The organism is Micromonospora sp. RTBAU3-60, assembly GCF_054963695.1.
This window is the reverse complement of the sequence record NZ_JBUEGB010000040.1, coordinates 1-57,664: the sequence shown is the minus strand read 5'-3', so window position 1 is coordinate 57,664 and position 57,664 is coordinate 1. Positions and strand designations below refer to the sequence as shown.

Genomic DNA, 57,664 nt, shown 5'->3' with positions numbered 1-57,664 from the left:
GCGGTCCCGGTATCCGCGCTTCAAGTCCAAGCGCAAGTCGCGAGCGTCGGCGGAGTACACGCGTTCCGCGTTCCGCTGGCGTGACGGCCGGCTCACCCTGGCCAAGATGACCGCGCCGCTGGACATCGTGTGGTCGCGGCCTCTGCCCGAGGGGGCGGAACCGTCGACGGTCACGGTGTCTCGGGACGCCGCCGGACGCTGGTTCGTGTCCCTGCTGGTCGAGGACCCCACGGTGACGCCCATGACTCCGGTCGATGCCGAGGTTGGTGTGGACGCGGGGATCACCAGTCTGCTCACCCTGTCCCGCCCGATCAGCGGGGTGAGTGACGAGCAGGGCAAGGTGACCAACCCGCGGTACGGGCAGGCCGACCGGCGCAAGCTCGCCAAGGCGCAGCGCGACTTGGCCCGCAAACAGGAGGGCTCCGCGAATCGGGCGAAGGCCCGAATGAAGGTGGCCCGGATCCATGCCCGGATCGCCGACCGGCGGCGGGATCATTTGCACAAGCTGACCACTCGGCTCGTCCGTGAGACCCAAACGGTCGCGATCGAAGACCTCAGCGTGCGCAACATGCTCCGCAACCGCCGCCTGGCCCGCGTCATCTCTGATGCGGCCTGGGGTCAGTTCCGCAGGATGCTGGAGTACAAGGCCGACTGGTATGGGCGTGAGGTGATCCCCGTTGACCGGTGGTTGCCCACGTCCAAAACCTGCTCGGGGTGTGGTTGGATCAACACCGCGCTCGCCCTCAATGTCCGTGTCTGGACGTGCCCGGGTTGCGGGGTTGAGCACGATCGGGACATCAACGCTGCCAAGAACATCCTCGCCGCCGGGCTGGCGGAGAGGTAAAACGCCTGCGGAGCTGACGTAAGACCTCAAGGGAAAATCCTCCCGGAAAGGCAGCCGGCGATGAAACAGGAAACCTCACGGGCGACCGTGAGACTCCCGGCCCTTCAGGGCCGGGAGGATGTCAACGCTGGGTATCTTCGACACACCCGCTTCACCGAGCTGGTCGGCATGCCGCCCAGCGCCTACCGGCGCGCAACGGGAGCTGCGGCGGGGGTGCCCCCGCGTGTGGCAAAGCAGGTGACGAGACCGATCAGGATTCACGAAGCGTCGGTCGCCGAGCCGCAACTAGCGTGATCTCCTTGACATCCATCGAATCCGTCACCCTCGACGTGGGCCCGGGTCGGGTCACGTCAAGCTGACGCTGTACCGGCGCCGTGCCCTCGCCAAGGACGTCGGCGTCGCTCCCGACGGCACCGGATCGCACCGGCTCATGGTCGGTGGCGATGCCGGGCCGTTCACCGACCCGGACGGGTTCGCCTGGGAGGCCGTATCACCGGCACCCACACGCCGTGACGTGTCGCTGCCGGCTGCGAGAATCCGGTACCCGCAAGGCCAAGCGCTGGAGACCGTGGCGTACGCGAAGCCCACGGCCCGCTGAACCAACCGATGACCGACGGAGCCCGCCCCAGACCGGACGGGCTCTCCACGAAGTGACTGGAGGAAGTATGACGGGCGCGCCGCCGCGTGGACTTGACGAGAGACTGCGCGACACTCGCGCGAGACTGGAGAGCGACGTTGATCTCTGGATCGCGACGTCGGGCTCCCCGGGTGGCGTCCACCTCATCCCGCTCTCGTACCTCTGGGACGGGACCGCGTTCCTCATCTCGACGCCGCGCGCCTCGGTGACCGGCCGCAACCTGCTGGCGGACGGCCGGGTGCGCCTCAGCCTCGGGCCGACCCGCGACGTCGTCATCGTCGACGGCACCGCCGAGCCGGTGGACATCGCTGACCTCGCCCCCGGGACGGGCGACGCGTTCGCCACCAAAACCGGCTTCGACCCGCGCGAGCTCGACGAGCCCTACCAGTACTTCCTGATCCGGCCGCGGCGCATCCAGGCCTGGCGTGAGGCGAACGAGCTGCGGGGACGCCACCTCATGCGCGACGGTCGCTGGCTTGGTTGACCGCCGCCCGGGAGCCGCCAGCCCCGCCAGGCGGCCCGCCGGTGGCGGCGCACGTGTGCGCCGCCACCGGCACCGCCATCTGCCGCCCAGCTCGTAATGTCTGATACCCCGAAGCGCAACTGATGGTTGCGTGATGCCGACCTTCCGGGTAACGTCATGCGCAACCAAACGTTGCAGGAGGGTGTCATGGAGTTCGGAACCATCGAGCGCGAGATCTACGTCGAGGCGTCGCCCGAGATCGTCTTCGAGGTGGTGAGCAGTCCCGACCACCTCAAGCAGTGGTGGCCGGACGACGCCCGGTACGACCCGACGCCAGGGTCGGCGGGGGAGATCGTCTTCGGCGACCCCGAGGCCGGCGGGGGAGTGGTGCCGTTCACCGTCGTCGACGCGCGACCGCCGCGGATGTTCTCGTTCCGGTGGACCCACCCGGCCGGTGAGACCGCGGCGGAGGGCAACTCGCTGCTGGTCACCTTCAACCTGACCCCGTCGCGCGGCGGGACGCTGCTCAAGATGACCGAGACCGGCTTCCGCGAGATGGGCTGGGAGATCGCTGTCCTGGAGCAGCAGTACCAGGAGCACGTCAAGGGCTGGGACTTCTTTCTGCCGCGACTGGCGCCGTACGTCGCGACGCTGCGGGTGCGGCCATGAGCGCCGCGGTGGCCGAGAAAATCGACGACGACCTCTGGTCCGCGATCGGGGACCCGACTCGGCGTCGAATGCTCGACCTGCTGCTCATCGACGGGGACGGCACCGCGACCACGCTGAGCCAACAGATGCCCGTCACCCGTCAGGCGGTCGCCAAGCACCTCGGTGTCCTCGACCGGGTCGGGCTGGTCCGGGCGACGCCGGCGGGCCGGGAGAAGCGGTACCGCGTGGACGACGCCCAGCTCGCCCGCGCGGTAGCTCAGCTGTCGTCAGTCGGTTCGGCGTGGGATGCCCGGCTGCAGCGGATCAAGCGGATCGCTGAGGCGATCCAGCGCACCCAACAGGACTGACAACGAGACTGACGAGATCAGGGAGAGCCGAGATGGTGGACATTCTGCACCGGGTCGGGGTCAAGACCCCGACGCCGGAGACGGTGTACGACGCGCTGACGACCGTCGAGGGTCTCGCCGGCTGGTGGACCGACGACACGAAGGGCAGTGGCGAGGTCGGCGGCGTCCTCGAGTTCCGGTTCCCGGTCGGTGGCTTCGACATGGAGGTCGTCGAGCTGCGGCCGTCCGAGCGGGTGGCGTGGCGGGTGGTCGACGGGCCCGAGGAGTGGATCGGGACCACGATCGACTGGGACCTCCGCCAGGACGGCGACTACACGATCGTGCTGTTCAAGCACCGGGGCTGGAAGGAGCCGGTGGAGTTCATGCACCACTGCAGCACCAAGTGGGGCACGTTCCTGATGAGTCTGAAGTCGCTGGTGGAGACTGGCGAGGGCGCACCGGCGCCGCGGGATGTGCGGATCAGCGACTGGCACTGAGCCGGATCGGATGATGCAGCTCGCCGTGGCCGATCCGCCCACGGCGAGCGTCCGATCGTTCTTCGCCACCGCCAGCGGCAGCCCGGACAGGTAGTGGCGTACCCGAGTCCTCAGCTTCGCCCGAGGTCGTGTACGAGACGACATCCGTAAGTGCCCTTGCGGTGTCAGTCAGACGGTGCCGCCGAGAGAACTGTGACCGGCTGCTGGGTGGTGCCGAGGATGAAATTGGACCGCAACCGGACCACCGGTGCGGCCGGCGCGAGTCTCAGCCGGCGTCGGATCACCTGGTCGAAAACCCGTTCCAGCTCCGCGCGTCCGACCGATGCGCCGATGCACCGGTGGATACCCGCCCCGAAGGTCAGGTGCCGGTTGGGGCTGCGGTCGAGGTCGAAGCGGTGCGGGTCCGGGAACCGGGACTCGTCGCGATTGGCCGACACGTTCCACAAGGTGACCGAGTCGCCCGGCTGGATGATCGTGCCGCGCATCTCGATCTTCCGCGTCGCCACCCGCTGGACGTAGGCGTTCGTGCTGCTCCAGCGCAACACCTCGTCGATGAGGGTCTCAGGTGTCCTGTCGTGCTTGAGGACCCGGTCGTACTGCTCGCTGTGCTGCATCAGCGCCTCCATCCCCGTGCATGCGCTGTAGGAGGACGTCTCGTTGCCCCCGACGGCGACATTCATGCAGTTGTAGAGCACGTCCTCAACCGGCGCCGGCCGCCCGTTGACCCGCGCCCGCGATAGGACGCTGACCACGTCGTCACCCGACCGGCCGCGCCGCTCATCGATCAGATCCTCGAAGAAGCCGAAGATCTCGCCCTGCACGGACGCCAGATAGGTCCGGTCGCTCTCCCTCCCCTGGGTCCAGAAGGGGTCCCGGAACCCGATCATGCGCCGGGTGAGCAGGACCAGCCGCCGGGCGTCGGCGTGACCGATCCCGAACATCACCATGACCGCCCCGGTGGGCAGTTCGATGGCGATGTCCTGGGCGAAGTCGCCGCCGCCGTCGGCGGTCAGCCGGTCGAAGGCCGCACGTAGCAGGCCGTCGATCTGCATCGCGCACCGCTGGACCATGCTCGGGGAGAACAAGACGTGCATCTGCTGTCGCAGCAGCCGGTGTCGCGGTGGATCACTCGCCACGAGCATCCGGTTCGCGGCCGTGTCGGAGTCGCTGCGGAAGGAGCCGCCGAGCATGGCGCCCCTCGCCGAGCTGAAGACGCTGTGGTTGACGTATGCCTCGGACACCTCGTCGTAGCGGGTCAGCGCCCAGAAGCCGCCGCCGTCCATCGGATTCCAGTGGAGTCGGTCCTGGCGGCGCAGGACCTCGAACAGGGCATGGTGTTCGCCCCGGACGAACGTGTCGACGTCTGCCAGGTCGATCGCGGGCGCGTCGTCGCTCATCGATCCACCACCCTTTCGGTCGGGCGGACAGAGGCGTGGGACGGCTGGTGCTGGTGATTCATGCAGGCACCTCCCGGCCGTTCCGCGCCTGCGCGATGAACGCGGCCAGATCACGCAGGCCGCTGTTGTCGAGGATGGCCGCCAACTCGATCTGCACGCCGAGGTCGCGGCGGATCCGCCGCTGCAACCGGAACGCCAGCAGGGAGTGTCCGCCGAGATCGAAGAAGTCATCGGCCGCGCCGACCTGCTCGACGCAGAGCAACTCCTGCCACACCCGAGCGACGTACCGTTCCTCCTCGGTGCTGACCGGCACGTGGGCGGCCCGCTGACGCCGGTGGTCCTGAATGAGGTCGTCGATCGCCCCCATGTCGCGCTTGCCGTGGTCGTTTGCCGGGATCTCCGGCACGGTTATGAAGGCGGCGGGCACCAGGTAGTCGGGCAGTTCCGCCACCGCCCAGTCACGCAGCGCCGACACCGTGAAGTCGCCGTCCGGGACGACGACCGCGACAAGGTGGCGGTCCTCGTTGTCCCCGACGGCCGTCACCACCGCCTGACGGACCATGGCAGAGCCGGTCAGGAAGCTCTCGACCTCACCCGGCTCGACCCGATAGCCGCGAACCTTGACCTGGTCGTCAACCCGGCCGACGAACTCCAGCAGGCCGTCCTCCCGCCAGCGCGCGAGATCCCCGGTGGCGTACATGCGCGACCCGGCGGGGCCGAAGGGATCCGGTCGGAACCGGGCCGCGGTGAGCACGGGATCGCCGAGGTAGCCGCGGGCCACTCCGACACCGGCGATGTGGAGCTCGCCGACCTCACCGGCCGGGGCCGGCCGCAGCGTCCGATCCAGGACGTGTGCCTCAACCCCCGTCAGCGGCCGACCGATCGGCACGCTGCGACCGCTGCGGCCGACCTCGGTGATCTCGTACGCCGTGCAGGCGGTGGTCGCCTCGGTCGGGCCGTAGAGGTTGACGAAGCGGCCGTCGAAGGAACTGGCCAGCAGCTCGCGGCAGGCGTCGGGCAGAACGACGTCCCCGCCGGTGTGCAGGATCCGCAGCGACGAGAATGCCTCGCTGTCCTCGCGCATCACCTGGTTCAGCGCCATCGTGGGCACCAACATGGCGGTGATCTGACGCCGTCGTACCTCTCGCTGAATGTCCATGCCGATGAGCTCGGACATCCTCGGCAGGACCACCACCTCCGCACCGGCGGCGAGAGCGCACCACGTCTCGAAGTGGAACGCGTCGAAGGACAGGCTCGAGACGTGGCCGACGCGGTCCCGGTGGGACAGCTCCGGCATCGCCGGGTTGCCCGCGAACCCGACGAGATTGCCGTGCGTCAGCACCACGGGCTTGGGAGTGCCGGACGACCCAGAGGTGAACAGGACGCAGGCGGCGGAGTCCGCCGTGACGGTCGGCTCCCAGGCACCCTGTTCGGGCGCCGCCTGAGCACTGCGCCAGCCCATCACCTCGGCCTCGACGTCGATCAGCGAGCCGGACCGCTCCGGATCGACCAGCACCAGGCTCGTCCCGCTCAACCTGATCATGAGATCGCGGCGACCCTCCGACAACCGGGTGTCGATCGCCACGTAGGCGCCGCCCGCCTTGAGGATGCCGAGCATCGCCACGAAGACGTCGACCCCGCGAGGCAGCCAGATCGCGACCCGGTGCTCCGGCCGCACGCCCCGGCGCCGCAGCTCGCCGGCCAGGATGGTCGACCGGTCGTCCAGGTCGCGGTAGGTCAACCGCTGGTCGCCATCGGAGATCGCCGCCCGGTCGGGAAAACGGGCGACCACGTCGGCGAAGAGCGTGAGCAGGTCGTTGCCGCCCGCGGTGGCCGCGCCGGTCAGCGGAGCGGTCGGGTCGGGCCACCGCTCGGCCACCGCGCGGGCGCAGGTCTCCCAGTCACCCGCCACGCCGACCCCCTGCCACCCCTCAGGGGTCGGGGAATCCGCCGACCATACGCTGTACTGCCCCAGGTTGTTGCGGACGACGACCAGAGCGTCGCTGCCGAAATCGGCCATCCATGCCTCCTCATTGAGCGGTCTCCACGACAGGTGGATGACCGGCGCCCGGATTCAGTCGGTCGGTGACCACACCACGCCGCCCGATGCTCATGACCGGCCGGCGACGCCGCATCGTCGATGCACGCGATGTTCGCCGTGCGTTGGCGCGGGACGCGGCCGCGCCGCGAGGGAACCGCCCGGGCGACGGACGGGGCCGACGGTGGCGACCCGGTCCTGGCCGGGGGCCTGGAGCCGCCGACGTCGCCGCCAACCGCACACCGGACCGACGGCTCGCCGGGGACCCCGCGACACGCGGACGATTTGGCGGTCCGGTCGTCCGGAGGCAGGATGTGCGACGTGACCTCGCCTTGGCCGGAGAAGCTGATCGTCCGTCCGTTGACTGTGGCCGACGCCGAGCGGATCGCCCAGTGGCGGTACGACGGTCCGTGGAAGGTCTACGACTCCCGGCCGGAGGACGGCCTGATGAGTGACAACCCGGACTATCTCGCCGTGGCGGGGGCCGACGGGGGACCGCTGGTCGGGTTCTGCTGCGCCGGCGTGGAGGCCATGGTGCCCGGGCTGCCCGTCGTCGACGGTGTCCTCGACGTGGGTGTGGGGATGGACCCCGCGCTCGTCGGGCAGGGGCACGGCCTGCATTTCGCCACTGCGGTTCTCGACCACTACCGCACCATCAGGCGAGCGGACCGGCTGCGCGCAGTGGTGCAGGCGTGGAACGAGCGCAGCCTTCGGTTGACCAGGTCGCTTGGTTTCGCCGAGGCCGGTGAACACGTCTGTGAGCAGGACGGGCAGCAGGTGACGTACAAGGTCCTCCTCACCGCCTGAGCTCGCCCGCCAGCCGACACAGGGCGGCACGGTCGACCTTTCCGTTGGCTGTGAGGGGCAGGTCGGAGACCACCTCGCACATCGACGGCACCTTCGACGGCTCGATGACGGCCCGCATCGCGCTGAGGACCTCGTGGCTCTCGGCGTTGCTGACGACGAAGAGGACAGTGGGTCGACCATCCGCGGGCGGCAGGACGGCAGCGGCGCTGACCATGGAGGTGCGCATGGCGGCCGCTTCGACTTCGGTGGCGCTGACCCGGAAGCCGCGCTCCTTGTAGATGTCGTCGCGCCGCCCGTCGAAGTGCAGGTAGCCCTCCGCATCCAGGTAGCCGTAGTCGCCGGTGCGTAGCTCGGGAAACAAGCCCTCGCGGCGCGGAAAGCGTTCGGCGGTCAGTTCCGGCCGCCGCCAGTAACCAGCCATGACGTGCGGGCCGCGCACCACGATCTCGCCGATTTCGCCGGGCGGCAGCGGGCGCCCGTCCGCCCCGACGATGATCACCTCGGTGCCGGGCAGGGCCCGTCCGCAGGAACCGGGCCGCTCCAGGTCGCCGCCGGCCGGCATGATCGTCGCCCGCTTGCACTCGGTCAGGCCGTACATCAGGTGCACGCGCAGCTCCGGCAGGGCGGCTCGCAACGCCTTGACCGTCTCGGTGGACAATGCCGCACCGGTGTTGGTGAGGAGGCGAAGCGGGAGCGTCCGCTGGGCCCGGCGAGTCAGCCAGGCCAGCGACTGCGCGAGCGCGGGCACGGCGGGAAGCACCGTCACTCGGTGCCGGGCAAGTTGCGACAGCAGGGCGGGGCCGGCCGCGCCGGCGCCGGCGAGAACCAGGTGCGCGCCGCTGACACAGGCCAGGAAGACCTGGTACAGGCCGTAATCGAACGACAGCGGCAGGACGCAGAAGATGACATCGTCATGGCGGTAGCCGAGGACCGACTGGATCGCCGCAACGGCGAAGACCATCTGCTGGTGGGTGCTGACGACCGCCTTCGGTAGCGCTGTCGTGCCGGACGTGTAGATCATGCAGGCCGGGTCGACGGCCAACGGCGTTGGACCGTCCGGTGGGCCGGATGTCGCGTCATCGGCGAGCAGTTCCTGCCAGCTCTGGGCCGCCCCGGCGCCGGCCAGGACCTCCGGGTCGTCGGTGACGACCAGGAGGGCCTCGCTGTCGGTCAGAACATGCTCGAGCGGGACGCCGCGCACCTGTTCGTGCAGCACGCAGAAGACGGCACCGGTCCGAGCCACGGCGAACAGCAGGGCCGGCAACAGGTGCAGGTGGCTGCCGACCGCCACCACGACCCGGTCGCCGCGGCGGACGCCGAGACGGCGCAGTCGAGCGGCGATGGCCTGGCTGCGCTGGTGCAGCTCGGCGTAGGTGGCGGTCTGCCCGGCGGCGCTCACGGCGGGCCGCTCCGGCCAGGCCGTGGCGGCCTCGGTCAGCAGGTCGTGCAGCAGAACGGGCATCTCAGGCCGACTTTCGGCGGCGAGCGACCGCATAAGGGATGACCACGGTGGCGGTGGCCCGGGCCACGACCTCCGGCTCGGCGAGGAACTCGGCGGCCGCAGCCGCGGCGGCGTACCGGGCGGCGATGACCCGGCGTGCTTCGCACTCGACCTCGCGCCGCAGCGCCGTCATCCTGGTGACCCTCGCCTCCACCTCAAGGTAATCGCCAGGGTGCACCGGTGCCAGGAACTGCACCCGCTCGTAACCGGACAGCAGTCCCTCCACGCCGTCCGTGCGAATGGCCACCTCGGTCACGAGGTCGCCGAAGAGGCGCAGGATGAAGGCACCGTCGACGAGGTCGCCACCGTAGTGGGCGTGTTCCTGGCCGACCCGTAACCGCAGGTGGGTGGTCAGAAGACTCATCGGCCTACCCCTTCCAGATCCAGGCCGGCGGCCATCGCCCCCGCGATCTGCTCGGCGGCGGACTGGTGATCGGCGTCCCCACTCCCGGCGCCGGAACCGGCGATGGCGACGGCGGCGACCGTGGCGTGCTTGTGCGCGATGGACACCGCCACGGCACCCACGTCGAGCCGCCGCGCGACCTCCGCCGCAGCCCCGTGCAGGGTCACCTGCGGCGCACCGGCGTCGGTACGCCCAATCTCGATCTGCGCAGCCCGCACCCCGCCGCCGAAGCCGGAGCCGAGGAGCTTGGCGACGGCTTCCTTGGCCGCGAACCGGCCGGCCAGGAACTCCTCGCGTCGGCTGCCGGTCAGTGTTTCCCCGTACGACAGCTCCGCCGGCGTGAACGTGGTGGCCAGGAACCACGGGCGAGTCGACAGTGCGACGAGATCATCGACGCGGAGCAGGTCGATCCCGATGCGGGTGGTCATCGCGGTGCCGACGTGGGGAAAGGAACCAGGCGCTGAGGCTCCAGCAGCGAGGCGGGAGTGTCCCGCACCCGGACGAGATGGGCGATGCCGTCGTGGACCATTACCTCGGCCGGGAAGCCGTGGCTGAGGAACAGACCCGGTGATGCCGTTGGACCGTAGGCACCGGACCGGCCCACCCCAAGGAGGTCGCCGGGGCGCAGCTCCGGCAGCGTGACCCGCTTGGCGAGGAGGTCGTTGGGCGTGCACAGCGGGCCGGTGACGTTGTACGTGAGCGGTTCGGTCCCGGTGCCGGCGACGAGCGCCACGGGGAAGTTCCGCCGGACGAAACTACCGATCCCGACCGCGGCCAGGTGGTGGTTCGTGCCTCCGTCGGCCACCGCGAACAGTTCTCCCATGGACTCCTTGACGTCCAGGACGCGTACCAGATAGGTGCCGGCGGTGGCGGTGAGGAAACGTCCCAGCTCCATGATGAGCCGGCAGTCCGGCCGGCGCCGCACGAAGCCGTCGATCGCCGCGTTGACCCCGGCGATCGCACTGTCGAGGTCGAGGTCCTTCTCCTGTTCGAAGTACGCCACGCCCAGACCACCGCCGACGTCCACCATCGACAGCGGCAGGCCGACCTCGTCCGCCAGGCTCTCCGCCAGCCCGAGGATTCCTTCGGTGTTGTGCACGACGTCCTGCCACGCCAGGTAGCGCGTCCCCAGGTAGACGTGCACCCCCTCCGGCCGGATGTTGGCCAGCCCGGCGAGCACTGACCGCTCGCGGCGGAGCACGTTGACGTCGATGCCGAACTGGCGCGGCCGGCCGCCCATCGCCAGCCCGGCCCCCTTGTTCGCCAGATCCGCGTTGAGCCGCAGCAGGACCGCCTGCGGACGGGTCGCTCGTCGATCCAGTTCGACCAGCTCGCGCAACGATTCACAGACCACGGCCCGCACGCCGTGCTCCAGGCAGGCGGCCAGCTCGGCACCGGTCTTACCGGGACCGAGGAAGATGATCCGGTCCGCCGGCACGCCCGCCGCCAGCGCCGTGATCAGCTCGGCGTGCGAGGAGACCTCGGCTCCGGCGCCGAGGGAGTGCAGAAACGCACACACGCTGACGTTCGGGTTCGCCTTGAGCGAGTAGTAGATGTCCGTCGCAGGATGCAGCCGCTCGCGGACGGCGCGGTAGTTGTGCGCCAGCACGTCGCTGTCGTAGACGTACAGCGGGGTGCCGAAGCGCTCGGCCAGCTCCGCCGCGCCGATGCCCTGGAACCGTAGCTCGGTCACGTGAGGCGACCGGTGTCGAAGACCGCGAGGTGGCTGCGGTCGGGATAGCGGGGGTCGGCCTCGGCCAGGACGAGGCGGTCGTACGTGCCCGCCCACGCCGACCAGTGTCGGCCGAGCTCGAACCAGGGCCCGAGGCTGTAGGTCGGGATGCTGTCGCTGCGGTGCACGTCGGCGCCCGCGGCGGAAATGTCGAGGTGCGCGCCGCTGACCACCAGGGTGGCGCCCCTGACCTGCTCCGCCACCGCATCGGCGATCCGGGAGCGCGGGACAGGGGCCACTGAGACGAGTGCCGGCACGGCGGACGCCTCGAGGACCAGCAGGACGCCGGCATCGGCGGGCCGCAGCCGCTTGACCAGGTCGTCGTCGACCGGCAGCGTGGCCTGCTCAAGGATCAACACGACCGTCCGGTCCGCCTGGCCCAGCCGGTCGTAAGCGGAGGCGATCTGCAACGCCGTGAACGCGGCGGCGACACCCTGCTCGCTGACGGCCATGTTGCGCCCGACCCCGCCTAGTTGGGACATGACCCGGGACGAGACGCTGTGGAACGGCTGCAGGTCAGGCAGCGCGTACGCGACCAGCACCAGGTCGGGTTCCGTCACGCTCTCGGCGGCCTCGCCGGCGATGAGCTGGTCGAAGAGGTCCGAGTGGCTGACGTGCGTGCCCTGGCTGAGCCGGTCCTCCTCCACCTTCTGACCGAAGGGTCGCAGGAGATCGGCAAGATACCGCCGCTCCTCGGGCCGGTACTCGTAGGGCTGCCCCGGCTCCGCCAGCACCGCGGTCGCCGCCCGGATGCCGAGCGTCATCGCTGCGCCGCCGGCAGGTGCCGCTGCGCCATGGCGACGAACGTGCCGACCGTCCTGAAGTCGTCCATGTCCAGGGTGTCGGGGTCCACCGAGATGCCGATGCGGTCCTCCACCCCCATGAGCAGCTCCAGGCTGGTGGTGGAGTCCAGATGGAGGTCCTCCGCGAGGCGGGTGTCGCCGGTCAGGTCCGTGACCGGCCGGCGCAGGATGTCGCCGAGCGCATCTCGCATCGCGGCGACGATGGCGTCAAACTCCATGGCCTCTCTTCCTGTTCCATAGGCGATGCCGGGTGGTCGGACCGGCGGCAACCCGCTCGGCGGGATCATCCTGCTGAGCTACGCGTGATCACCGAGGCGGTGAAGGTCGAGCCGACGCCCGTCGCCGCGAGCAGATAGTGCCGGCCAGGGACCAGCCGATCGGAGTTCGTCAGCTCCGCGTAGTTGATGAGCGGATCGGCGGCGAAGCAGTGGCTGTAGCGCGGCACATTCCCCAGGAAGATGCGGCTGCGCTCGATGCCGAAGTGCTTGGCGACCTGGCGCCAGAATGTCAGGTTCACGTTGTGCGGGACGATCAGGTCGATGTCGTCGAGAGTCAGGTCGGCGCCGGACAGCGCCCGGTCGATGACGGAGGCGAGGGCCGCGACCCGCTCATCGACAGTCTGGCGGTGCTCGACCTCCAATCGCAGGCCGTCCCAGTAGCGCCCGTAGGACCGCATGGCGTAGGAGCGGACGACATCGCCGGCGCCGTCGACGGTCACCAGGCATGCGGCCGCGCCGTCGGCGAGCAACTGGCCCATCGGGTAACACAGTTGGACCATGGGAGTGAAGGACTGCTCGCCCACGACGATCAGCGCCGAACCCCGCTGATCGGGCTCGGCCCGCAGCAGCGCTCCGGCCAAGTCGATCGCGCTGGCGGCCTGGGCGCAGTACTGCTGGGTGACGGCGAACGCCTGAGCGTGCTGCAGGCCGAGGCGCTCGGCCAGGATCTGCGCCGCGTCCAGGTAGGACGGCGTCACCTCCTGGATGGCGTGAACATAGATGAGGTAGCGGATGTCAGCGGACGCGCCGGCCTGGTCCACCACGGCGGACGCCGCCGGCACGAGCAGATCGAAGAGGTCCATCTCGGGGTCGAAGCGCAGGCGATCGAGGCCGTGGAACCGGCGCAACAGCGCCACCTGGGTCGGTGTGAGGTCCAGGTAGTCGGCCAGGTCCTCGACGGTGACCTCACGCTCGGGGAAGTGGGACGCCACCGCCTCGACGGTGATCGGGATGTCGGTCGTCGGCATACTCATGCTTCCGGCTTGGGCTGAGCGGCGCCGCCGCCGGGCGGCACCACGGGCTGGGGGAAGAAGTTCGGCAGCACGATCCTCTCGGCGTACCGGCGGTGGAAGGTCTCCGTCGTCGAGGGCGCCGACGGGGGGATCAGCCGGCGCCACCGTCCGTACACGTCGCGGCCCTGCCGGCGCTCCCGGTCCTCGTGGCGGGTCAGCGAGGCCGCCGCGAAGTGATGATCCACGATGGTCACGCCGGCCTGGTCGAAGGAGTGCAGCACCGCGGTCATCAGCTCCAGCAGCGCGCGTTCTTTCCACAGCAGCCGATCAGAGCTGGTGTCCAGACCGATCGCGGCGGCCACCCGATGCAGGAGGTTGTAGCGACTGCGGTCACCGAAGGCGCGGACCGCGATCTCGGGAACGGTGTACCAACCGGAGAAGGGCGCGGCTGTGTAGGACAGCCCGCCGATCTCCATCCGCTGGTTGGAGATCGCCGGATGGGCGTACCACCGCAGGCCCAGCTCACCCAGCCTGGGCAGGTCCGGGTGCACGATCGGGACCTGCAGCACGGCGTCGGCGGGCAGCTCGTAGCAGCGGATCGGGCCGCCGGGTGCCTGCAGCATCAGGGGCAGCACGTCGAACGGGCCGCCGGAGCCGGTCCAGCCGAGACTCTTGGCGAGGTCGGTCGAGTCGAGGCAGTCGGGGTCGCCGACGACGTCGCCGCCGGCCGTCTGGTGGCCTGCGTAGCGGACCAGCTGGGAGTTCCAGATGCGGAAGCCGTCCGCACCCGGAAGCTGCGCCGGGAACACGGTCATCACCAGCTGGATGTTGCCGCCGTTGGTGCTGCGACGGAGGTGGTTCAGGCAGGCCTCGTACATGTCGTCGGTGGTCCGGACATCGCGGGCGTCGATGACCTCCAGCCGTCGCCAGTGGGCCCGGCCGACGCAGTCGAGCGCGTTGCGCCAGGCGACTCTGGCGCCGTACCGCAGCTCGTCGGGCGTGTGCTCGTAGTGGTGGCGGGAAGCGAGGTGCTCCCGAACGGCCCCGATCCGGCCCGGATCGGGCAGCATGTCGCTCTCGCTGGTGTAGGCGCGCAGGAACTCCTCGGCTTGGGCGAGAACCTGCGAATCACGAGTGCCCGGCGCGGCTGCGCCCGTTCCTGGCGCGGACAGCCGGACGGATCCGCTTGTCATCTGTTCCCCGTTCTGCGCTCGTTACCTCCGGGCGCAACAGTGCATGAGTCTGGTGTCCACCGGCATGTCGCGGCAACCCCGGACTGCGGGTTCCGTCGATGCCGTCACCGAAACGTGACAATCATATACATCTATAGCTGCGGATGCTGCCCGCGGTTTGTCCACGTGGGATCGCGCCCCGCTTCGGCTCCTCCTCGCGCGTTGCGGACCGACGAACCTGCGGCTACAGTTCGGCGCAATTATTCGTCGACACGCAACAATCCACGGGGGCGCGATGAACGACGAGGTGCTCAATCTGCGTGCTTACTCCGGGGGGCGTCTCCTCGATCCCCGAAGCCGCGAGCCGATCAGTGAAAGTCGACTATGCGAGGTGTTCCCGGAGACACTGGCGGAGATCGAGCTGTCCACGCAGCGGACCTTCGAAGTGCCGGCGGCGCTGTGCGAGGCGTACCGCACGTACCGGCCGACGCCGATCTTCCGCGCCGATCGGTTCGCCGCCGCTCTGGGCGTGAGCACCGAGATCCTGATCAAGGATGAGGGCGCCACGCCGTCGAGCAATCACAAGATGAACAGCGCGCTCTGGATCGCCTACCACTGCGCACGGGAGGGAGTGGGCACGGTCACCACGGAGACCACCGGAAACTGGGGGGTCGCGCTCGCCCGGGCGGCCGCCACCTTCGGCGTACGCACGATCTGCTTCATCGACGCCGAGAGCGTACGCGCCCGACCGGACCGCACGGCCATGATGACGGAGGCGGGAGCCGAGGTCGTCGTGGTGGATGACGCCGAGGGGGACCCGCTGACCCTGTCGGCGAACCGGGCCATCGAGTACACCCTCGACATTCCGGATGCCCGCTACATCTTCGGCAGTGTCTACAACTACTTCATCGCCCCGCAGACCATCTCGGGCCTTGAGGCCAGGGCGGAACTGGGCGACGCGGCCCCAGACGTCGTGGTGGGCAGCTGCGGCGGGGGCGCCAACCTGCTCGGCATTGCCGGGGCCTACCTGGTGCAGCGGCTCGAGGACGGCACCGGGCCGAAGATCCTGTGCGCCGAGTCGGAGCTGTGCCCGATCGTCAGCAAGGGGGTGCCGGGCGCCTACTCGATCGACGACCACGGCTACTACCCGCTGCTGGAGACCTACGGCCTGCCCAGGCTGCTCGGGTCGGACTACATCGGCGGGCTCGGCTCGACGATCGTGGCGGCGCCCGTCGCGGACTTCCACGCCCGGGGACTGGTCGAGACGATGTGCTTCGCGCGGGAGGAGGCCTCAGCGGCGGCGACCCTGTTCGAACAGACCGAGGGGCGGCGGGTCGCGCTGGAGACCGGCTACCAGTTGGCCGCCGTGATCCGCGAAGCGCAGCGGCGCCGCACCGGGCGCATCCTCGTCAACATCAGCACCGTGCACCGTACGAGCTTTGCCTGACGGACCCTGCTGGCGCGACGGCGGCGCCGGTGATCGACGAGGTGCGGTCGGTGCCCCAGGTCCCGATCGAGGACCGCGCGCTGGCAACACAGAGGCGTCTCCAGGTTTCGGTGCGCGCCGCGCATCCGCGATCACCGCGACCCGACCGCACCGCCACGGGCCAGCCCGCCGCCAGTGGTCGGATCAGCTGGTGCCCGACGGCGGAGCTCGGCGCCGCAGGCGCTCCACACCGAACCGCCGCGCGTGCCTCGCGGAGGAAGGGCAGCCGCAGTGATATTCCAGAGCCCCGAGCAGATCGTCACCGACGACATCTTCCTGGAGCTGCCCAGCTTCGCCGCGGGCGTACGCGTGCTGCTCAAGCTCGAAGGATTCAACCCCGCCGGCTCGATCAAGCTCAAGACGGCGGTCGAGCTGATCGAGAGCCTGGAGCGGCAGGGTCGCATCGCTCCCGGCATGCGCGTCATCGAATCGTCGTCGGGAAACCTCGGCGTGGCGCTGAGCGTGGTGTGCGCCGCCAAGGGCTACGACCTGACCATCGTGACCGACCCGAACACGACCGCCGGCGCGCTGCGGCGCATCCAGGCCCTGGGCGCGCGCGTCGTGGTCATCACGAAACGCGACGCCAACGCCGGGTTCCTGGCCAGCCGGATCGAGTACATCCGGCAGGCGCTCGCCCGCGACCCGTGGCTGGTCTGGCCCAACCAGTACGCCAATCCCGCCAATCCGGCAGCCCACCACCGCCGGACCGCCGCCGCGATCCATCGGGAGTTCCCGCAGCTGGACGTTCTCATGATCGGGGCCGGCACGACCGGGACGTTGATGGGCTGCCTGTCGTACTTCCGGCAGAACAGCCCGCGTACCCGGATCGTGGCGGTCGACGCGGAAGGGTCGGTGCTGTTCGGCGGTCCCAGTCGCCAGCGCCACCTTCCCGGCCTGGGCGCCAGCCGGGTACCCGAACTGTTCGTCGACGGCGGATTCGACAAGGTGGTCGTCGCCGAGGCGGACAGCGTGCGCATGTGCCGCGCGCTGGCGCAGCGTCGGGGCCTGCTTGTCGGGGGATCGACCGGGACGGTGCTGGCCGCCGTGAAGCAGATCGAGGCGTCCCTGACGCCCGGCAGCACACTGGTCGCCATCTCGCCGGACATGGGCGAGAACTACGTGGACTCCATCTACGCGGACGGTTGGGTGAACGAGCGCTGGCCGTCGCTGTCGACCGAGGAGGAACGAATCAGTGTTTGAACTCGCCATCGTCACCGGCGGTGTGGTGAACGACATCATTCGCAGCAACCGGCAGGCGGTGGTCGACGCGGTGACGCGCGCCTACGAGTTGCACGAGGACGGCGCGACGATCAACCCCGACAGCTATTTCCTGCGCTTTCCGGACAAGCCGGACAGTCGGATCATCGCGTTGCCAGCCTACGTGGGTGGTGCCATCGACACGGTGGGCATCAAGTGGATCAGCAGCTTCCCCGGCAACCACGACCGGAACCTGCCGCGTGCCTCGGCGGTACTCATCCTCAACGACTACGCCACCGGCCGACCGATCGCCTGCCTCGAGGGCGCGGCGATCAGCGCGGCCCGCACGGCCGCCTCGGCCGCCATCGCCGCGGCGGCCGTGCAGGACGGTCGCGTGCCGCGGACCATGGCCTTCGTCGGCACGGGCGTCATCGCCCGCGCGATCGCCGCCTACCTGGACCACGTCGGGGCGGCGGCGGCCGAGGTGCTCGCCCACGACACCGAACGGCCCCGAGCCGAGCGGTTCGCGGCGGAATCCGGTGGACGCGCCGTCGACCTGGCGACCGCCATGCAGGCCGATCTCGTCGTGCTTGCCACGACCGCCGCCCGTCCCTACGTCCCGGCCGACGTGCCGCTTCGTCCCGGCCAGGTGGTGCTCAACGTGTCCCTGCGAGACCTGGAGCCGCACACGCTGCTACGGACCAACAACATCGTCGACGACATCGACCACTGCCTGAAGGCGCAGACCTCGCCACATCTGGCCGAGCAGCTGACCGGTGGCCGGGACTTCATCGACGGGACGATCGGCGCCCTGCTGTGGGGCAAGGTCAGCCTTAATCCGGAGCGCGCGACGGTGGTGTCCCCGTTCGGCCTCGGGGTGCTCGACCTCGCGGTCGGGGCGATGGTGCTCGGCGAGGCGAGAAGGGCCGGGCTCGCGGTCACCGTCGCCGACTTCATCCCGTGAGTTCCCAACCCTCGCCGAACAGCCGGACGGACACCCCGGTGCGTTGCTCACCGACGACACCCGGCCCCCCTAGGACCAGCTCACCGGGGACACCTTCGGCGGCGGGCCGACCGGAGGCATCCAGAACCGACACGTCCACCACGTCCACGGCTCCCGGCCCCAGCACCACCCCGCCGGCGGCGGCCACGGCCAGACGCGGGCGACCGCCGTAGACGACCACACCGGGCGCCACCGACGTCACTTCGGCGGTGACGGTGCAGACCTGTCCGGCCAGAGCGGCGAAGGCCCGACCGTGCAGGAAGGCCGCCGGCAGCAGCGCCGGCTCGGCGTCGCGGCGAGCCGCCACGTGGGCGGCGACGGCCGCAGCGGGGAAGTGGAGTGCGGTCTCGTCGTCCTGGTAGAAGAGCAGATCACCGAGTTCGTCGCCGAGCGGCTCGGTGGCGGGCGCCAGCAGCGGGCGGTCCAGAACGCCGGCCAGCTCCTCCCCGACACCCGGCGGCACCACCACCGAGGTCAGGGAGATCGCGTCGGCGAGCCAGGCCAGCCGCATCGGATCGTCCTCCGGGTCCAGCAGCACCGGCGTAGCGCCTTGCCGCCACGCCGCGGCCAGGCCGGCGCGCAGCGTCCGCGGGTCCGCGGCCAGCACGCCGACCACCTCGCGGGGCGGGGACGCCGGTGCGGCGGGCGGACGCACCGGCCGCGCCGGGGGATCGGGCCAGAGCCGCCCTACCGGACGATCGCCGGGAAGCTCGACGATCGCGGCGGCGGCCTGCGCGAACGTGGACAGCAGGCGTTCGAGCTGGCGGCGGGGCAGCGGGCCGATCGCGTGGTTGGCCTTCAGCCGCCAGCCGTCCTGATCCCGCTCGACCAGCAGGTCCAGATCGAACGGGGCGTGCGTCGCGGTGGTCGGCAGCGGGTTGACCTCGACTCCCTTCAGCTCGAGCCGGGTGGTCAACGCCTCCACGCCGAACATCAGCGTGAACAGCGGCTGACCCTGGCCGGACTGCCGGGCGACGGCGCTGAGCGGCACGTCCCGGCGTTCGAACGCCGCCAGCAGCGCGGCGCGCACCCGGAGCAACAGTTCGTCGACGGTGAGCCCGCCGGGCTCGCCGGTGAGGTCGACCACGACGGGCACGGTGTTGACCAGCAGGCCCACCGTGTCCATCTGCTCCTCGTCCTCACGCAGGCTGACCGGCGTCGCGACGACCAAGCGGTCCTGACCGGACAACCGCTGCACCGAGGCCGCGAACGCGGCGAACAGGACGGCGAACTCGGTCGTCCGACGCGACCGGGCGAACGCCGCCAGCCGCGCCGGGGAAGGTGCACGCATCCGCTGGTGACAAAGGTCGCCGAGGTACGGGCTGGCCACGGCGTCCGGCTGGCCGAACCTGGGCTGGGGCAGGTCGCGCAGCTCGTCGGCGACCTCGGCGGCGCGCCTGGTCAGCTCCGGCGTGACCCTGCTGCTCCGGCAGAACTCCGCGTAGCCTGGGTCGCCCGTCAGATCCGCCGCCGCACCGGCCAGCCGCGCCCGGTACGCCACGCCGAGGTCACGGTAGACGATGGCCATGGACAAGGCGTCACAGACGATGTGGTGGACGCCGATCCACAGTCGGTGCCGGTCAGGCGCCAACGCCAGCAACCGGGCGCGCAGCAACGGGCCCTCGTCCAGCCGCTGACCGTCCCAGGCCAGCTCGTCAGCGTGATCGACCAGCTCAAGCCCGTGGGCCGTCGATCCGATGAGCTGCCGAGGACCGTCGGGTGAGGCGTGGAAGGTCGCCCGTAGGGCCGGGTGACGGCCGACGACGTCCCGCACGGCCTGATCGAGGGCGGACGCGTCGAGGGGGCCGGTCAGCTCCCACCATGCCTCGACGGCGTAGGCCCGGCCCATCGGGTAGGCGCGCTCCATGAACCAGATGCCCTCCTGGGCAGGCGCGCAGGGGAGTCGGTCGATCCTCAACATGGCCCCGTGGTCCGTCGACGGTCCGTCCCTGTCGGGCGTGCGGGCCAAGCGTAGCCAAGGTCGGCCGTTCGTGCGGGGCCGTGCCGAGCCTCGCCCCGGGGCCGGCTCCCGGCCACCCGGGGCTGCCGGCGAGGACGGCCACGAGACGCCGAGCAGGCGATGATCGAAGGTTCCCTCTATTCGAGCTCCCGAATGCCTTGACAACGTCAGACGTACGAATGGAAACTGCCTGCTGGTACGCCAACGAGATCGCGGGGGAGCAGTGGAAGTCTCTAATGGCGGCGTTTTCGTCGTGGTCGTCAACGCTGAGGAGCAATTCTCTCTCTGGCCCGACCATCGAGAGATTCCGTCCGGCTGGCGCGAAGTGGGTGTGCGCGGTACCCGCGCCGAATGCCTGAGCCATATCGAGGAAAACTGGACCGACATCCGGCCGCGCAGCATGCGGGTTTGACGTGGGGCGCAAACTGATCTGCCTGCCGTACGCCGGCGCCGGCGCCGCGCCGTTCGCCGGACTACGCCAGGCGGCGATCCCCGATTTCCAGGTAACGGTGGTGACACTGCCGGGCCGCGAGGGCCGCATCGACGAGCCACCGATGACCAGCTGGACCCAGGTCCGCGACTTCCTGGTGACCGAGGTGCTGACGCACGTGGATGCCGACACGGTCATCTACGGACACAGCATGGGTGCACTGATCGGCTTCGAGTTGTGCCGGCTCGCCGAGCAGGTCGGCCGGCCGGCGCGGGCCTTCTGCGCGGCCGCCGCGCCCGGTCCGGAATCCGCCGGCACCGGGCTCTCCGGTCCGGGCGTCTCCGAGGCCCAGCTGCTCGCCGGGCTGGCCGAGATCACGGGCCAGCGGGGCGTGACCGCGATGCCCCCCGAGCTGGTCGAGCTCATCGTGCCGACGCTGCGTGCCGACATGGAGCTGTGCGACAGTTACCGGGTCGACGAATCCGCCTGCGTGCGGACCCCGTTGCTGGCCATGTACGGCAGTGAGGACGACACGGTCACCGCCGCGCACGCGAAGGAGTGGGGACGCCGCACCTCGGGGCCGTTCAGCAGCGCCCGGGTCGAGGGTGGTCACCTGTTCGTCCGCGACAATCCCGCCGCGGTCGTCCGAGTCCTCCGCGAGACGGCCGCCGCCGGTGGGACGGGCTCATGACCGCGCCGTCACCGGAGGTGCTCCGCCAGAGCATCCGCAGCTTCCTGCGCCAGCAGGTCTCGCCGCACATCGACCGGTGGGAGCGGGACGGAGCGTGGCCGGCCGGCGAACTGATGCCGGAGTTCGGCCGCCGCAAGCTGCTGGGCCTGGAGTACGACCCGCGCTACGGCGGGATGGGACTGGACTACCGCTACAAACGCGTGCTGGGTGAGGAACTCGGCGCGCTGGACTGTGCGGGGATTGGCATGTCCGTGGCGGTCCACACCGACATGGCCACCCCGGCCCTCGCCGAATTCGGCACCGAGGAGGCGAAGCAACGGTTCCTGGTCCCGGCCGTCGCCGGCACCGCGATCGGGGCGATCGCGCTGACCGAGCCCGGAGGGGGCTCCGACTTCGCCGTCATCACCACCGGGTTGCGCCCCGACGGCGGCGACTTTCTGGTCGACGGGCGGAAGGCCTACCTGACCAACGGGTCGATCGCCGGTTTCTACGTGGTGCTGTGCCGGTCGTCGGACGGTCCGGTCGCCTCGTCGCTCACCATGGCGGTCGTTCCGGCCGACGCGCCGGGCGTCAGCAGCACGGTCTACCACGACAAGCTCGGCAACCGCTGCTGCGACCACGCCCAGGTCAGCTTCGATTCGGTACGCATCCCGGCCGCGTTCGTGCTCGGTCGGGTCGGGCTGGGGTACGCCGTGCAGGCGGCGCAGTTCCTGCGTGAGCGGCTGATGGCGGCGATTCTGGCGACGGCGCAGGCCCGACGGTTGCTGACGGCAGCCATCGCCGAGGTGCGGGAGCGCCAGGCCTTCGGCCGCCCGCTCATCGACCACGACACCGTCGCGGCCCGGATCGCCGAGATCGACATGCAGGCGACGATGGTCGAGGCCACGCTGGACGCGGTGATCGGCAGCCTGGCCGACGACGCCGCCCGCACCAACAAGCTGGTTCTCACTGCCAAGATCGCCAGTGCCCGGGCCTGGGTGGCGGCGGCCGACTGTCTGCTGCAGTTCACCGGGGGTCGGGGCTACCTGACCGACGTCAGCGTCCAGCGTGCCTACTGCGATTCCCGGTCCGCCCAGATCGCCGCCGGGACCGAGGAGACGCTGCGTCGCGTCCTTGCCGGCTACCTGCGCTGACCTCGACTGGACCGCTATTGGGGAGGTGTGGATGAGTCCCGGCATGCTGGAACGCATCGGTGCCGTGATCGCGGGTCAACCGGAAGCGGTCGCCGTGGTCGACGGGACGCGGTCGTACACCTACGGCCAGCTCGCCGCGGCGGCCGGGCGCGTCGTCGCGGAGTTGCGCCGGCAGGGCGTCGGTGCCGAGGATCGGGTCGGGCTGCTCGCCGGACGGTCCTTCGACCAGGTCGCCGCGGTGCTCGGCGTGCTGCAGGCCGGTGCCGCGCTCGTGCCGCTGGAGGTCGCGCACGGACCGCACCACCGGCAGCGCATCACGACCGACGCGGGCGTGCGGGTCGTGCTCGCCGAGCGCGGGCTCGATCCGTATCCGGCCGGACCGGCGGTGGTGCACCTGCCGCTCGCCGGCCGAGCCGACGAGGCGGCCACGGTGTCGGTGGTGTCGGGTCAGCAGCTCGCCTACGTCGTCTATTCGTCCGGCTCAACAGGCACCCCCAAGGGCATCGACGTCGCCCACGTCAGCATCGACAACTACACGCGGTGGACAACCGAGGCGTTCGCACTGCGGCCCGGTGACCGGGTGCTGAATCTGGCGTCGCTTGGCTTCGACGTCGGCCTGTGGGAGATCCTGTGGCCGTTGACGACGGGTGCGGCGGTGGTCCTCGCGCCGCAGGCCGCCGCCCTGGACGGCGCCGTGCTGGTCCGCGAGCTGGCCGTCCGGCGGGTCACCCACGCCCATGTCACCCCGCCCGTGCTGCGGCTGCTGGCCCGGGAACCCGGGCTGCGCTACTGCGCCAAGCTGCGGACCGTGCTGGTCAGCAGCGACATGCTGCCCACGCCGCTGATGAACGAGGCGCTGGCGGCGTTGGGCGAGCGCGAGCTGTGGCACCTCTACGGCGTCACCGAGGTGTCGGTCGAGTCGACGGCCTGGCGGTGCCGCCCCCTGCCCGCCCACGAGCCGCCGCGCATCGGTGACCCCGTCGCCGGCACGTCGATCCACCTGCTCGACCCGGACGGTCGCCCGGTGCCAGACGGCGAGACGGGGGAGCTGCACATCGGCGGCATCGCCCTCGCCCGCGGGTATCACGGGCGGCCCGCGGCCACGGCGGCGGCCTTCGGGCCGGACCCGTACGGGCCACCCGGCGCCCGGCTGTACCGCACGGGCGACCTGGCCCGCCGCGCCGACGACGGGATCGTCCTCGTGGGACGCGCCGACCGCCAGGTCAAGGTGCAGGGCCACCGGGTCGACCCGGCAGAGGTCGAGGCGGCGCTGTCGGCCGTGGAGGGTGTGGACCTGGCGGCGGTCGAACCGGACGGCCAGGGCGGGCTGCGGGCGTACCTCGTCGCCCCGACGCGCCAGCCGAGCCACGGCGAGTTGACCGCGGCGCTGGCGCGGGCTCTGCCGGGCCACGCCATCCCGTCCGCGTTTCACCTGGTCACCGATGCACCCATGACGGTGAACGGCAAGCTCGACCGGGCCGCGCTCGGCGACGCCCCGGCACGGCGGCTGGCACCGCAGAAAGACGGCGGCATCGCGGCGACCCCGGACGAGCAGCTGCTGGGCAAGGTCTTCGCGGAGGCGCTCGGCCTGCCTTCCGTCGGTCCCACCGAGGACTTCTACCAGCTCGGCGGCCACTCGCTGCTCGCGATGCGCATCGTCGACACGCTCGCGGTGGACCACGGAATCCGGGTGTCGGCCGCCGCCATCCTCACCGGGCGGACGGTACGGGCGGTCGTCGCCGGAGGACTGGACGTCGTCTCCCGCACCCTGCCCCCGGTCGACCGGGACGGTATGCATCCGCTCGCCCCGCAGCAGCTCGGGATATGGCTGGCGCAGCAGCGTGATCCTGGCCTCGCGGCGTACAACGGTGGATTCGTCCTCGAGGTCGAGGGCCGGTTGGACCACGCCCGCCTGCAGGCGGCCGTACACCAGTTGGCGATGCGGCACGAGGCCCTGCGCACCCGGTTCGTGACGACCGAGGACGGTCCTCGGCTGCAGGTGGAGCCGGGGACCGGGCCGGTGGTCGAGACCAGTGGCCCGGTGGACCCGGCGGCGGAGCAGGCGCTCGTGCGATCGGACGTGTTGCGCCCGTTCGACCTGGCGCACGGTCCACTGCTGCGGGTACGCCTGATCGACCGCGCGGACGGTACCAGCGCGGTCGTGGTGGTCCTGCACCATCTGGCCGCGGACGGCACCTCGACGGAGGTGCTGCTGCGCGACCTGGCCACCGCGTACGACGGTGGCGCACCCGGCCGGTGCGCGGCCGCCCCGGATTACCTGGACGCGGTCGCGGCGATGCCGGCCGCCGGGTCGGCTGACCTCGCCTGGTGGCGGGAGCGGCTGCGGGACGCCGTCGCGGTCGAGCTGCCGACCGATCACCCGCGCCCGGCGGTGCGGTCCGGGCGGGGCGGCTCCGTCGAGCAGGACCTGACGGTCGCCGAGTTCCGGCAGCTCAAGGACGTCGCCCGCCGGCTCGGGGTGACGCCCTTCGTGGTGCTGCAGGCAGCGACCCAGGCACTGCTGTCCCGCCTGAGCGGGCAGTCGGACGTGGTGACCAGCGTGCCCGTCTCGGTGCGTCCCCCGGGCGCCGAGGGCGTCGTCGGTCACTTCGCGCAGACCGTGCTGATGCGGTGCGACCTGAGCGCGACCGGAACCTTCACCGAGGTGTTGGCCGAGGTTGACCGCACGGCCACCGAGGCGCTGACCCATTCGGCCGTGGACATCGCCGCGCTGTCGGCGGCCCGGCCCGGCATGGAGAGCCTGCAGCGGGTGGTCGTCGCGCTGCAGGACGCCCCGGTCACGAGCGAGCTGCGCGGCCTGCCCACGCGGCTGGTCGACGTGATCACGGAGGCGGTCGACTTCGACGTCCAGTTCACCTTCGTGGTCAACCCGGACGGGGGACTGCGACTGCAGTTGCGCTACGACCGGGACCTGTTCACCGCGGCGACCGCCGCCCGGATGCTCCGCTGCCACCTGACCCTGCTGCGGGCGCTGGTTGCCGATCCGGGCCGGTCGTTCGCCGCCGTGGAGCTTCTCGACGCGACCGAGGTCGCCCTGGTCGAGGCGTGGAACGCCCGGAGCGCGCCCCTCCAGGACTGCTGCGTGGTGGCGCGCATCGGCCGGATGGTCGGCCGCGATCCCCAGCGCACCGCGCTGGAGTGCGACGGCCGGTCGGTGTCGTACCAACAGCTCTGGGACCGGGCCGGTGCGGTCGCGGCCGGACTGCGGGCGGGCGGCCTGCGACGCGGTGAGATCGTCGCCGTGCTCGCCGAGCGCACCCTGGAGCACTTCACCGCCATGCTGGGGATCCTGCGGGCCGGGCTGGTGTTCCTGCCGCTGCGGGCCACGGAGGCCGCCGAGCGGCTGCGCCGCATCTGCGACGCGGCCCGTCCGGCGCTGGTCCTCGACGCCCGCCGGGCCGGCGCCCCGGTCGAGCTCGGTGTTGCGGTCCGCCCGGTCAGCGCGGGCGGCGACCCGGACGATGCGCGGGCCGCGGCGGACGACTGGTGTCCGTCCGGGGCCGACGGGGCGTACCTGCTGTACACCAGCGGCTCCACCGGCGAACCCAAGGGGGTGCTCGTCGGACACCACGCGCTGATCAACCGCCTGGCCTGGGCGGTCGACGCCTTCGACCTCGGCCCCGCCGACCGCCACCTGCAGAAGACCGCCCTGGACTTCGACGTCTCCCTCGCCGAGATCCTGCAGCCGTGGGTCTCCGGCGGCACGCTCGTCGCGGCCGCCGCGGGAGTTGAGCGGGATCCCGCGGCACTGCTCACGCAGGCGGATGCGGCCGGGATCACGTTCCTGCACTTCGTGCCGTCGTCGCTGCGGGTGGCCCTGGACAGCGGCGTGGCCATGCCGCCCGCGCTGCGCGCGATCATGTGCAGTGGCGAAGCGCTGCCGCGCAGCGTGGCACGGACACTGCTCGACCGTTGTCCCGGCGTCGCGCTGCACAACACCTACGGGCCGACCGAGACCACCATCGAGATGACCCACGAACGGGTGTCCGCGCCCGGCGGGCGAGAGATCGTGACGATTGGGCGGCCCATCCCGAACGTGCGGGTGGAGATCCTCGACCGGGCACTGCGGCGGGTGCCACCGCTCGTCCGGGGCGTGCTGTACGTCGGCGGCGCCGCTCTGGCAGCGGGGTATCTCGGCCGGTCCGAGCTGACCGCCGCGGCGTTCGTCCCCGACCCCTACGCCACCCGCCCGGGTGCACGGATGTACGCCACCGGTGACCTCTGCTACTACGACACGGACGGGACGCTGCACTTCGTGGAGCGGGTGGACCGTCAGGTGAAGGTCCGGGGTGTGCGGCTGGAACTGGGCGCGATCGAGGCGGTCATCGGCAGACTGCCAGGCGTGACGGCCTGCGCCGCCGCCGTGGACCGGACCGACGGTCTGGGTGAGCGCCTGGTCGCCTACGTGGCCGGCGACGGACTGGACGCCGGACGGCTGCGCGAGCAGATTCCCCTCGTCCTGCCACGCCACGCGGTGCCGGACGTACTGCACCTCGTGCCGGCCATCCCGGTCACCTCAGCCGGCAAGCTGGACCGCGCCGCCGCCGAAGCGCTCGTCACCACCGCGAGTGCGGGCCAGACGCCCGACATGGACGCCTTCACGGCCGGGGTCGCCGCGCACTGGGCCGCTGTGCTGAACCGCGAGAGCGTCACCGCCGACGCCGACTTCTTCGAACTCGGCGGGCACTCGCTGCTGGCCGCGCAGACCGTCGCGGCGATCAGGCGGGCGTACGGGGTTGCCGTGACCCTCCGCGACCTGCTCCGGCGTCCCCGTCTGGCGGACTTCGCCGGCTGGTTGCGCGAGCAGGCGCCCGCCCCGGAGTCGGCCAGTCCCCACGCCCCACGTCCGGAGCGGGTGCCGCTCTCGTTCGCCCAGCAACGCATCTGGTTGGTCGACCAGACGGCCGGCGGACGTGAGTACGAGCTGACCGCCTGCTGGCTCTTTCCCCCCGCGGCCTCAGAAGAGGACGCCCGGCGGGCGCTCACCGCGGTGGTCGCCCGGCACGAGATCCTGCGCACCACGTACGGGTACGACGGAGCCCAGCCGTATCAGCGGATCCATCCGGACCTGCCGATCGCCTGGGCGGACCGGTCCGTGGCGGACACCCCGGCGACCGAGACCGTTGCGGCGGAGACGGTCGCCGCGGCGCTCGGGGAGCTCGTGCGGCGGACCCCGCTGCGGCTCGACCGGGGTCCGGTCGTCGCGGCGGCCACGGCCACCAGCGCCGACGGTGTCCTGCTCACGGCCAACCTGCACCACATCGCGGTGGACGGCTGGTCGATACCGCTGCTCGGCGCCGACCTGTGGGCCGCGTACACCGGTCGGCCGGTCGGCCCGGTGACGCAGTACGCCGAGCATGCGATCGCCGAGCGTGCCGACCACGACCGACGCCGGGACGCGGACCTCGCCTACTGGACCGAGTCGCTGGCCGGCCACCAGCCGCTGCGGCTGCCACCGGGTGAGCCGGGTGCCACAGGCGGCGGGGTCGTCACCGCTCACCTCGACGGCGCCCTGACCTCCCGCCTGCGCGAGGTCGCCCGGGCCGGCGGGACCAGCCTCTTCACCACCCTGCTCGCCACGTACGCGCTGGCGCTGCACTGCCTGACCGGTGACGAGGACCTCCTCATCGGCACCGACGCCGCCAACCGGGTGCGTCCCAGTACCGATGCCATGGTCGGCTTCTTCGTCAATCTGCTGCCGCTACGGCTGCGGGTGTCGCCGACGACGACCGCGGCGGGCCTGTTGGCCCAGGCGCGCGAGGTCGTGCTGGCCGGTCTCGCGCGTCAGCAGGTGCCCTTCGACGCGATCGTCGAGGCGGTGAGTCCGCCGCGCGCGCCGGGGCGTACCCCGCTCATCCAGGCGAAGCTGGTGCTGCAGGACGTGCCCGCCGCCGACGACGGGGAACTGCGGCTGCTCTCGACAGCTGACGTCGCGGGGAGCGACAAGTTCGATCTGCTGCTCAGCTGGGAGCAGTCCGGTAGCGGGCTCGACGGCGTCCTGGAGTTCGACCGGCGCGCGGTCACCGCGGGCACTGCGGGCGCTCTGGCCGCCCTGGTCGCCCCGTGCGCCCGACTGCTCACCGACGGCGCCGAACTGACACTCGCCGAGGTGCGGACGCGGGTCACGGACGAGGTGCGCGACAAGGGACGGTCCCGCCGCCAACTGCGGCGAACAGCTTCGGCCACCAGCCAGGTATCGGTGCCGGGCGCTGCCACCGACAGCGACCGGACGGACAGAGGAGTGAGGTCATGAGCGGACGGTTCGGCAACATCCGGCGCCACACCATCCCGCTGCGGGCGGATGCCGTCGTGCGCTGCACCGCCCCGTCGGAGGCCGGCCGTCCGGCCGTCTTCGCGACCGAGGTGGCGGACGTCGATTTCGCCACCTGGTGCGCCGACCATGCGACGGAGGTCGACGAGGCCCTCACCGAGCACGGGGGCGTGCTGTTCCGGGGCTTCGCGGGCCTGGAGCATGAGACCGACCTGCGCGCGGTGTTGGCCAGGCTGGGCAGAGAACCGCTGGCGTATCGGGAACGTTCCACACCGCGCCGGCATCTGGTCGGCAACGTCTACACGTCGACGGAGTACCCGCCGGATCAGCAGATCGCTCTGCACTGCGAGCTGACCGCCGCCTCGACCGTGCCGATGCGGGTGTGGTTCCTGTGCGTGACGCCGCCCGGGAGCGGCGGAGCCACACCGACGGCGGACACCCGACGCATCCTGAAGCGGCTGGGCACGCCGCTGGCGGAGCGGTTCCAGCGGCTGGGCTGGAAGTTGGTACGCAACTACGGCACGGGATACGGTCCGTCCTGGCAGGAGGGTTTCCAGACCGATGAGCGGGCCGAGGTGGAACGCTACTGCCGCGACAACGACATCGACTTCCAGTGGCGCGGCGACCGCCTGCGCACCACCCAGCTGCGCCGCGCCGTCGAGGAGCACCCGGTCTCCGGCGCTCTCGTGTGGTTCAACCATGTCGCGTTCTGGCACACCAGCTCCCTGCCGCGCGACGCGGTGACAGAGATGGAGCGCGACCTGTCCGAGGACGACTTCCCGTTCCAGGTCTACTTCGGGGACGGCTCACCGATCACCGCTGACGAGGTCGCCGCGATCCGGGAGGCCTACGCGGCGGAGCTGCGGGAGCAGCCGTGGCGGAAGGGTGACCTGATGGTCATCGACAACCTGCTCTCTGCGCACGGTCGCATGCCCTACACGGGCGAGCGGAAGATTGTGGTCGCGATGACGGACCCGTACCACCGCCCGACCCTCTCGGTGGCCGCCGGGAACCCGTCGTGACCGGCGTCGAGGCCGGCTACCAGATCTCACCGATCCAGCGCCGCCTGCACCGGGTGGCCGCGGGTGGGGAGGAGACGTGGCAGGCCCGCCTGGTCTGGCAGACGGACCTGCCGAGCGAGCAGGTCGCCGCAGCGGTCGCCGCCGTCTGCGGCCGGCATGAGATCACCAGCTCGGCCTTCGTGGTCACCGATCCGGCCATGCCGCCGCTGCAGCTGCCCGGCCATCCGCCTCGGATCCGGGTGACCGGGGACGCCGCGGAGGTGGCGCTGGTCGGGCCGGAAGTGCTGGTCGTAGCAACCGGCGACCGGCTGGAGATACGCCTGCCCGCGCTCGCCGCCGATTTGGGAAGCCTGCCGCTGCTGGCCCGCGAGGTGCTGGCGGAGCTGGGGCTGGGTGGCGAGACGCCGGTCGTCGAACGGGCGGAGCACTCCATGATGGCCCAGTGGCTGCACGAGTTCGCCACCTCCCCGGAGGCCGCCGTCGGCCGCGCCTACTGGGAACGGATGGCCGCGGTTGCCGATGCCGTCCCGCCGCCCTCGTCGGACCCGCCGGCGCGTATCGGGCTGGCGCTGACGGCCGAGGAGACCCGCACCATCCTCGGCTCGGCCGCCAACCTCGGGGTCCCCGTTCGCGCCCTGCTGCTGACGGTGTGGGCTGGGGTGCTGAGCAGGCTCGACGGCTCGGACGACGTGACGGTCGGGACGTATGTGGACGGCCGCTCCGACGAGGACGTCCGCGACATGATGGGCCCGCTCGGACGCTATCTGCCGTTGCGCTGGGCGGGACTGAACCGCCAACCGTACGGGGCAGCGGCCCGGACGGTGGCGGATGTCCTGACCGAGGCGGAGGCGTACGCCGAGAGCTTCCTCGCCCCGCCGAACGTCGGCTTCCGCTACGGCTTCGCGTACGCCGACCTGCCGGACGGTGACGCCCGCCTGCGACCGGTCGACGCCGACTGCTGCACCGAGCCCTTCTCCGCAGCCCTCACCGCGTTGCGCGTGGGGGACACGCTGCGCGTGACACTGAGCGGGAACCCCGGCCGCGTCGACGCGCATCTCGCCGACGCGCTGGCCTGCGCGTTGCGCCACCTGCCGGCGTTGCCGCACGACGCGGTCCTCGGCCGCGTCGCGCTGGTCGGCGAGGAACAGGCGCGGCGGCTGCTGGCACTGGGCCGCTCCGCGCCGGCACCTCACCCGGACAGCGTGCTGGATCTCTTCGCCGAGCAGGTACGCGTCGCGCCCGCCCGTCCCGCCGTGGACGACGTCACCTATGCCGACCTCGACCTGCGGGCTCGCCGTTGCGCCGCGGCGATGTCCGCCGACGGGGTCGGTCCGGGCAGCACGGTCCTCGTCCGTCTCCCGCGGGGGGTGGCACTGGTTGCCACCCTGCTCGGGGCGTGGCGGCTGGGAGCGACCGTCGTGCTGATCGATCCGGATCTGCCGCCGGGACGGGTGGCGGAGATCGCGGCCGACGCCGGGGCGACGGTGACGGTCGAGGGCGACCTCGCCCCGGGCACCGGGGTGATCCCGGACGTGCCGGCGCGGCCCGGCGAGCGGGCGTACGTGGTTTACACGTCGGGGTCAACGGGTCGGCCCAAGGGTGTCGTCGTCGGACACCGGGCCTTTGCCACGCACTGCGCGGCGATGGCCCGGGCGGTGGCGTTGACTTCGGCCGACCGGGTCGCGTTCCTGGCCTCGCCGGGCTTCGACGTGGCGCTGGAGCAGATCTTCACCACCCTCGTCACCGGGGCGCACCTGCACACGCAGCCGGCACCCCTGCCGACCCCCGACGAGTTGTCGGCGTTCATCGCCGCTCGGCGGATCACCGTGCTCAACGTGACGCCGTCGTTGTGGGAGCTGCTCGGCGGCCACTGGAGCGAGCAGCCGAACCCCGTGGACGGCCTGCGGACCCTGATCCTCGGTGCGGAGCGACTCGGCGTGCCGGCGATCGATCTGGCCGGCCGACTGGTGCCCCAAGCGGCCGTGTTCAACGCCTACGGCCCGACCGAGACGGTGGTCACCGCGACGCTGAACCGGGTCGCCGGCCCGGCCGACGCCGATGTCATCGGCGCCCCCGTCGGCGGGCGGCAGGTGCTCGTCCTCGACGAGTTCGGCCAACTGGTGCCGCCGGGTGCGATCGGGGAACTCGCAATCGCCGGACCGTGCCTCGCCGACGGCTATCACAACCTTCCGGGCCTCACCGCCGAACGGTTCGTCGCCCACCCTCTCCCGCAGCGGCCGGCCGAGGCCACCATGTTCCGCACCGGTGACCTGGTCCGGATGCGGCCCGACGGAAAGCTGATCTTCGTGGGACGGCGGGACCGCCAGGTCAAGGTCCGGGGACAGCGGGTCGAGCTGGACGAGATCGAGACCCGGGCGGCGGCGTACCGGGGGGTGACGGCGGCCGCGGTGTGCCTGATCGGATCGCAGGACATCGTGCTCACGGTCGTCGGGGCGGCCGAGGGGCTGCGCGAGCACCTGGCGGACCACCTGCCGCGCTACATGCTGCCGAGCCGGATCCGCACGGTGGGGCAGTTGCCCCGCCTGGCCAACGGCAAGGTCGACTACCCGGAGCTGGCCCGGCAGTGCGCGGTGCGGGAGACCGGGCCGGCGGCTCGCCCGGCCACGCCGACGGAACGGCGCATCGCCGGTCTGTGGGCGGAGCTCCTCGATCGGGACGAGGTGGGAGCGGACGACGACTTCTTCGCCATCGGCGGGCAGTCGCTGAAGGCCGTGCAGGTGGTGACCCGGCTGCGTCAGGAACTCAGCGACGAGCTGAAGGTGTCCGACCTGTTCCGGCACAGCGGGGTCCGCGACTTCGCCGCCTTCGTCGACGGTCTCACCGCCGCCGGCCACGGGCCCGCCAGGCCGATCGAGGTGCGGGAACGGCAGTCGTCCTACACCTACCGGCCGTCGCACGCCCAGCGTCGGCTGTGGTTCATCGACCAGTTCGTGACGGCGCACACGGCGGCATACAACGCTCCGTTGTCGTTGCGCGCCGACCATCACCTCGACTGGGACCGGGTGAGCGCGTCGTGGGACGCGATGATCCGCCGGCACGAGGGGCTGCGGACCCGGTTCGAGGTCCGCGACAGCGAGCCGACGGCGGTCGTCAGCGACGAGTCACAGGTCGTCCTGGCACTGCGGGACCTGCGCTCGGACGGTGACGCCGACGAGACCATGGCGCGCGCCTTCGTCGAGGATCAGGACCGGCCGTTCGACCTGGCGACCGGGCCGCTTTGCCGGGTGACCGTGTTCTGGCTGCCGGACGGCACGTCCCGGATGTTCGTCAACATGCACCACATCATCACCGACCTCTGGAGCACCGCGACGCTGCTCAACGACTTCATCCGGGGTTACGAGGGGACCGCGGTGGACGACGTGCCGCTGCGGTACTCCGACTACGCGCGGTGGGAAGAGCAGACGGCCGCCAGCGGCACCTGGCGCAAACACGAGGCGTACCTGGCGGGGCAGCTGGTCCCGCCGCCGCCACCGCTGGAGCTGCCGATCGACTTTCCTCGACCGTCGGTCCAGGAGTACCCGGGCGCGGAGCTCAGCTACCGTTTCAGCGCCGAGCTGTCCGAGCGGGTGAACCGCTTCGCCGCCCGCCGCGGCATGACGCCGTTCATGGTGCTGCTGTCGGCGTACATCGTGATGTTGCGCCGAGTGACGCTCGCCGACGACATCACCGTCGGGATCCCGGTCGCCAACCGGGCGCGGGCAGAGTTGGAGAAGGTGATCGGATTCTTCGTCGCCACCTCGTTCGTCCGGATCGACTTCCGCGACTGCCCGACCGTCGAGGACCTGCTCGCCGCCGTACGGGACAAGTGCATCAAGGCGTACGAGTACCAGGACTACCCGTTCGACCTGCTGGTCTCCAAGGCTCGTCTCGACCGCGGCCTGGACCGGCCACCCGTCTTCGCGACCATGCTGGCGCACCAGGACCTGCCACCGCTGCCCGACGTCGTCTCCGGAGGCTGGGCCTACGAGATCGTCCCCGATCGGACCAGCAAGTTCGACCTCGCGGTGACGACCTGGTACGCCGGCAGCACGCTCCACTTCGCCCTGACCTACAACACCCGCCTGCTCCGGCGGGAAACCGTCGACTCCTTCGCCCGGCGCTTCGAGATGTGCCTGACCCGACTGGTGGACCTGCCATGACCGACTTCGATTTGTGGGACATCCTCACCCCGGCCGACCATCAGCGGTACGCCGATCTCAACGCGACCGCGGCCCCCTTGCCGACCCGTACCGTGGTGGAGTCCGTGCTGGAGGCCGCCGCGCGGGACCCGGGCGCGGTGGCGGTACGGGTGAACGGCACCGACCTCACCTACGAGGAGCTGCTGCGGCGGGCCCGGGGAGTCCGCGCCGGGCTGGAGCAGCGCGGGCTGCGCAGAGGCGACGTCCTGGCGGTCTTCCTCGACAAGCGTCCCGAGCTGTATCCGGTGTTGCTGGGCGCGCTGATGGCGGGGGTGGTGGTGGCTCCGCTGGACGTCTCCGCGCCGCCGGCCCGCACGGGACGCTGCGCCGACCTGGTGGCCGCCCGCTGCATCGTCACCGCCCGCGACCTGCAGGACCGGGCACCCACGGGCTTTCCCCTCGTGATGGCCGACGACTGGCCGTCCGGCAGCGGGCAGGCCGACGGTGCCGTGGCGGGCCTGACGGACGCCGTCTACGCCATGTTCACCTCGGGCACGACGGGTTTGCCCAAGCCGGTGCTGGTGGGGCACGCCGCACTGGCCAACCTCGTGGCCGCCCTGACCGAGGCGATGGCTGTCGCACCGGGCAGCCGAGTCACGCAGAGCGCGCCGATGCACTTCGACGCCGCATGGCACCAGATCCTGTGCGCCTGGACGCGTGGCGCCACGCTCCTGCCGGTGCCCGACCGGATCCGGGTCTCGGGTCGGGATCTGGCGACATGGCTGGTGGCGGAGGGGATCAGCCACGTCGACATGGTGCCGTCGCTGTGGTACCCGCTCGTCGACCACCTCGCCGCGAGCCCCGACACGCCCCGGCCACAGCTGCAGGTGCTGCTGCTCGCCGGCGAGGCACTGCGCGCGGACAAGGTACGACAGTGGCAGCGCCTGGTCGGCAGCGACGGCGTCATCCTCAACGTCTACGGCCCGACCGAGGTCACCATCGACGCCACGTACCACGTGTGGCGTGGCGACGAGGTCGGCGAGATCGTCCCGATCGGCCGGCCGCTGCCGAACCTGCGCGCGTACGTGCTCAACGAGTCGCTCACGTTGTGCCCGCCGGGCGTCATCGGCGAGCTGTACTTCGGCGGTGTCGGGCTGGCCGCCGGCTACGTGGCCCTTCCGGCGTCGACGGCGGAACGGTTCCTGCCCGACCCGTTCTCCCCGGTGCCCGGCGGCCGGATGTACGCCACCGGTGACCGGGCCCGCCTGCTGCCCTCCGGCGAGTTGCAGTTCGAGGGCCGCGTCGACCACATGGTGAAGATCCGGGGGGTCCGCATCGACCTCGGCGACGTCGAGTCGGCGATGCTCGCCGCCGGGGTCGGCGCGGCGGTGGCCGTTCCGACCGCCACCAGCGACAGCCTGGTCGGCTTCTACACCGCCGCCACCGACCAGGCGGACCAGATCTTCGGCGTCCTGGCTGAACACCTGCCACCGTCGCACATCCCGCGGCGCCTCGTTCGGCTCGACGCGCTCCCGCTCACCTCCACCGGAAAGGTTGACCGGTCCGCGCTGGCCGAGCACGCGGCGCGACCCGACGCCGTCGAGGCCAGCGAGCACCGCCCGGCGAGCGCCACCGAGCAGACGCTGCTGGCCATCTGGCAGGACGTGCTGCGCCAGGAGGTCGGCCTCGACGACAACTTCTTCACCCTCGGCGGTGACTCGATCGCGAGCATTGTGGTGCGCGACCGTGCCCTGGAGGCGGGTCTGCGGTTCGAGATCCTCGATCTGTTCAAGGCTGGGACGGTCCGGCGGCTGGCGGCGTTGACCCGGGCGGCCACCGAACCCGAGGCGGGGACGCCGTCGGCCGCGGCGGCGGACGGAAGCTGGCTGCCGCTGCTGCCGGGACAGCAGAACATCTTCTGGGAGGCCGTGGCGACCGACGACCAGTCGGAGTACTGCGTGCAGGAGGTCTACCACCTGGACGGCGTCGTCGACGCCGAGCTGCTCGCGGCCGCGCTCAACGTCCTCGTGGACCGGCATCCGGCGCTGCGGGCCGAGTTCGCGCTCACCGAGGGCCGGGCCGCGCAGCGCGTCCGGGAGCGCCCGGCGGTCGGCGTGCCGGTCGTCGACGGCCGGGCAGACCTTGCGGCCGCCGTCGCCGGGGCCCGCCGGGACGCGGTCTCGGCGATCTCGCTGCAGCGGTGGCCCTTGTTCGACCTGCGGCTGGTGACCGCGGAGGACAGTACCGCGATGGTCTGGACGATGCACCACATCTTCGCTGACGGCTGGTCGCACGCGCTGTTGCGGGACGAACTGTTCGGCACGTACGTGCAGCTGCTGCACGGGTCGTTCGTCGCGTTCACCGACCGGGTCGACCGGTACCTGGACTACGCCGCGGCCGCCGAACGGCGGGTACGTCCGGACGCGGCGGACTTCTGGCGGGAGCACCTGCGAGACGCCGAACCGATGCGCCTGCCGCGCGACGGTCACGGCGGCGCGGCGGAGGCCGCCCGCGTCGCCCGGCGGATCGACGGAGACCTGCGGACCGGGTTGACGACGGCGGCGCGGCGCGCGGGCGTCCCGGAGAACACCGTCATGATGGCCGCGCTGGCGGCCGGGGTGCAGCAGCTGACCGGCCGCTCCGACGTGACGCTGCTCTACGTCACCTCCGGCCGCGCCGAGCTGGAGCGCAGCCAGGACACCGTCGGCTGCCTGATCAACACCGTGGCCGTGCGGGTGTCCGCGCCCGGGCCGATGCCCGCCGGGAAGCTGCTGCCGCTGGTGGAGCAGTCGCTCATGCAGGTGCGCCCCTACGAATCCACGCCGCTGCGCGACGTCTGCCAGGCCGCCGGTCGGGAATCGGTGCGCGGCTTGTCGGAGGTGCTGTTCCTGTTCCAGAGCTATCCGGAGACGGGCTCGGTCGACGAGCTGTCGCAGTCGGGCAAGCACGGCTTCTCGATCAGTGGTTACGAGGGCGCCGAGGCGGCGCAGCTGCCCATCACGATCACCTGTCATCCACTGCCGGACGGCAGCTTCGCCCTCGACATCGACTACTGGCCGGCGGTGTTGCGACGCGGCACCGTCGAGGCGTTCGCGGACATGGTCCTGGACGCGCTCGACATGGCGGTGCGGGGATGAGCCCCGACCTCGGCCTCACCCATCTTTCCCGCTCCGGTCGTGCGGCGTGGACGACGTACAACGACACAGCGGTGGACTACCCGTACGTCTCCGTCCTCGACATGTTCGCCGCCTCGGCGCGCGCCCACGCGGACCGACCCGCGGTCGCCGACGAAACCGCCGAGCTGAGCTACGCCGACCTCGACCGGCTCAGCGACGCGGCCGCGGCGCACCTGCGGGATGCCGGGGTCGGCCCGGGTGACTTCGTCGGCGTCCTCGACGGTCGGTGCGTCCGCACGTACGTGGGAGTCCTCGCCATCCTCAAGGCGGGCGCGGCCTTCGTGCCGCTCAGTCCGGGGCAGCCGGCCGCCCGGACACGGGCGATCGCCGCCGACTGCGGGCTGCGGGCGGTCGTGGCACCGGGGGCGCACACCCCGACGGAGCCCCTCGGCCTCCCGATCGTCGACCTGTCGGCGACGGACCCCTCCGCCGGTGCCGGATTCCCCGCTGTCGTCGCGCAGCCGCACGCCGTGGCCTACGTGATCTACACCTCCGGGAGCACCGGCACCCCCAAGGGCGCCCGCATCCGGCACGACAGTCTGAGCAACCTCGTCATGTGGGCCGGTGACCGGTGGCCCGTGGCGGCGTCCGAGCAGGTGGGTCAGATGTCGGCCCTGTACTTCGACCCGGCCGTGCAGCAGATCTTTCCGGCGTGGCGGGCCGGCGCGTGCCTGATCCCCCTGCCGAACGAGATCCTTCTCGACGCCGAGGAGCTGACGGCCTGGCTCAACCGTCGGGCCATCCATCACCTGGACCTGGTCACACCGCACTGGGCGGGTGTCGCGGGCGCCCTCGCCGCGACCGGTGTCCCGGTTCCGCTGCCCGACCTGCGCTGGGTGCTCGTGGGCGGGGAGAGCATGTACTACGAGCAGGTCCGGCGGTGGACGGCGGCGGTGAGCGGCACCGCGCGCGTCCTCAACCTGTACGGTCCGACCGAGGCCACGGTCAACGCGACCGAATACCTGCCCGACATCTCCGGCGACGCGTCGGGCAAGGTGCCGATCGGCACCCCGCTGCCCAACTACGAACTGTACGTCGTGGACGATGCCGGCCGGGTGTGCGCACCGTACACCGTCGGGGAGCTCTACATCGCCGGTGTCGGCGTCGCCGACGGCTACACCAGTCCGAAGGCGACCGCGCGGGCGTTCGTCACCGATCCGCGCAACCCGGAAAACCGTCTGTACCGGACCGGCGACCTCGGCCGGTTGATCCGCGACGACCATGGCGTCTGGGTGATCGAGTTCCTGGGGCGACGCGACGCGCAGGTGAAGGTCGCCGGGAACCGGATCGAACTGGAGGAGATCGAGTCGGCGCTGCTGAGCTGCTCGGCGATCCGTGACGGCGCGGTGGTCGTGGCCGACGGGCCCGGGGGCAGGACACTGCTGTGCCTGTACGTCGCGGATGACGACGCCGAGCGAGAGCTGCGGGATCATCTGGGCACCCTGCTGCCGGGCTACATGGTGCCGTCGCGGTTCCGACGGGTGCCGAGGCTCGCGTACAAAGCCTCCGGAAAGCTCGACCGCGAGACGCTGGTCAGCCAGTACGCGTTGACCGACGTCGGCGGCGGTCCGGTCGTCCACCCCACGACCCCGCTGGAGGAGCTGCTGCACCGGGCGTGGTCGGCCGGGCTGGGCGTGACCGAGGTCCGCGCGGACGACGACTTCTTCACCCTCGGTGGGTCGTCGTTGCTGGCGCTCGAGATGGTCGCACGGGTCCGGCACGGCGGCGGGGTCCCGCTGCGGGTGATGGACCTCTACCGGCACCCCACCTTCGCCGCGTTCGCCGCGCACGTGTCCTCGCTCGCCGCCGCGGACACCGACGCGCCGGTCACCGGCATGCCGACGATGCCCGTCCTGTTCCGGCCCGGCGGCCACGACGAGGGGTTGGACCGACGGCCCGGCACCCCATCCGTGGGGGAGGCTCCGGCGTTGGGCGGCTGGATCGGCCAGAGCCACCCGATCGGCCAGGTCGTGGTGCGGCTGCCGGTCGACGGCCTGTCCGACGAGATCGTCGCAGCCGCCCTCGGTGACCTTGTGCAGGGCCACTCGCTGCTGCGGAGCACCGTGAGGCAGCGGGACGGTGCCGCGGTGCACCGTCTGCACGAGCCCGAGCCCGGCCTCGTCCCGGTCGTCCGCGCCGCCTCGGGCGATCCGTGCACGTCGCCGGTGGCGGAGTGGGCGGTCGAGGAGTGCCTGCCGTTCCAGGCCCGAATCTGCCGCGCCGGTCCGGGCAGCGATCACGTCAGCCTGTGGGTCAGCCACATCGTCGCCGACGGTGAGTCGGCGGCTCTGCTGGCGGATGACCTGGCGAACGCGATCAGGGCCCGGGCGAGTGGCCGGGCTGCCGTGCCGGACGACACGGTCGACCGCCTGCGGGAGCACGTGGCGGAGCTGCGGGCGGCCGGTGGGCCGGCCGCACGCGACGCCGAACAGGCTCGCCGCTCCGCGTTCCACGCGGCGCTGGCCGAGGCAGCCATCGCCGAGCGTCTGCGCCCGGCTCCGGGCGCGCTGCACGTCCGGCGCCTGCCACCCGGTGCCGTCTCCGCGCCGGCGGTCCTGGCCGCGGCGTTGGCGGCGGTGGGCAGCGTGCTGGGTGTCGACCGGCTGCCGCTGCTGGTGGACTTCCATGGCCGCACCACACCGGCGTCGATCGGCACCCTCGGCAACTTCGCCGACCTGCTGCCCGTCGTGATCGACGTCGGGCGGCCGGACGCGATGGAGAAGGAACTGCGGCGGGAGCTCGAGGAACTGGCCGACCGGCTGCCCGGGCACGTGGCGGCCGGCCCTGACCCGCGGGCGGCACAGGCCGTGCTGCGGGTGAGTGTCTTCGAGGAGAGCGGCGACGTGTCCGACGAGGACCTGGCGGCGCTGGTGGCCCCGGGCGGACACGTCGACCTCGCCCTGGGCTGGACCGGAGACGGCGGCCGGCTCAGCCTCTCCGGTCCATACGCGCTCGAGGCCGTGTGGTCGGCGATCCTGGCTGCGCTGAACGACATTCCACGTGATGAGGGAGATGAGTGAGATGGGCGAGATGGAACGCCGCGCGGCGGCGATCCAGCACCGGCGGTTCCGGGCGGAGGCAGCACCCCCGGACAACGTCCTCGACCTCCCCGACGCGCCCGAGGCGAGGGGATCTGTGGTCGTCGGCGAGGCTGGGCGGGCCGGGCAGGTGCCGGCATGAGGGCGCTGTTCCGCGGGCGCGACTACCGGTTGTGGTGGAGCGCCAGTCTGCTCTCCTCGGTCGGCAGTTCCATGTCCCTCGTGGCGTTTCCGCTGCTGGTATTGGCGCTGACCGGGTCGCCGGTGCAGGTGGGCATCATCGGTGCGCTGGAAGCTCTCCCGTACGCCCTGTTCGCCCTGCCCATCGGGGTCATGGCCGACCGGTTCCCGCGCCGTGTCTTGCTCGTGGCCGCGGCCGTCATCAGCATGATCTCGATGGGCTCGATCCCCCTCGCCTACCACCTGGGCCACCTGACCATGCCGCACCTCTACGCCGTCGCGGTCCTCAACGGCGTCGCCGGACTGATCACCAACGTGACCCAGGTGGCGGTCATCCCGCGCATCGTCCCCGAGGATCAGCTCGGTCCGGCGTCCGCCCAGTTCGAGCTGCTGTGGAACCTGTCGGCGATCGTCGGGCCACCGCTGGCCGGACTGCTGATCGTCGAGGCGTGGCCGGTGCTTCCATTCTTTGTGGATGCGGTGTCCTTCGGCATCGTCGCGCTGGTGGTCCTCGGTATCCGCAGCCAGTTAAACTCGGAGGCCACCGCCGAACCCTCGCCGTGGCGCTCGGACCTCACCTATGGCGCCCGTCGGGTCTGGGCGCACCGACGCCTCCGCGCCATGACCATGCTCACCGTCGTCGGCGACCTGCTGTTCGCCGGCATCACCGTCCTCATGACCGTCCTGGTCAAGAGTTCCGGTGCCAGCGCCACCTGGGTCGGTGTGGTCTTCACCCTTGCCGCGGTCGGAGGGATCATCGGCTCGCTGCTGGCCAACCGGATGCAGCAGCGCGTCGGCCTCGTTTCGTCGATCGTCATCCGAAGTTGGGCCACGGCGTTGTTGTTCCCGCTGCTGGCCCTGGACGTCGTACCCATCGCCATCGGGCTGATCTGGGCCGCCGTCAACGTGATGATCTCGCTGATGAACGTCGTGCAGATGCAGTACATCATGACGAGCATGCCGGATGAGGTGCTCGGCCGTGTGCAGTCCTTCCAGACGCTGCTGGCCTATGCCGTGCTGCCGGTCGGCACCATCCTGACCGGCGTGTTGCTCCAGCTCACCAGCCCGCGGGTGACCGTGCTCATCTTCGGGGCGATCCTGCTTCTCCTGGCCGTCTACAGCTCAGTGAGCAAGGATCTGCGCAGCTCGGAGGGCGCGACGGAGAAGGCGCCCGAGGCGGCCCTCGCCGCGGAGTGACCCGGACGGCACCTGTCGGCCGGCGAGCCGCGCGGGCCCGGCCCTGTCGATTCCCCTATTCACGGTCTGATTCGGTTCTGGCCGTGCCACCGGCCGCATCGGAGGTAGGCGTTGGACAGCCCGTACGCGCTGGGCGAACGGATCGAACGAGTCATCGAGAACCAGGTCCTGCGCCGGCCGCACGCCACGGCTCTGCAGCAGGGCGACCGGGAGATGACCTACCAGTCGCTGTGGCATCAGGCATCGGCCGCCGGCAAGGCGCTTGCCGATGCCGGGGTCGCGCACGGCGACATCGTCGCCGTGCACCTGGAGCGAACGCCGGAACGGGTGGCGGTATTCCTCGGCGTGCTGTTGGCCGGTGCGGCATATCTGCCGTTGGACACGAGGTGGCCGCGGGATCGGGTCGACGACGTGGTGACTCGCAGCGGTGTCTCGCTCGTCGTCACCGACGACGAGCGCCGGTTCACCCGGCCACGGCTGGCCTGTCTCGGACCCGACGTGCTGAGCGGCCCGCCCGGGCCGCCGTCCGTTCGACTGTCCGACGGCACGGTTCCGGCCTGTGTCTTCTACACGTCGGGCTCGACCGGCCGCCCGAAGGGCGTACTGTCGCCGCATCGCGGAGCGTGCCGCCTCCTCGTCAACTGCCCGACGATTCCACTGGATCCGACGACCGTGCTGCTGCAGGCCGCCCCCGTGCCCTGGGACATGCACTCGTTCGAACTCTGGGGGGCGCTGCTCAACGGCGGGCGCTGCGTTCTGATGGACCGCGACCAGATCGCGCTGGACGCCGAGGCCCTCCGGGCGGCGATCGGCCGGGGGGTGAACACCCTGTGGCTGACCAGCTCTCTGTGCAACGTGTTCGCCGACGAGTGCCCCGAGGTCTTCCGCGACATCCGCCTGCTGGCCATCGGCGGGGAACGCGCTTCGGCGCCTCATCTGCGCCGCATCCTGGACGCCGCGCCCGAATTGCAGCTCGTGAACACTTACGGACCGGCCGAGTGTTCGATGGCGGCCACCAGCCACATCGTCCGGCGCGCCGACGTCACCGGCGGATCGAACGACGTGCCGATCGGCCGGCCGGTGCCGCGCACCGAAGTGATGCTTCTCGACGGCAGCGGCGAGATTGCACTGGCCGGTGACGGGCTGGCCCTCGGTTATCTCAACGAGCCCGAGGAGACGGCCCGCCGGTTCTTCCACCGGGGCCAGACCCGGTACTACCGCACGGGTGACATCGGCGAACTTGATCCCGACGGGAGGCTGCGATACCGCGGCCGCGTCGACCGGCAGTTCAAGATTCGGGGGGTTCGGGTCGAACCCGGCGAGGTGGAGGCGGTGCTGCGATCGTTTCCCTCCATCGCAGCGTGCAGTGTGCTGCTGGTGCCGAGACGGTCCGGCGGCACCGAGGTCGCCTGCGCCTACACCTCGGTCGATGGCCGGCCCCTCGACGTAACGCGGTTACGCGCCTACGCCGGCCGCCACCTGCTGGATCCGATGATCCCGACCAGATTCCTTCAGGTCGATCGCATGCCGTTGACGGCGAACGGCAAGGTGGACTTCGCGGAGTTGCGGCGCCTCAGCGACACCGAGTCTCCCGCCGTCAACGGCGCGGGCCCGGCGGACTCGCTCCTGGCCGAGGTGCGGGGCCTGCTCGGCCTGCCCGGTTTGACGATGGACGACGACCTGTTGGAGGGCGGAGCGAGCTCGCTGGAGGCGATCCGGCTGGCGGCCCGTCTGACCACCAGGCGCGGTGCTCGCTGCACAGTGGCGGACGTCTATCGTGGTCGATCACTTCGCGGCATCCTGGACGCGCTGGACGGCCGCGCCGAGCCAGCGACGTCGCCCCTGCTCGCGCAGAAGCTCACCGACGCGGTCCCGCTCTCCCACGCCCAAACGCGGTTCTGGCTGGCGGAGCAGACGGCACCCGGCGAGGCGGACAACATGCTCGTGTTGGCGTATCTGCTGACCGGGCCGCTCCGAACCGCCGTGCTGAAGCAGGCGCTCCGCGACGTCGTCGCCCGCAATCCGGTGTTGCGTACCGTGTGTGCCTGGGAGGATGACGGCCCGGTCCAACGGGTGCTGCCCATCGATGCTAGTGGGTTCGTGGTGGAGGAGGTGCCCGTCCGGGAGCCGGCCGGCACCCTCCAGGCCATTGCGGAACACGCGACGGCCGACTGGTGGAGCAGGCCGTTTTCCCTGGAGGATGAGATCCCGTTCCGGGCCCGGCTGGGCCGCATCGACGACCAGCGGCATCTGCTCTGTTTCCACATCCATCACGCTGCGTTTGACGGGTGGTCGGAGTCCGTGCTCATGGCGGAGCTGGCAACGGCCTACGGGGGTCGGCTCGACGGCCGGGACGGCCCGCCGCCCAACCCGATTGACTACCGGCAGTACGCGGTCTGGGAGCGGGAGAACCTGCAGCGGTGGCGACCGACTGACGTCTCCTACTGGCGGCAGGTCCTTTCCGGAACGCCAGAACCGCTCCTGCCGCGCCCGGCCGGTCGGGGCGAGGCCCCGCGCCGTGAGTTAGAGCTGAGCGTGCCGGCCAGCACCGTCGCAGCCCTGCGCCGGGCCGCCGCGACACAGGGCGGGCCACCGGTCGCCGCCCTGTTGGCCGCCACGGCGAGGGCGCTGGCGACCGTGTTCAAAGTCGGCGACCTCTGCCTGGGCACCGTAACCGCAGGCAGGTTCGATGCCGCCTTGGAGCAGACCCTGGGCTACTTCGTCAACCCACTCCCGGTGCTGGTTCGCGGTGCGGTGGACAACGCGCCTGCCGCACTGCTGAACCAGGTGGTCGATCGCACGGTCGCAGCCCTGGCACACGCGAGGACCCCCTTCGACGAACTGGTGAGAGAGCTCCGGCCCGACCGCTCGCGGCATCCCTGGTTTCAGGTCTGGTCGGTCCTACAGGCCGAGAGCCGACCCATTCGGATGAGTGGGCCGATCACCGCCGAGCGGGTACGGGTGCGGCCACCCACCACCGCCATCGAGCTGATGTTCGAGGCCTTTCCCCAGCCGGATGGTTCGTGGCTGCTGGTGGTCCTGTGGCGGGCGGACGGAATCGACGACGACAGGGCCTCGACCCTGCTGATCGAGATAAAGGCCGCGCTCGAGCTGCTCGCGGCGTCGGCACCTGGCCCGGTTCTCACATGATCCGCTGCTGTCGCCCAGCCGCACGATCGAGCGGTGCGGCGGCGTCTTCGACGGCATCCGGGGCACCAAGTTCGGCCCCGCCTCCCGGTACCGGATCGAGCTTCAGCGATAGGGTCAGTCCGTGTCCAGCCGCGATGGGCTACCTCCGGTTGCTGCGCGGATCGCGGGCGAGCATGAGGGAGGCAGACCCGAGGTCCAGGGGATTGATGCCCGCGTCGAGATGGATGTGGGCTCCCGAAGGCGCTCGCGCGTCGGACAGGGCCAGGCAGATACGCGCGAGGTCTCGAAGGCCGGCGGGATCACCGAAGATCTCTACCGCTCCTCCGAGGATCTCGACGGTGATCGTGCCGCCTTCGGCAGGTGCCACGACCCCGACGGCCGGATCGTACGCAGGGACAGAAAGCGAGATCTCGGTCATCGCACCAGTGTCCGACATCTTCGTGAGTCCCTAACTGCAAGCCGATGTGCGGAGGACCGTCATTCGTCGATGACGACGTTCGTAGGCGCGGATCACTCGCAGCGTGGGATCCGCGCCCTCCGGCGTGCGGAGCCGATCGGTCAGCATGAGATCGGGCAACGTGAACCCGTCATGCTCGTGCTCGGACAGTACGAACGTTCCGCCCCGCCGCTCAGGCTCCCATCCGTGCTGCAGGGCGTAGCTGATGACGGCTCGCACGTCGCCCGACGTCGGGTAGGCGCCGTCGGTCGCGCATGCTCCCCATGGTGCCGGCCAGGTGATTGACAGCAGATCCGCCTGGACTGGCTGGCTCGTCTTTCCCGCGCCCCAGACCCGTAGCCGAATGCACCGGTGGCAGTCACCGCTGCCCTGCACGTGATGGATCTCCGCGCGCCACACGAAGGTGCGCGCATCGATTCGCAGCTGCCGGAGTCGAGTCCGCACGTGATCACCTCGCGGTCGATCCTTCCCGATCCGCAGTCGGCAGCCAAGGCATTTGCGCGAGGATCAGTGCTTTGGCGCGTTGCAGGGCAGCGATGGTGTGGTCGATGGCCGTGGGATCGAGTGTGGCCCCACCGTCGCCGTTGACGACTTGCAGGTAGGCGGTGGGCGGTTCCGGCCGTCCGCTGATGCTGATGTCGATGGTGCCGAGGGTGTTGCCCGTCGCGAAGGGGATGCTGCCGACGGGGCCGCCGTGCGCCAGGTGGTTCCCGGGTCGCCGAGCTTCGATGATCTCGCTCTTGCTGTGGCCCTGGCACCAGTGATGGCGGTGCGGGCACGGGAACAAGGGCTCCCCGTTGCGAGTTTCCCCGCCGCTTGGCCCCTGCTGCGCTGCCGGGTCAGCGGGGAGTTGAGCGGTGTGGATGAGCTGGCTGAGGTGACGGGCGAGGGTACGGGCCTCCGCCGGAGTGAGTTGCAGTTCGGTTCGCTCGGAGCGGACGAGGTGCACGGCCCCGACAGTTGATCTGTAGTGGTGGGCGACGACGACTTCGAGCTGTTCCGGGTGACCCTTCACGGCCCGTTCGAGCAGCAGATCGATGACGCCTTCCCCGTCCGGGAGCAGGTCGCCCTGGTGCACCCGGTCCTCGTAGCAGTCGTCGGGCTGGTGACGGGTGATGCACCAGTCCGGGCAGGCGGTCTGCAACCAGAACGGCGCTCCGGTTGCGGCATCGCCGGCCGGGATCGGCTCCTCGGCTCGTGCCGCGGCGAGGACAAGCAGGTCGGCCAGCATTCCGGCCTCCGGTACCCGGCAGGTGGCCCAGGCTTCGGCGAGCTCCGGATCCCGGTACAGGCACACGGTGGGCAGGACGTCCCGCAACGGCTGCACGAGCCGCAGGGTCAGATACGCCGGCTCCCACCGCTGTGCCGGCGGCAGATCCGTACCTCGATCGACAGCCTCGGCCAGCGACAGCCGCATCATGACCTCGGCACCCACGTGACGACGGTCGACGAGCGGATCTTCCTCGAAGTGACCCTGTACGCACCAGGCCGGCTCGACATCCTCACCCTGGGCAGGCTGGCTCTCGGCAGAGTCAACCGAGTCGTCTTCGACACCGGGGCGCACCAGAGCCAGGCTCGACCAATCGGTGGTTTCCGCACCATCGCCGGCCGCCGGATGAGAAGCAGTCTCGGCATCTGGTGGTGCGGACAGGTCGGAGAGCGGATGCGAGGCCATTGTCGAACTCCTCTTCGCGGCACGGCGACCATCTGTCAGGGACAGGCGAGCGCCAGTGTCAGGGGAAGACGAGCAGCCACGGCGGACCCGGTGTGTGCCCCGGGCTATCGGGCGGCGCGAATCAGAAGGGCCACCGCTGCTGCGAGCCGGCCTCGATGAGCGGGATCATCGCGAACGCGGCGTCGGACAGGCCGCCGAAGGTGTGCCGGTTGCCGGCGGTCGGGGCGTGCCCGACCCGGTAGCCGGCCAGGTTCCACGTGTACACCGGAACGTCCGCAGGCACCCGGGCCGTGACGTCCGCGCCGCGCCGTGCCAGTGCGCCTGCTCGTCGGTGAGGATCACCACCCGGTCGTGCCCGTCGTAGTGCTCGCGGACCGCCCGTTCAGTCGCGGTGCCGCTGCCGAAGAACCAGCCGCCCTCCTTGAAGCGGCGGACCGCCGCCAGCACGGACTCGCCGTCGACGCCGGGGAACACCCTGTTCTCGTCGGAGAAGGACACCACGGTCGCGTCCTGCGCGCGGGCGGCCAGCGCGAGGCCGAACACCGTGGCCGCGTCCCAGCAGCGCAGGGTGCCGTCCTTGCTGAACGCGCTGTGCATCGACCCCGACGTGTCGATCAGGATCAGGGTACGCCCGTCCAGGGCGGGCCACGTTCGTCAGCGCGTGCTGCAGCGCCCGCTCCAGTGGCGCCGCCCACCGCGAGCTCGCCGCGTTGTACGCCGACAGGAAGCGCATCGGCAGCACTCGTGACGTGGCAACCTCGCCCGGGTCGGACAGCTTGGCGGCCACCGCCTCGGCGACGCTGTCCGCGACCCCCGCCTGGTCGAAGTTGCGCAGGTTGCGCAGCAGGGCCAGGTAGCCCATGGTGGGGATCACCCCCTCCCAGGCGGCGGCGTCCATCGTGGTCTGCCGCCAGCCGGCGAGCGCCTCCCAGGTCATGCCGGCCGCGCGCAACACCGCCGGGTCGGTGATCTCCCGGCGCTGCATGACCGGGAGCGCCATGAGCTCCGCCCGCGCGGCGAGCATGGTCAGCGACGCCGGCAGCGGGTTGTCCCGCCGGTGGCGGCGGTCCAGGGCGTGCCGGAACAGGTCACCCTGCCGCTCGTCCCTGGCGACCGGGTGGGTCAGATCGATGACGTCGCCGAAGCGTACGGCGCTGCCGTCGGAGTCGTACTTGAGCAGGCTGACCAACTTGATTAGGGATCGTCGGTGATCCTAGGTTAGCCGTGTGGACGGTGGCGTCTCGCTTTGGGGCTGGTTCGGGGGAGATTCCGGTGAGGTGGGCCGTTCGTGGTCGCGGGTTCTCCTGGATCGATGTTGAGGCGATGAGCCGGTGAGCGGAAAGCTGTCGCTGGCCGAGGGCGAGGCCTCCCGTACCGCTTGCGCCCGCACGTTGCTCCGATCAGCGGTGGACGAGGAGAGCGGTGAGGTTCTGTCGCAGGCGGTGCTGGCGCAGCGTGTTGGCTGGTGTGCCGATCTGGTGGCGGGGATGGTCTCCGGGTTGTTGGCGGAGCGTTGGAATGCGGGCGGTGTGGAGGTGCTCGCCTCCGGTGTGGACGCCGGCGGCCGGAAGCTCCCATCGAATGCGTGGATGGCGTTGCGGCGCTTGGGCTGGGCCGCTACTGCTCCGGTGGGTGTGAGGGTCAATGACCGGATCGTGCGCATGGCGCAGGAGCAGGCGGGGCGGGCACTTCGTTCGGCGTCGTGGCGTGCTGATCTGACCGCCGGGGTGCTGGCCACATGGCCGGCCGATCCGCGCCAGCGCACCCCGCAGGAGTGGGAGCAGGTACGCAAGGCGGTTCCGGGCGGGGAGCATCTACCGTCCAGCATTATCAAGTCCCGCACGCGGCAGGCCGCGAAGTTCGTTGCCGTCAATGGCCGGCTGCCGGTGGACGTGTTCGAACTGGAAGGCGTCCCAATGGTCGCGCGGATGCTGTTGCTGGCCGCGTGTGACCGGCAGCAGGCCAGCATCGAACGCAGCGACACCGACCCTGCGAGGGTGTTGCTGCGGTTGCAGCTTCCCACCCGCCCCGATCCGCGGGCGTATCGGGATTGGACGTGGGTGGCCTGTCCGATCATCCTGCCGCCCACGGTCCCCGCGGGCGCGGTGCTGCACCTGCCCACCCTGCGCGTGGCCGGCCGGCAGGTACGCGCCGATGTCGCGTACACGCACGCTGTGCCGAAGGTCCGGCGCGTCGGGCACACGGTCGCGGTCGGTGTGGACTGGGGGCTGAACACTCTCCTGAGCGCGGGGGCCCTGCGACTGCAGGAGGATGGGCGGATCACGGCGTTGGGGGCCGGTGGCCAGTTCCGGGCCGCCGGGGTCCTCGCGAAACAGCACCGCCTCCGGCGGCTGTCCGAGCGGTTGCACGCCAAAGCCGACCACTACCAACGCCTCGCCGGCGGCAACGAGCGGCATCAACTCGTCGGCAGGCACGAGGTGCTGCGCGACGAGATCCGGCACGTCTCCGACCGCCGCTCCAACCTGAACGCCGCGCTCGCGTGGGCTGCCGCCCGCTGGGCCGTGGATCAGGCGATCGCCGCCCGGGCGACCGTCATCTACGTCGAAGACCTGCGGTCGTTGGAAGCACGGGGTATGGGCGCCACCCTGAACACGCGGCTGTCGCAGCAGGTGCGCGGGAAGATCGTCGACCGGATGCGGCACCTCGCCGCCGAGACCGGTATCGCCGTGGTCACCACGCCTGCCCGGAACACCTCCAAGCACTGCCCGCAGTGCCTGACACCGCTACGGCATCGCAAGGCCCCCGATCGCCTCATGGTGGCGGGTTGGAAGTGGGCTGTCTGCCCCCACCAGTCCTGCCGCTGGCAGGGCGACCGCGACCAGGGCGCCTGGCGGCGCATCGCCGCCCGCGGCCTGACCCATCAGGCCAAGACCGTCATCGACAAGACCAGCGGGCACATGGTCATCCGCGCCGTGGTCGACAAACTCGAAGCCGCAGCCGTCGTCACGAAGAGCCACCGGGCCGACCGGTCGAAGGCCGGCCCCACCCGGCGCAAGCCATCACGCCCCGCGCCCAGGCGACGCGGGGCGCCCTCCCCCACCCGGCCTCACAGCCGGGCGGGTAAGCGTCCGGAGGGACACGCACCAACGGACCGGAGGCTGCCCCGCGCAGCCCACCGACACCAAGGCGTGAACACGATCAGCACACCCACCACCGGCCACCGGCCACGAGGAGCCGCGTTGGGCGCGGGATTCCACTTCCACGCCCACGCGACCCCACCACGGTGGGAAACGATCCCGGAAACCCAATCCGACTCAGGATCACTAAGCTGATTATAGACGCTCCGCTCGTGGTACAGCCGCACGGCCGCGTCGGCGATGCCCCGCTTGACCGGCTTGGGCAGCCGCCGGCCGTACCGCCGCAGCCAGTAGGCGAGCGCCTCGCCCGGCTCGTCCGCGCGCTGCAGCGCCGAGTCCACCACGGACCGGGAACCGGGGATGCCCGCGGCGACCTGGGCGCGGGCGCCCTCGAGGGCGGCCACGACGGACGCCGAACGCAGCATCGCGCCGGTGCGCAGCCACGGTACGAAGCGCGCGAACCATTCGGGGTCGGCGACCGCGACCACGGCGACCAGTTCCCGGAACCGTTCGTCCCGGGCGGCGGCACCCTCGTAGAAGGTGTCCTCGCCGACCATGTTCGCCGCGCCCAGCAGGAACAGTTCGGTACGCGGCTCGCGGGTGAACCCCGGCGCGCCCTCCGCAGTGGTCAGCTCGTAGTCCGCTTCGTGCCGGTTGGCGCGCAGCTTGAGGTTGAACTTGCCCATCCCGTCCCCGTTTCGGTCGAGCGGGCGGACGTGCCCGCACCGCACGCCCGAGATCGGAGTCGGCGACGGACCGTCCGCCGCTCTGTCCGATTGAGCTATCCCACCCGAGGGTGTTCGGGGGACTCGAACCCCCAACCTGCGGATCCCAGAAGTAACCGTCACCTACGCACCGGGCGTGTGGCGTGGTGGCGCCCGCCGAGATCAGAGTCGGCGACGGATGGACTCTTCACCGGGGCCGTAGCCCCTCCAAGGATGTAACCGTCACCTTCGCACCGGCAGGTGCGGCATGACCGTAGCGGCGGCAAGGCCGGTCGGGCAACGGGATTTGCCGTGTTGTGATCATGGGCTGTGCTGGGGCCGGCGAAGGGGTGGGCGCTGCCCGAGACCAGGGATGGCGACGGACGTTTGTCGAAGAAGTAACCGTCACCTTCGCACCGGGAAGCGCACGGCGACGATAGCCGTGGCGACCCGGCGCGGCAAGGGGTTTTGCCGGCCTCCCGGTGCGTCGACGTCCGCTCAGCTCTTGACCGAGCCGGCCATGAGACCGCCGATGAACCAGCGCCCCAGCACGATGTACACGAGCAGGGTCGGCAGTGACGTGATGAGTGCCCCCGCCATCGAGGCCGCGTAGTCCGGGGACTGGGCACCGGCCAGCGCGTTCAGCGCGATGGTGATGGGTCCGTTGCGGGTGTTCGACATGAAGATGGCGAACAGGTAGTCGTTCCAGGCCGAGGTGAACTGCCAGATGATCGTCACCACGAAGCCGGGCGCCGACAGCGGCAGGATCACCGAAGCGAACGTCCGCAGCATCCCGGCCCCGTCGACCCGGCTCGCCTCGATGAGCTCGACCGGCACGGTCGTGGCGTAGTAGTTGCGGAAGATCAGCGTGCAGATCGGGATGCCGTACACGCAGTGGACGAACACCAGCGTCGGGATGCCCGGCGGCAGTCCGATCTCCTGCACGATCTGCCGCAGCGGGATCATGACCGCCTGGTAGGGGATGAACATGCCGAACAGGATGAGCGTGAACACCACGTCGGCGCCCGGGAACCGCCACCGCGACAGCACGAAGCCGTTGGCGGCGCCCAGCGCCGAGGAGATGAGCGCCACCGGGATCGCCAGCTCGAACGTGCGGATGAACGACGGCCGCAGCGCGGTCCACGCCTTTTCCCAGGAGGCGAACGTCCACTCCGTCGGCAGGTTCCACTGGCCGTTGACGCCGATCTCCCGCCCCGACTTCAGGCTGGTGACCAGCAGGACGTACGCGGGCATCAGCACGATGACCAGGAAGACGACCAGCAGCGCGTACGTCGCGGCGCGGCCCGCCGGAGAGCGGCGGTTGGCTCCACCGCGTGGCCGGCGGGCCAGCGGCTTGCTGGTGACCGACGCCTGCGGCGCGGGCGTGACGGTGCTGGCGCTCATGAACGACGCTCCACCCGGTTGTTGTAGATGAGGTAGGGCACGATCACCACGGCGATGAGCAGCAGCAGGATGATCGAGATCGCGGCGGCTTTCGCGTAGTCGCTGGTGAGCAACGTCTGCCAGACGTAGACCGCGGGGACCTCGGTGATCCACTGGGCGCCCGAGACCGACATGATGAGGTCGAACATCTTCATCGACATGTGACCGAGAATGATCATGGCCGAGAGGGCGGTCGGCGTCAGCTGCGGGAAGATCACGTGCCGGTACAGCTGGTAGGTGCTCGCCCCGTCCATCGCCGCCGCCTCGCGCAGCTCGGCCGGGATGCCGCGGAACCCGGACAGGAACAGCGCCATCACGTAGCCCGCAAGCTGCCAGATCGCCGGCAGCGCCATGGCTGCCATGCCCCAGTCGGGGTCGGTCCACCACGGGTTCTCCAGGAAGCCCAGGTGCAGGTCGTGGAAGATCCGGTTGAGGCCGCCGGCCTGGTCGCCCGTGCCGGAGTTCATCAGCCAGCGCCACACCACACCCGACGCGACGAACGACACCGCCATCGGGAACAGGTACACGGCGCGGAAGAACCCTTCCCCGCGTACACCCCGTTCCAGCAGGAACGCCCACAGCACGCCCATGAGCAGGGCCCCGACCATGAACACGACGGTGAAGATCAGCAGGTTCTTCAGCGAGTGCGTGAACCGGCCGTTGATGTCCTCGGTGAACAGGGCGACGAAGTTGGACAACCCGACGAAGCCCTTGTTGCCCAAGGCGTCGTGCTCGTCGGACAACGACAGCTTCGCGGTCCAGCCGATCAGCCCGTAGACGAAGACGGCCAGCACGATCAGCGACGGGGAGAGCAGCAGCAGGCCCGGCAACCAGCGGCGTATCCTGGCCCGCCGTGCCCCGGGGCTCGGTCTCGGTCGGGTCGGTGGCGGCGTCGATGTTGCGGTTGTCGTGGTCACCGGTCCTCCCTCAGGGACGCGCGTTGGGACAGGTCAGGGACCTGTCCCAACGCGGCCGTCGGTTCTACTTGCCCGCGTACTGCTTCGCGGCAGCGACGAGCGCACTCTGCAGCGCGGCGACGTCACCGTCGCTGGAGAACTTGCCCTGCGCCGAGGCGACCGCGCCCTGCCAACCCTGCGAGCAGGCCGAGCCGTGCGGGCACGACGGGACGGGCTTGCCCTTGGCCCAGTCGGCGATCGCGGCCTGCTGGTAGGCGGGGTAGTCCGTGGCGTTGGCATCGGTCCGGGCCGGGATCGACCCCTTCTTGGTGTTGAAGGCCTTCTGCCCGGCGGCGCTGCCCAGCGTCTTCAGCCAGCACTTGGTGCCCTCGGGGTTCTTCGCGTTCTTGGGCAGCACGAACGAGTCGGCCAGCCACTGGTAGGCGTCGCCGTTACCGGGGAAGACCGAGTAGTTGTAGTCCTTGAAACCCTTCGCGTCGAGGTCCGCGGCCTCCCAGTCACCCATCAGCTGGTAGGCGGCCTTGCCCTCCATGACGAGCTTCTCAGCGTCGGTCCAGTCGAAGGTGTCGCGGTCCTTGTTGGAGTACGACAGCAGCTTCTTGTAGTCGTTGATGGCGTCGGTGATGTCCGCGCCCGCCCAGTCGGTCTGGCCGGTCCAGAGGCCGCTGAACTTCTCCGGCCCCAGCTTCGAGATCAGCACCGCCTCGAAGAGCATCTGCTGCGTCCAGTCCTTGCCGAGCGCGAGCGGCGTCGCCACGCCCTTGGCCTTGAGCGTGTCAAGCTGGGTGAAGAACTCCGGCAGCGTCGTCGCCGGGGCCGTGATGCCGGCCTTGCCCAGCACGGACTTGTTCCCCCACAGCACATTGGCGCGGTGGATGTTGGCCGGCACAGAGTAGATCTTGCCGTCGACGGTCAGGCTGTCGACGAGCCCCTTCGGGAACGCCGAGTCCAGGCCCCACTCCTTGTACTGCGCGCTGAGGTCCTCGATCTGACCGGCCTTGATGTAGTCGGACAACTCGGCGCCGGCGTGGGCCTGGAACGTGTCCGGCGGGTCGCTCTGCTGCAGCCGTGAGGCCAGGACCTGCTTGGCGTTGGATCCGGCACCGCCGGCGACCGCGCCGTTGACGAACTCGTACTGCGCGCAGTCGGTCTTGAACTGGGCGACCAGGCCGTCCAGGCCGGCCTTCTCGCCGCCGTCGGCCCACCAGGTGAACACCTCGACCTTCTTGCTGCCGGCTCCGCCGTCGCCGTCGTCGGCGCCGCAGCCGCTCGCCAGCAGGGTGAGCGCCATGCCGGCCGCGGCAACGGCGGTGCGTGTGCGCGAGCGCATACGTCCTCCATCAGGGTTCTTGTGGGGTGTCGGGATGTGATGGAACATGTTCAAGCTTGGTAGAAAGGTCTACTGTGACCCTCGCGCCCACACCCAAGTTGTGTCAACTATTGGCAATCAAGTTGTGATCTGTCGGCAATACCCCGCCCTGGCCGACCAATTTCGTCCATTCTTGACAGAACTCGGGCGCGCGCAGCAGCATCGCGCCATGGCGACACAGCGGATCGACCCGCGAACCCTGTCGCGTCCCGGCGCTTCGGCCCTTGTGGATCGGGTGGCCAGAACCCTGCGCCTGTACGGGCCCAGCACCCGCGCCGAGCTGGTCGCGCTCAGCGGCCTGTCCCGAACCACCGTCTCCGCCGCCCTCGCCGACCTCGGCGCCGCCGGTCTCGTCGGTGAGCGCACCGGCGCGCAGGGCCGGCCCGGCGGCGGACGGCGGGCCTCGATCGTCCGGCTGACCCGGCGGGCCGGGCTCGCCGCCGGCGTCGACATCGGCCGCCGCCACGTCCGGCTCGCCCTCGCCGACCTCGGGCACGACGTGCTCAGTGAGCACGAGACCCGCACCGGCGTCGACCTCGACGACCGCCCGGACGAGGCACTCGCGGCGGCCGCCGACCTGTTCGACGCCGCGTTGGCCAGCATCGACGCCCGCCGCGACGACGTCGTCGCCGTCGGTCTCGCCGTACCGGCCCCGATCACCCGCGACCGACGTGTCGGCTCTGCACCGATGCTGCCCGGCTGGGCCGACCTGCGTCCGGCCGACACGTTCGCCGACCTGCTCGGCGTGCCCGTCCGGGCCGAGAACGACGCCAACCTCGGCGCGCTCGGCGAGTACGTCTGGGGCGCCGGTCGCGGCTGCACGGACCTCGTCTACGTCAAGCTGGCCACCGGCGTCGGCGCCGGCATTGTGCTGGACGGCCGGCTGTATCGCGGCGCCGCCGGCACGGCCGGGGAACTCGGTCACGTCACCCTCGACGCCAGGGGCGCGGTCTGCCGATGCGGCAACCGTGGCTGCGTCGAGCTCGCCGTCGGCGGCCGGGCGCTGCTCGCCCACGCCCGACAGGCCAAGCCCGAGCTGGCCGACCTCGCCGCGCTCATCGCCGCCGCCCGGCACGGCGACCCCGGCTGCCGCCGGCTCGTCGCCGACGCGGGGACGCAACTCGGCTACGCGCTGGGCAATCTGGTCAACCTCATCAACCCGCAGCGCATCGTCCTCGGCGACGAGCTCGGCGCCGCCACCGACCTGCTGCGCGAGCCGTTGCAGCGCGGCCTCGCCGAGACCGCGTTCGCCGTGGCGGCCGAGGCGGTCGAGGTGGTGCAGAGCGACCTGGCGCTGCGGGCGGCGGCGTACGGCGGAATCGCGCTCGCCCTCGGGGTCGACACCGTTCCGTTCGCCACCCTCCGCACGGCGGAGCCGGCAGACCGATCGGTGACCCGGTAACACGTGTCGCCCCGGTCGACCGCCCACTGAACGAGGTCGGTGGGCCTGGTGCGCAATCCCTGCTGAACACACCGGCTCGCGTCGACCCCGCAGGACTGCGCCGACCCCGAGCGCCTTGGACGGCGAAAGTCGGACGGCTGCGATGATGGCAGCATGCAACCACCCGCCTCGGGGACCGAGCAGGCCGCCGTCGAGGCGCTGATGGCTGCCAGCCGCGCGTTCGTCGGTCTCGCCGCCCGCTCGCTGGCCGGCCTCGACGCCGAGGTCACCCTGCCGCAGTTCCGGGCGCTGGTCGTGCTGGCCGCCCGGGGGCCGCAGCGTGCCGTCGACATCTCCGCCGAACTCCAGGTCGCCGCGTCGACCGGCACCCGGATGTGCGACCGGCTGATCCGCAAGGGTCTGGTCCGTCGGTCCCGCTCCACCAGCGACCGCCGTGTGGTGCGGCTGCGGCTCACCCCCGCCGGGCTGGCCCTGGTGCAGGAGGTGATCCGCCGGCGGCGCGCGGAGCTGTCCCGGATCGTCGCCGCGACCTCCGTCTACTGGCAGCCGCAGGTGACCGAAGCGCTGGCCGCGTTCGCCACCGCCGCCGGCGAGGTGCCCGAGCAGGAGTGGTGGCTGGGCTTCACCACGTCCGACAGCCAGGCGGAAGCCGAAGCCTGACATCCCGCCAGCTGGTGCGCGGGAAGCCCTGGCCCAAGTGCTGGCACAGTGCAATGATGGGAGTATGCAAGCGACGGTGTGACGGCACCGCCGAAGAACGTCACCATCAGTGACGGGAGGCACGCCATGGACCGCGACGGACACCACGAGGTCGCCCGCATCGACGACACGGTCACCCCGGACACCCTGCACGAGCGGGCCGAGCGGGTGGCAGTTCCCGACTTCGACTACCTCACCCAGACCATCGAGGCGGTCGCGGAAGGACTCACCCCCCACCCCGGCCGGGCCGGGCGGGGCTGACCCCCGTCCGCTACGCGGGGGTGCGCTGCTCCGCGGCCGAGGCGGAGGTCCGCGTGCTGGCGCCGCTGAGCTGGCGGGCCGAGTTGACCAGGCCGACCAGGCTGAACGCCTGGGGCGTGTTGCCCAGCTGCCGGCCGCTGACCGGGTCGTACTCCTCGCTGAGCAGGCCGACGTCGTTGCGCAGGTCGAGCAGCCGCTCGAAGATCCGCTGCGCCTCCGCCGCCCGACCGATGTTGTGCAGCGCGTCGACCAGCCAGAACGTGCAGGCCAGGAAGGCACCCCTCGCCGCCGGGCAGGCCGTCGACGTGGTCGTCGTGCTCCGGCCGGTAGCGCAGCAGGAAACCCTCCTGGCACAGCTCCCACTGCACCGCCTCGACGGTGCCGATCACCCGTGGATCGGCCCACGGCAGGAAACCCACCCGGGGGATCAGCAGCAGCGCGGCGTCCAGGCCCCGCGAACCGTAGAACTGGGTGAAGGTGTGGCGGGCCGGGTCGAACCCGCGGGTGCAGACCTCGGCGTGGATGGTGTCGCGGACGTTCCGCCACCGGTCCACCGGCCCGTCGAGGCCGTGCCGCTCGACGGCCGCCACGGCGCGGTCGAAACCAGCCCACGCCATCACCTTCGAGTGCACGAACTGCCGGAGCGGTCCGCGTACCTCCCAGAGACCGTTGTCGGGCTGACGCCCACTCGATCTCCAGGATCAGCGTGTCGTCGCGGTAGCGGCGCCGGGTGGCCGGTTCGCCGGCGGCCGGGGCGAGCCGCCAGCGCCCCGCCTCCTCGTCGGCGAGCAGGGCGGCGAAGCAGGCAGGCGAGTCGAAGCGGGGCAGGCAGAGCCAGTCGATCGACCCGTCCCGGGCCACCAGTGCGGCGGTGTGCAGGTCGCCGAGCAGGGCGTAGTCCTCGATCGGACGCGGCACGGGGACCTCCTACAGCGTGTCTCAATCGTCTGTTGGGTCATAAGACACCGCCCTTCTCGGGCGTCCCTGCCGTCGCGGGTGTTCGTGGCGGCGGGGTTCCTCCGTCG

The 57,664-nt window shown here is 71.0% G+C and carries 44 protein-coding genes and 2 pseudogenes; 24 read left to right on the top strand and 22 right to left on the bottom strand.

Annotated features, from left to right (window positions below):
* The 5 genes from ACY34I_RS28240 to ACY34I_RS28220 all read left to right on the top strand — a co-directional run.
* Nucleotides 1-844, top strand: an 844-nt coding sequence (locus ACY34I_RS28240; protein WP_462758077.1) for an RNA-guided endonuclease InsQ/TnpB family protein, incomplete at its 5' end; no start/stop codon positions are given.
* A 665-nt stretch (nucleotides 845-1,509) separates the two neighbouring features.
* Nucleotides 1,510-1,965 (top strand): pyridoxamine 5'-phosphate oxidase family protein, encoded by a 456-nt coding sequence (locus ACY34I_RS28235; RefSeq protein WP_462758076.1) that lies wholly within the window; start codon nucleotides 1,510-1,512, stop codon nucleotides 1,963-1,965.
* 186 nt (nucleotides 1,966-2,151) lie between these two features.
* Complete coding sequence (locus ACY34I_RS28230) at nucleotides 2,152-2,613, top strand: SRPBCC family protein (RefSeq protein WP_462758075.1); 462 nt, start codon at nucleotides 2,152-2,154, stop codon at nucleotides 2,611-2,613.
* Entirely contained in the window at nucleotides 2,610-2,960 is a 351-nt protein-coding gene (locus tag ACY34I_RS28225; RefSeq protein WP_148804101.1) for an ArsR/SmtB family transcription factor, read from the top strand. Before ACY34I_RS28230 ends, ACY34I_RS28225 begins: the two co-directional genes overlap by 4 nt.
* Before the next feature lie 32 nt (nucleotides 2,961-2,992).
* A complete protein-coding gene (locus ACY34I_RS28220; protein WP_462758074.1) occupies nucleotides 2,993-3,436 on the top strand; it encodes an SRPBCC family protein in 444 nt (147 codons plus the stop codon).
* Nucleotides 3,437-3,600: 164 nt separating this feature from the next.
* Here the strand turns inward: ACY34I_RS28220 and ACY34I_RS28215 are convergent, their stop codons facing one another.
* Nucleotides 3,601-4,833, bottom strand: coding sequence for a cytochrome P450 (locus ACY34I_RS28215; RefSeq protein WP_462758073.1), 1,233 nt, complete (start codon nucleotides 4,831-4,833; stop codon nucleotides 3,601-3,603).
* A gap of 58 nt (nucleotides 4,834-4,891) precedes the next feature.
* Nucleotides 4,892-6,853, bottom strand: a complete 1,962-nt coding sequence (locus ACY34I_RS28210; protein ID WP_462758072.1) for an amino acid adenylation domain-containing protein — start codon at nucleotides 6,851-6,853, stop codon at nucleotides 4,892-4,894.
* 339 nt (nucleotides 6,854-7,192) lie between these two features.
* On the opposite strand from ACY34I_RS28210, the gene ACY34I_RS28205 reads away from it, so the two are divergent.
* The gene (locus ACY34I_RS28205; protein WP_462758070.1) at nucleotides 7,193-7,678 is read left to right on the top strand and encodes a GNAT family N-acetyltransferase; all 486 of its coding nucleotides are present in this window, start codon (nucleotides 7,193-7,195) and stop codon (nucleotides 7,676-7,678) included.
* On the opposite strand, the gene ACY34I_RS28200 is transcribed toward ACY34I_RS28205, so the two are convergent.
* The 8 genes from ACY34I_RS28200 to ACY34I_RS28165 all read right to left on the bottom strand — a co-directional run bounded on the left by ACY34I_RS28200 (nucleotide 7,668) and on the right by ACY34I_RS28165 (nucleotide 14,541).
* The gene (locus tag ACY34I_RS28200) at nucleotides 7,668-9,140 is read right to left on the bottom strand and encodes a class I adenylate-forming enzyme family protein (RefSeq protein ID WP_462758068.1); all 1,473 of its coding nucleotides are present in this window, start codon (nucleotides 9,138-9,140) and stop codon (nucleotides 7,668-7,670) included. The two genes, ACY34I_RS28205 and ACY34I_RS28200, sit on opposite strands and share 11 nt — an antisense overlap.
* Nucleotide 9,141: 1 nt before the next feature.
* On the bottom strand, nucleotides 9,142-9,543 hold the full coding sequence (locus ACY34I_RS28195) for a hotdog fold domain-containing protein (RefSeq protein WP_462758066.1): 402 nt from the start codon (nucleotides 9,541-9,543) through the stop codon (nucleotides 9,142-9,144).
* Nucleotides 9,540-10,010, bottom strand: a complete 471-nt coding sequence (acpS, locus tag ACY34I_RS28190) for a holo-ACP synthase (RefSeq protein WP_462758064.1) — start codon at nucleotides 10,008-10,010, stop codon at nucleotides 9,540-9,542. The genes ACY34I_RS28195 and acpS overlap by 4 nt, the downstream gene beginning before the upstream one ends.
* Nucleotides 10,007-11,275 carry an alanine racemase gene (locus ACY34I_RS28185; RefSeq protein WP_462758062.1) on the bottom strand — a complete coding sequence of 423 codons (1,269 nt, stop codon included), beginning with the start codon at nucleotides 11,273-11,275 and terminating at the stop codon, nucleotides 10,007-10,009. Before ACY34I_RS28185 ends, acpS begins: the two co-directional genes overlap by 4 nt.
* Nucleotides 11,272-12,078, bottom strand: a complete 807-nt coding sequence (locus ACY34I_RS28180) for a hypothetical protein (RefSeq protein ID WP_462758061.1) — start codon at nucleotides 12,076-12,078, stop codon at nucleotides 11,272-11,274. The genes ACY34I_RS28185 and ACY34I_RS28180 overlap by 4 nt, the downstream gene beginning before the upstream one ends.
* Nucleotides 12,075-12,335, bottom strand: a complete 261-nt coding sequence (locus tag ACY34I_RS28175; protein WP_462758059.1) for an acyl carrier protein — start codon at nucleotides 12,333-12,335, stop codon at nucleotides 12,075-12,077. Before ACY34I_RS28175 ends, ACY34I_RS28180 begins: the two co-directional genes overlap by 4 nt.
* 65 nt (nucleotides 12,336-12,400) lie before the next feature.
* Nucleotides 12,401-13,369 (bottom strand): 3-oxoacyl-ACP synthase III family protein, encoded by a 969-nt coding sequence (locus tag ACY34I_RS28170; protein ID WP_462758057.1) that lies wholly within the window; start codon nucleotides 13,367-13,369, stop codon nucleotides 12,401-12,403.
* Nucleotides 13,366-14,541: a nitric oxide synthase oxygenase gene (locus tag ACY34I_RS28165; RefSeq protein ID WP_462758056.1), complete on the bottom strand. Its 1,176-nt coding sequence runs from the start codon at nucleotides 14,539-14,541 to the stop codon at nucleotides 13,366-13,368. Before ACY34I_RS28165 ends, ACY34I_RS28170 begins: the two co-directional genes overlap by 4 nt.
* A 157-nt stretch (nucleotides 14,542-14,698) precedes the next feature.
* Between ACY34I_RS28165 and ACY34I_RS28160 the strand changes: the two genes are divergently transcribed.
* From ACY34I_RS28160 to sbnB, 3 genes are all read left to right on the top strand, one after another.
* A complete protein-coding gene (locus ACY34I_RS28160; protein WP_462758055.1) occupies nucleotides 14,699-15,967 on the top strand; it encodes a pyridoxal-phosphate dependent enzyme in 1,269 nt (422 codons plus the stop codon).
* A 270-nt stretch (nucleotides 15,968-16,237) separates the two neighbouring features.
* Nucleotides 16,238-17,206 (top strand): 2,3-diaminopropionate biosynthesis protein SbnA, encoded by a 969-nt coding sequence (gene sbnA, locus ACY34I_RS28155; protein WP_462758054.1) that lies wholly within the window; start codon nucleotides 16,238-16,240, stop codon nucleotides 17,204-17,206.
* Complete coding sequence (sbnB, locus tag ACY34I_RS28150; RefSeq protein WP_462758053.1) at nucleotides 17,199-18,167, top strand: 2,3-diaminopropionate biosynthesis protein SbnB; 969 nt, start codon at nucleotides 17,199-17,201, stop codon at nucleotides 18,165-18,167. The genes sbnA and sbnB overlap by 8 nt, the downstream gene beginning before the upstream one ends.
* Here sbnB and ACY34I_RS28145 read toward each other — a convergent pair.
* Complete coding sequence (locus ACY34I_RS28145; protein WP_462758052.1) at nucleotides 18,157-20,127, bottom strand: condensation domain-containing protein; 1,971 nt, start codon at nucleotides 20,125-20,127, stop codon at nucleotides 18,157-18,159. The two genes, sbnB and ACY34I_RS28145, sit on opposite strands and share 11 nt — an antisense overlap.
* Before the next feature lie 262 nt (nucleotides 20,128-20,389).
* Here ACY34I_RS28145 and ACY34I_RS28140 point away from each other — a divergent pair, with 262 nt between their 5' ends.
* From ACY34I_RS28140 to ACY34I_RS28090, 11 genes are all read left to right on the top strand, one after another.
* Nucleotides 20,390-20,578, top strand: a complete 189-nt coding sequence (locus ACY34I_RS28140; protein ID WP_462758051.1) for an MbtH family protein — start codon at nucleotides 20,390-20,392, stop codon at nucleotides 20,576-20,578.
* Between the two features lies 1 nt (nucleotide 20,579).
* The gene (locus tag ACY34I_RS28135) at nucleotides 20,580-21,287 is read left to right on the top strand and encodes a thioesterase II family protein (protein WP_462758050.1); all 708 of its coding nucleotides are present in this window, start codon (nucleotides 20,580-20,582) and stop codon (nucleotides 21,285-21,287) included.
* Nucleotides 21,284-22,420, top strand: a complete 1,137-nt coding sequence (locus ACY34I_RS28130) for an acyl-CoA dehydrogenase family protein (protein ID WP_462758049.1) — start codon at nucleotides 21,284-21,286, stop codon at nucleotides 22,418-22,420. The genes ACY34I_RS28135 and ACY34I_RS28130 overlap by 4 nt, the downstream gene beginning before the upstream one ends.
* Nucleotides 22,421-22,451: 31 nt before the next feature.
* The gene (locus ACY34I_RS28125; protein ID WP_462758048.1) at nucleotides 22,452-28,694 is read left to right on the top strand and encodes an amino acid adenylation domain-containing protein; all 6,243 of its coding nucleotides are present in this window, start codon (nucleotides 22,452-22,454) and stop codon (nucleotides 28,692-28,694) included.
* Complete coding sequence (locus ACY34I_RS28120; protein ID WP_462758047.1) at nucleotides 28,691-29,734, top strand: TauD/TfdA family dioxygenase; 1,044 nt, start codon at nucleotides 28,691-28,693, stop codon at nucleotides 29,732-29,734. The genes ACY34I_RS28125 and ACY34I_RS28120 overlap by 4 nt, the downstream gene beginning before the upstream one ends.
* On the top strand, nucleotides 29,731-33,894 hold the full coding sequence (locus ACY34I_RS28115) for an amino acid adenylation domain-containing protein (protein WP_462758046.1): 4,164 nt from the start codon (nucleotides 29,731-29,733) through the stop codon (nucleotides 33,892-33,894). The genes ACY34I_RS28120 and ACY34I_RS28115 overlap by 4 nt, the downstream gene beginning before the upstream one ends.
* The gene (locus ACY34I_RS28110) at nucleotides 33,891-37,010 is read left to right on the top strand and encodes an amino acid adenylation domain-containing protein (protein ID WP_462758045.1); all 3,120 of its coding nucleotides are present in this window, start codon (nucleotides 33,891-33,893) and stop codon (nucleotides 37,008-37,010) included. Before ACY34I_RS28115 ends, ACY34I_RS28110 begins: the two co-directional genes overlap by 4 nt.
* The gene (locus ACY34I_RS28105) at nucleotides 37,007-40,069 is read left to right on the top strand and encodes a non-ribosomal peptide synthetase (protein ID WP_462758044.1); all 3,063 of its coding nucleotides are present in this window, start codon (nucleotides 37,007-37,009) and stop codon (nucleotides 40,067-40,069) included. Before ACY34I_RS28110 ends, ACY34I_RS28105 begins: the two co-directional genes overlap by 4 nt.
* The gene (locus ACY34I_RS28100) at nucleotides 40,062-40,229 is read left to right on the top strand and encodes a hypothetical protein (RefSeq protein ID WP_462758043.1); all 168 of its coding nucleotides are present in this window, start codon (nucleotides 40,062-40,064) and stop codon (nucleotides 40,227-40,229) included. Before ACY34I_RS28105 ends, ACY34I_RS28100 begins: the two co-directional genes overlap by 8 nt.
* On the top strand, nucleotides 40,226-41,464 hold the full coding sequence (locus ACY34I_RS28095) for an MFS transporter (protein WP_462758042.1): 1,239 nt from the start codon (nucleotides 40,226-40,228) through the stop codon (nucleotides 41,462-41,464). The genes ACY34I_RS28100 and ACY34I_RS28095 overlap by 4 nt, the downstream gene beginning before the upstream one ends.
* A gap of 111 nt (nucleotides 41,465-41,575) precedes the next feature.
* Nucleotides 41,576-44,614, top strand: coding sequence for an AMP-binding protein (locus ACY34I_RS28090; RefSeq protein ID WP_462758041.1), 3,039 nt, complete (start codon nucleotides 41,576-41,578; stop codon nucleotides 44,612-44,614).
* Nucleotides 44,615-44,753: 139 nt separating this feature from the next.
* On the opposite strand, the gene ACY34I_RS28085 is transcribed toward ACY34I_RS28090, so the two are convergent.
* From ACY34I_RS28085 to ACY34I_RS28065, 5 genes are all read right to left on the bottom strand, one after another.
* Nucleotides 44,754-45,032 carry an Imm32 family immunity protein gene (locus ACY34I_RS28085; RefSeq protein ID WP_462758040.1) on the bottom strand — a complete coding sequence of 93 codons (279 nt, stop codon included), beginning with the start codon at nucleotides 45,030-45,032 and terminating at the stop codon, nucleotides 44,754-44,756.
* 30 nt (nucleotides 45,033-45,062) lie between these two features.
* Nucleotides 45,063-45,515, bottom strand: coding sequence for an integrase (locus ACY34I_RS28080; protein WP_462758039.1), 453 nt, complete (start codon nucleotides 45,513-45,515; stop codon nucleotides 45,063-45,065).
* Between the two features lie 4 nt (nucleotides 45,516-45,519).
* Nucleotides 45,520-46,746, bottom strand: a complete 1,227-nt coding sequence (locus ACY34I_RS28075) for a hypothetical protein (RefSeq protein ID WP_462758038.1) — start codon at nucleotides 46,744-46,746, stop codon at nucleotides 45,520-45,522.
* Nucleotides 46,747-46,867: 121 nt separating this feature from the next.
* Nucleotides 46,868-47,011: a hypothetical protein gene (locus ACY34I_RS28070; protein ID WP_462758037.1), complete on the bottom strand. Its 144-nt coding sequence runs from the start codon at nucleotides 47,009-47,011 to the stop codon at nucleotides 46,868-46,870.
* A 117-nt stretch (nucleotides 47,012-47,128) separates the two neighbouring features.
* A complete protein-coding gene (locus ACY34I_RS28065) occupies nucleotides 47,129-47,935 on the bottom strand; it encodes a TROVE domain-containing protein (RefSeq protein ID WP_462758036.1) in 807 nt (268 codons plus the stop codon).
* A 142-nt stretch (nucleotides 47,936-48,077) separates the two neighbouring features.
* Between ACY34I_RS28065 and ACY34I_RS28060 the strand changes: the two genes are divergently transcribed.
* Nucleotides 48,078-50,039 (top strand): zinc ribbon domain-containing protein, encoded by a 1,962-nt coding sequence (locus ACY34I_RS28060; RefSeq protein WP_462758035.1) that lies wholly within the window; start codon nucleotides 48,078-48,080, stop codon nucleotides 50,037-50,039.
* A gap of 1,007 nt (nucleotides 50,040-51,046) precedes the next feature.
* Here ACY34I_RS28060 and ACY34I_RS28055 read toward each other — a convergent pair.
* The 3 genes from ACY34I_RS28055 to ACY34I_RS28045 form a co-directional block, all read right to left on the bottom strand.
* Nucleotides 51,047-51,952: a carbohydrate ABC transporter permease gene (locus ACY34I_RS28055; protein WP_462758034.1), complete on the bottom strand. Its 906-nt coding sequence runs from the start codon at nucleotides 51,950-51,952 to the stop codon at nucleotides 51,047-51,049.
* Nucleotides 51,949-52,791: a carbohydrate ABC transporter permease gene (locus ACY34I_RS28050; RefSeq protein ID WP_462758079.1), complete on the bottom strand. Its 843-nt coding sequence runs from the start codon at nucleotides 52,789-52,791 to the stop codon at nucleotides 51,949-51,951. Before ACY34I_RS28050 ends, ACY34I_RS28055 begins: the two co-directional genes overlap by 4 nt.
* Before the next feature lie 181 nt (nucleotides 52,792-52,972).
* A complete protein-coding gene (locus ACY34I_RS28045; RefSeq protein ID WP_462758033.1) occupies nucleotides 52,973-54,238 on the bottom strand; it encodes an ABC transporter substrate-binding protein in 1,266 nt (421 codons plus the stop codon).
* Between the two features lie 208 nt (nucleotides 54,239-54,446).
* Here ACY34I_RS28045 and ACY34I_RS28040 point away from each other — a divergent pair, with 208 nt between their 5' ends.
* The 3 genes from ACY34I_RS28040 (at nucleotide 54,447) to ACY34I_RS28030 (ending at nucleotide 56,639) form a co-directional block, all read left to right on the top strand.
* The gene (locus ACY34I_RS28040; protein WP_462758032.1) at nucleotides 54,447-55,679 is read left to right on the top strand and encodes an ROK family protein; all 1,233 of its coding nucleotides are present in this window, start codon (nucleotides 54,447-54,449) and stop codon (nucleotides 55,677-55,679) included.
* Between the two features lie 153 nt (nucleotides 55,680-55,832).
* On the top strand, nucleotides 55,833-56,339 hold the full coding sequence (locus ACY34I_RS28035) for a MarR family winged helix-turn-helix transcriptional regulator (protein WP_462758030.1): 507 nt from the start codon (nucleotides 55,833-55,835) through the stop codon (nucleotides 56,337-56,339).
* 126 nt (nucleotides 56,340-56,465) lie between these two features.
* Nucleotides 56,466-56,639, top strand: a complete 174-nt coding sequence (locus ACY34I_RS28030; protein WP_462758028.1) for a hypothetical protein — start codon at nucleotides 56,466-56,468, stop codon at nucleotides 56,637-56,639.
* A 10-nt stretch (nucleotides 56,640-56,649) separates the two neighbouring features.
* On the opposite strand, the gene ACY34I_RS28025 is transcribed toward ACY34I_RS28030, so the two are convergent.
* The 3 genes and pseudogenes from ACY34I_RS28025 to ACY34I_RS28015 form a co-directional block, all read right to left on the bottom strand.
* Complete coding sequence (locus ACY34I_RS28025; protein WP_462758078.1) at nucleotides 56,650-56,805, bottom strand: hypothetical protein; 156 nt, start codon at nucleotides 56,803-56,805, stop codon at nucleotides 56,650-56,652.
* 211 nt (nucleotides 56,806-57,016) lie between these two features.
* Nucleotides 57,017-57,271, bottom strand: a pseudogene (locus ACY34I_RS28020) (glycoside hydrolase family 15 protein); the annotation flags it as partial.
* A 52-nt stretch (nucleotides 57,272-57,323) separates the two neighbouring features.
* Nucleotides 57,324-57,557 (bottom strand): annotated as a pseudogene (locus tag ACY34I_RS28015) (trehalase-like domain-containing protein); the annotation flags it as partial.
* Between the last annotated feature and the right edge of the window lie 107 nt (nucleotides 57,558-57,664).

What these genes read in the sequence shown, in the direction of transcription:
- ACY34I_RS28200 (WP_462758068.1), bottom strand. Translation starts at nt 9,140, where the DNA reads ATGCCCGTTCTGCTGCACGACCTGCTGACCGAGGCCGCCACGGCCTGG.
- ACY34I_RS28220 (WP_462758074.1), top strand. Translation starts at nt 2,993, where the DNA reads ATGGTGGACATTCTGCACCGGGTCGGGGTCAAGACCCCGACGCCGGAG.
- ACY34I_RS28210 (WP_462758072.1), bottom strand. Translation starts at nt 6,853, where the DNA reads ATGGCCGATTTCGGCAGCGACGCTCTGGTCGTCGTCCGCAACAACCTG.
- ACY34I_RS28105 (WP_462758044.1), top strand. Translation starts at nt 37,007, where the DNA reads ATGAGCCCCGACCTCGGCCTCACCCATCTTTCCCGCTCCGGTCGTGCG.
- acpS (WP_462758064.1), bottom strand. Translation starts at nt 10,010, where the DNA reads ATGACCACCCGCATCGGGATCGACCTGCTCCGCGTCGATGATCTCGTC.
- ACY34I_RS28225 (WP_148804101.1), top strand. Translation starts at nt 2,610, where the DNA reads ATGAGCGCCGCGGTGGCCGAGAAAATCGACGACGACCTCTGGTCCGCG.
- ACY34I_RS28055 (WP_462758034.1), bottom strand. Translation starts at nt 51,952, where the DNA reads ATGAGCGCCAGCACCGTCACGCCCGCGCCGCAGGCGTCGGTCACCAGC.
- ACY34I_RS28235 (WP_462758076.1), top strand. Translation starts at nt 1,510, where the DNA reads ATGACGGGCGCGCCGCCGCGTGGACTTGACGAGAGACTGCGCGACACT.
- ACY34I_RS28035 (WP_462758030.1), top strand. Translation starts at nt 55,833, where the DNA reads ATGCAACCACCCGCCTCGGGGACCGAGCAGGCCGCCGTCGAGGCGCTG.
- ACY34I_RS28175 (WP_462758059.1), bottom strand. Translation starts at nt 12,335, where the DNA reads ATGGAGTTTGACGCCATCGTCGCCGCGATGCGAGATGCGCTCGGCGAC.
- ACY34I_RS28170 (WP_462758057.1), bottom strand. Translation starts at nt 13,369, where the DNA reads ATGAGTATGCCGACGACCGACATCCCGATCACCGTCGAGGCGGTGGCG.
- ACY34I_RS28165 (WP_462758056.1), bottom strand. Translation starts at nt 14,541, where the DNA reads ATGACAAGCGGATCCGTCCGGCTGTCCGCGCCAGGAACGGGCGCAGCC.
- ACY34I_RS28125 (WP_462758048.1), top strand. Translation starts at nt 22,452, where the DNA reads ATGAGTCCCGGCATGCTGGAACGCATCGGTGCCGTGATCGCGGGTCAA.
- ACY34I_RS28045 (WP_462758033.1), bottom strand. Translation starts at nt 54,238, where the DNA reads ATGCGCTCGCGCACACGCACCGCCGTTGCCGCGGCCGGCATGGCGCTC.
- ACY34I_RS28095 (WP_462758042.1), top strand. Translation starts at nt 40,226, where the DNA reads ATGAGGGCGCTGTTCCGCGGGCGCGACTACCGGTTGTGGTGGAGCGCC.
- ACY34I_RS28215 (WP_462758073.1), bottom strand. Translation starts at nt 4,833, where the DNA reads ATGAGCGACGACGCGCCCGCGATCGACCTGGCAGACGTCGACACGTTC.
- ACY34I_RS28040 (WP_462758032.1), top strand. Translation starts at nt 54,447, where the DNA reads ATGGCGACACAGCGGATCGACCCGCGAACCCTGTCGCGTCCCGGCGCT.
- ACY34I_RS28180 (WP_462758061.1), bottom strand. Translation starts at nt 12,078, where the DNA reads ATGACGCTCGGCATCCGGGCGGCGACCGCGGTGCTGGCGGAGCCGGGG.
- ACY34I_RS28195 (WP_462758066.1), bottom strand. Translation starts at nt 9,543, where the DNA reads ATGAGTCTTCTGACCACCCACCTGCGGTTACGGGTCGGCCAGGAACAC.
- ACY34I_RS28075 (WP_462758038.1), bottom strand. Translation starts at nt 46,746, where the DNA reads ATGGCCTCGCATCCGCTCTCCGACCTGTCCGCACCACCAGATGCCGAG.
- ACY34I_RS28110 (WP_462758045.1), top strand. Translation starts at nt 33,891, where the DNA reads ATGACCGACTTCGATTTGTGGGACATCCTCACCCCGGCCGACCATCAG.
- ACY34I_RS28130 (WP_462758049.1), top strand. Translation starts at nt 21,284, where the DNA reads ATGACCGCGCCGTCACCGGAGGTGCTCCGCCAGAGCATCCGCAGCTTC.
- ACY34I_RS28030 (WP_462758028.1), top strand. Translation starts at nt 56,466, where the DNA reads ATGGACCGCGACGGACACCACGAGGTCGCCCGCATCGACGACACGGTC.
- ACY34I_RS28120 (WP_462758047.1), top strand. Translation starts at nt 28,691, where the DNA reads ATGAGCGGACGGTTCGGCAACATCCGGCGCCACACCATCCCGCTGCGG.
- ACY34I_RS28100 (WP_462758043.1), top strand. Translation starts at nt 40,062, where the DNA reads ATGAGTGAGATGGGCGAGATGGAACGCCGCGCGGCGGCGATCCAGCAC.
- ACY34I_RS28145 (WP_462758052.1), bottom strand. Translation starts at nt 20,127, where the DNA reads ATGTTGAGGATCGACCGACTCCCCTGCGCGCCTGCCCAGGAGGGCATC.
- ACY34I_RS28085 (WP_462758040.1), bottom strand. Translation starts at nt 45,032, where the DNA reads ATGACCGAGATCTCGCTTTCTGTCCCTGCGTACGATCCGGCCGTCGGG.
- ACY34I_RS28230 (WP_462758075.1), top strand. Translation starts at nt 2,152, where the DNA reads ATGGAGTTCGGAACCATCGAGCGCGAGATCTACGTCGAGGCGTCGCCC.